Source organism: Streptomyces sp. NPDC088707 (assembly GCF_044752725.1).
Classification (GTDB): Bacteria; Actinomycetota; Actinomycetes; order Streptomycetales; family Streptomycetaceae; genus Streptomyces.
Genome location: NZ_JBIVLV010000001.1, coordinates 1486101 through 1541988 on the forward strand (window position 1 = coordinate 1486101; position 55888 = coordinate 1541988).

Genomic DNA, 55888 nt, shown 5'->3' on the forward strand with positions numbered 1-55888 from the left:
AGGAGGCGACGGGCCGGCCGCTGTTCACCCGGGACACCCATCGGGTGGCGCTGACCGAGGACGGGGAGGCGATGCTCGGTTTCGCGCGCACGATCCTGCAGGCGCAGGAGCGGGCGGCGGCGTACTTCGGCGGGACGCGGCTGCGCGGGCGGCTGCGTTTCGGGGCGTCGGAGGACTTCGTGACGACCCGGCTGCCGGAGATCCTGGAGTCGTTCCGGCGCGAGCACCCGGAGGTCGACCTGGAGCTGACGGTCGAGCTGTCCGGCACGCTCCAGGCCCGGCTCGCCGCGGGCCGGCTGGATCTGATCCTGGCCAAGCGGCGCGGCGGGGAGAGCGAGGGGCGGCTCGTGTGGGAGGACGCCCTGATCTGGATCGGGGCGCCGGGGCTCCGGCTGGATCCCGACCGTCCGGTTCCGCTCATCCTGTACCCGCCGCCGGGGATCACCCGGGCGCGGGCCCTGGAGGCCCTGGAGGCGCAGGGCCGGGCGTGGCGGATCGCGTGCACGAGTTCCAGCCTGAGTGCGAACGTGGCGGCGGCCCGTGCGGGGCTCGGCGTGATGGCGCACACGCGGGGTCTGGTGCCGCCCGGTCTGGTGCCGGTGGCGGGGCTTCCGGAGCTCGGCGACGTCGGCTTCGTGCTGCGGGCGGGGCGCCGGAGCGGGGCGGTGCAGGAGGCGGCGGACGCGTTGGCGGAGGCGATCCTGGCGGGCGGCGACCGGCTGCACCGGCCTGGCTGACCGGCCCCGTGCGTGCAGGTGGGGTGCCTCGCCGGGTGGCGGCCCGTGAGCGGCCCGTACAGATTCCGTGGAGATTCCCGCCCGGTGGACGTACCGAGCGGTCGGTAACGCGCCCGCAGTACCCCTGACTTGACGCCGCCACCCGTCCTGACCTGTGCGAACACGGAATGTCCCGGCTTGGTGAAGGCCCTCCCGCCGGGCAGTCGGGTGGGGTACCGTCACCCGCGCTGTACGGAGCGCTACAACGAGCTTTTCCAGCCATCGAGCCGTCGAGGAGCAGGTCAGTGCGCGAGTTCACCGTGCCGCCCGTCGAGGCGGCGCCTCAGGTCGGCGGGCTGGCGGACGCCGTGTTCGAGCGTGCCCTGACGGAGCCGGACCGGATCACGTTCGGCCGGAAGGGACCGGACGGCGCGTGGCGGGACGTGACGGCCGCGCGGTTCCGGGACGAGGTCCTCGGCCTGGCGAAGGGGCTGATCGCGGAGGGCGTGCGGTTCGGCGACCGGGTCGCCGTCATGGCCCGCACCCGCTACGAGTGGACGCTCTTCGACTTCGCGCTGTGGACGCTCGGCGCGCAGCCCGTGCCGGTCTATCCGACGTCCTCCGCCGAGCAGGTCTTCTGGATGCTGCACGACTCCGAGGTCACGGCCTGCGTGGTGGAGCACGAGGACCACGCGATGACGATCGGTTCGGTGATCGACCGGCTGCCCCGGCTCCAGCGCCTGTGGCAGCTGGACGCGGGCGCGGTGGCCGAGCTGACTGCCGCCGGGGCGGACATCGACGAGGAGGTCGTGCACCGGCACCGGCGGGCGGTGACCCCGGAGACGGTGGCGACGGTCATCTACACGTCGGGGACGACCGGCCGCCCCAAGGGCTGTGTGATCACCCATTCCAACTTCATGTTCGAGACGGACATGCTGGTGGGGCGCTGGGAGTCGGTGTTCCGTTCCCGGCCGGGCGAGGAGGCGTCGACACTGCTGTTCCTGCCGCTCGCGCACGTCTTCGGACGGATGGTGGAGGTGGCGGCGGTCCGGACCGGGGTGAAGCTGGGGCACCAGCCGGTGATGGCGGCGGCGGAGCTGATCCCGGACCTCGCCGCCTTCCGGCCGAGTTTCGTCCTCGCCGTGCCGTACGTCTTCGAGAAGGTGTTCAACGCGGCGCGGCGCAAGGCGGAGCGGGAGGGGAAGACGGGCCCGTTCGACAAGGCCGTGGAGGTGGCGGTCGCGTACGCGGAGGCCTTGGAGCACAAGGCCTTCGGCACCGGCCCGGGGCCTTCGGCGGCGTTGCGCGTGCAGCACCAGTTCTTCGAGAAGACGGTGTACGCGAAGGTCCGCGCGGCCCTCGGCGGACGGCTGCGGCACGCGATGTCGGGCGGTTCCGCGATGGACCGCAGGCAGGGGCTGTTCTTCGCGGGCGCGGGGGTCACGGTCTTCGAGGGGTACGGCCTGACGGAGTCCTCGGCGGCGGCGACCGCGAACCCGCCGGAGCGGACGCGGTACGGCACGGTGGGGCAGCCGGTCCCGGGGACGACGGTGCACATCGCGGAGGACGGCGAGGTGTGGCTGCACGGCGGCCAGATCTTCTCCGGCTACCTCAACGCCCCCGAGGCGACCGCCGCCGTCCTCAACGACGGCTGGCTGGCCACCGGGGACCTGGGCTCCCTCGACGAGGACGGCTATCTGACGATCACCGGGCGGAAGAAGGAGATCCTGGTGACCTCGGGCGGCAAGAGCGTCGCGCCGACGGGTCTGGAGGAGCGGGTGCGGGCGCACCCGCTGATCGCCCAGTGCATCGTCGTCGGCAACGACCGGCCGTACATCGCGGCGCTCGTGACCATCGACCAGGAGGCGGTGGAGCACTGGCTCGCGATGCAGGGGCGTGCGCCGCTCGCGCCGGCGGAGCTGGTGCGCGATCCGTCCCTGGAGACGGAGATCCGGCGGGGGGTGGTGGCGGCGAACACGCTGGTCTCGCAGGCCGAGTCCATCCGCACCTTCCGGATCCTCGCGCATCCGTTCAGCGAGGAGCACGGGCTGCTGACGCCTTCCCTGAAACTGAAGCGGAAGGCGATCGAGCGGGCGTACGCCGCGGAGGTCGCGGCGTTGTACGGCTGAGCCGTGCCGCGGGAGGCGACGCCGCGCCGCGGGAGACGGCCCGACGCGGGAGACGGCCCGGCGCGGGCACCCGGGAGGCGGCCCGGCGCGGTGAGCGCTCCGATGCGGCGATCGGAATGCGCGGCTCCCGCGGATCGTTGAGGGTGGGAGAAGTAAGACAGGACCCCTGACGACGTAAGGATCCCCTCCACGTGAGCACGGACAGCAAGGTTCCCTCGGTCACCCTGAACAACGGCGTGCGGATGCCGCAGCTGGGCTTCGGTGTCTGGCAGGTGCCGGACGACGAGGCCGCCAAGGCCGTGGCGACCGCCCTGGAGGCCGGCTATCGCTCGATCGACACCGCCGCGATCTACGGCAACGAGGAGGGCACGGGCCGTGCCGTCGCCGCGTCCGGGGTCGCCCGCGAGGACCTGTTCGTCACCACCAAGGTGTGGAACAGCGAGCACGGCTTCGACTCCACGCTGAAGGCCTTCGACGCCTCGCTCGACAAGCTGGGTCTCGACTACGTCGACCTCTACCTGATCCACTGGCCGGTCCCCTCGAAGGACGCGTACGTCGACACGTACCGCGCGTTCGAGAAGATCTACGCGGACGGGCGCGCCAAGGCGATCGGCGTCTCGAACTTCCTCCCGGAGCACCTGGAGCGGCTGATCGGCGAGACGTCGGTCGTGCCCGCCGTCAACCAGATCGAGCTCCACCCGCAGCTCTCCCAGCAGGCCTCCCGCGAGGCGCACGCCCGGCACGGCATCGCCACCGAGGCGTGGTCGCCGCTCGGCTCGGGCAAGGGGCTCCTGGACGTGCCGGCGATCGTCGCGATCGGCCGCAAGCACGGGCGCACCCCGGCCCACGTCGTGCTGCGCTGGCACCTCCAGCTGGGCAACGTGGTGATCCCCAAGTCGGTCACCCCGTCCCGTATCCGGGAGAACATCGACGTCTTCGGCTTCGAGCTGGACGCCGAGGACCTCGCGGCGATCGCGGCCCTCGACGAGAACCGCCGACTCGGCCCGAACCCGGCGGAGTTCGACGCCTGACGGGTCGCGTGACGCCCCTGCAGGGCATCGTGTGACACCGGTCGTGCTCGCGCGGTGGTGGTGACGACGGCGCCGAGGTCCCCCCGGACCCCGGCGCCGTTGTCGTACCCCCGGCATAGAGTCGACGGCGGACCGTGAAGCAGTGGGGCGAGCGGCGAGCGAGGGAGTCGATGCGGTGAGTGGTGGGTCTCCGGTGCCCGTCGAGGAAGGCCTCTACCGGGTGCGGAACGTGGCGAGCGGGCTGCTCCTCGAGGTGTACGAGGGGTCGAGCCGCAGCGGCGCCAAGGTGCAGCAGGGCACCGAGAACGGCACGCCGGGACAGCACTGGCACATCACCTCCGTGCCGAACGGCGGCGGGTTGTACCACCTGGTCAACGCGGCCAGCGGCAAGCGGCTCGACGTCGCCAACGCGTCCACGGAGAACGGCGCCGGCATCCAGCAGTGGAAGGCGAACAACTTCGGCGCGCAGGAGTGGATCATCGAGCAGGACCTCCAGTCGCCGGGGACGGTCGCCCTGGTGAGCTTCATCAGCGGGCTGTTCCTGGAGGTCGCCGACGACTCGAAGGAGGACGGCGGCAGCGTACGGCAGTGGGAGGACACCGACTCCCCGTTCCAGTGGTGGCGGTTGGAACCGGTGTCCTGACCTGCCGGGGTGCGGCCGACGGGCGCGGCGGTCCTCAGCCCTTGCGAGCGGTGTGGACCGTGCGGGCAGCGAGGTAGAACAGGTCGGTGCGGTGGTGGAGCGACAGCTCTTCGGCCGGGTCGAGGAGCCGGTCGAGCGTCGCGCGGTCGTCCGCGTCGAGCCGGTCGCCGTAGCCGTCCCGGACCCGGCCGAAGTGGGTGAGGGCCAGCTCCCGTACGACCGGGGACACCGGCGCGGGGACGTCGGTGAGGAAGGTGCGGGTGCCGGCGGGGGTGAGGCCCGCGTCGGCGAGCAGGGACCGCCAGTCGTCCGGCTCGTCCTTGTGTCCGGGTGTCTCGGCGCGCATCCCGGCGAACCGGTCGGCGTTGGCGGCGTCGAGGCGCGCCTCCAGGCCCGGCCGGCCGAAGCCGATGTGCCAGGGCAGGTGCCGGGCCGGCAGCCCGCCCTCGACGAGGACCATCAGGCCGCCGGGGTTCAGCAGGCCCGCGAACTCGACGAGCGCGGCCCGCTGGTCGCCGATGTGGTGCAGGGAGTTGCCCGCCCAGATCACGTCGGCCCTCCCCAGCTCGGCGATGCCTTCCGGGAGTTCGGTGTGGAGCGTGGAGACGCGGGCGCCGAGGCCGTGTTCGCGGGCGCGTTCACCGGCGCGGACGAGGAGCTCGGGGCTGCCGTCGACGGCGACCGCCTCGGCCGCCGGGAAGGCCTCGGCGAGGACGCCGGTGACGACTCCGGGGCCGCTGCCGATGTCGAGGACCCGGCGGACGCCCTGCGCGGGGGTGAGCGTGCCGAGCCAGGCGGCGGCGTCCGCGTAGGTGGGGCTCTCGGTCTCCGCCTGCCGCTCCAGGAGCGGGGCGATCTCGTTCCAGTCGAGCGGGGCTCCGTCGTGGTGGGAACCGTGGCTGTGCCGGTGCCCGGAGGTGTGCGGGTCTCCGGGAGTGTGCTGGTGGCCGTGCCCGTCGCCGTGCGCGTGGCCATGGTGCGTTGCGGTGTGCTGACTCATGGGTCCAGCGTGCGTCGAGTCGTCGGCGAGCGCGAGAACTGTTGCCGTTCTGGCAAGAAAATCGATCCTGTGTTGCTCGTATCGTCCTACTCGGGGCTCGGAACCCGGCGCGTCATGCCGCCGGCTCGGCAGGCCGCCGGCCGCGTCACACCCCGGCGCGGTGCTCCTGCGGGCTGACGCCCCTGACCCTCTTGAACGCGGCGCTCAGGGCGAAGGCGCCGCTGTAGCCGACCTGCCGGGCGACGGACTCGACGGTGGCGTCGCTCTCGCGCAGCAGATCGGCGGCGAGCGCGAGCCGCCAGTCGGTGAGGTAGGACATCGGGGGCTCGCCGACGAGTTCGGTGAAGCGGCGGGCGAGCGCGGCGCGGGAGACGCCCGCCTTCGCGGCGAGCGAGGCGACGGTCCAGGGATGGGCGGGGTCGTCCTGGAGCAGTCGCAGGGCGCGGCCGACGACCGGGTCGCCCATGGCCCGGTACCAGGCGGGGGCCTCGGCGCCCGGCCGGGAGAACCAGGCGCGGACGCCGGAGATGAGCAGCAGGTCGAGGACGCGGTCGAGGACGACGGTCTGGCCCGGTTCGTCGCGGGCGATCTCCTCGCCGAGGAACGGCATGAGGGGGCAGTTCCACGCGTCGGCGGGCAGATGGAGCAGCGCCGGCAGGGCGTCGAGCAGCCGGCGGCCGACCTCGCCGTCCATCCGGTACGTGCCGACGAGGACCGTGGTGCCGCCGTCGGGGGCGTTGCCCCAGGTGCGGACGCCGAGCCGCATGCGGTCGGCGAGCGGCTCCCCGCTGAGGGTGGTGCAGACGCCGTCGGGCCCGATCACGGCGGTGGGCGGGGCGTCGGGGGCGTGGGCGACGGTGTACGGCTCCGGGCCGCGGACGATGGCGATGTCCCCGGGTCGCAGCACCACGGGCTCTCCGGTGTCGGGAACGACCCGGGCCTCGCCCTCGGTCACGCACATCACACAGATCGGGGCGGCGTCCTCGATGCGCACCGACCAGGGCGGCTCCATGACCATGCGGAGCAGGAAGGCGCCCCTGGCGCGGGGGCCGTCGAGGAGTCCGGCGAGAGCGTCCATGGGACAACAGGGTAGGCGGGCCGGTGAGACGGAGACACAGGGGTGTGAGACGGCGGAGCATGGGCGGCGGGCGCCGTGGGCGGGAGTCTTGACCCATGACGAAGCAGACGAACGACACGCGGACCGAGCAGGGCATCGACGAGCGGAACGTGAACGGGCGGGGCGCGAACGGTGAGAGCCTGACCGTCCTGGTGACGAGCGCGACCGGTAAGACCGGCCGCCGCGTGGCCGAACGGCTCACGGCGCGCGGGGTGACCGTGCGCGCCGGGTCCCGTTCCGGCTCGACGCCCTTCGACTGGGAGGCCCCGGAGACCTGGGGCCCTGCACTGCGGGGCGCGGACGCCGCCTACGTGGCCTACTACCCGGATCTCGCGGCGCCCGGCGGGGTCCAGGCGATGGAGACCTTCGGCCGGCTGGCCGCGGAGCACGGGGTGCGCCGGCTGACGGTGCTGTCCGGGCGCGGGGAGCCGGAGGCGGTCGTGGCGGAGGAGGCCCTGCGCGCGGCGGCCGTCGGCGTGGAACTGACCGTCGTACGGGCCGCGTTCTTCGCTCAGAACTTCTCCGAGGGACTGCTCGCGGAGGGGGTCGCGGAGGGCGTGGTCGTCTTCCCGGCGGGCGACACGGCGGAGCCGTTCATCGACGTGGACGACCTCGCGGACGTGGTCGTCGAGACCCTGACGACGGTCGGTCACGCGGGGCTGGTGCACGAGCTGACCGGGCCCCGTCCGATCGGCTTCGCTGAGGTGGCGGCGGAGATCTCGCGCGCCTCGGGGCGGCCGGTGGCCTACCGGCCCGCCTCCCGGTCCGAGTACGCCGGGATGCTCACCGAGTTCGGTCTGCCGGCCCCGGAGGCCGTATGGCTCGCGACTCTGTTCGCGACGCTCCTCGACGGCCACAACGCCTCGGTGACGGACGGTGTGAAGCGGGTCCTGGGCCGCGAGCCGCGTTCCTTCGGCGCGTTCGCGGACGCGACCTGGGCCGGCGAGGAGGCCTGAGCGCCCGGCCCGCGGGTGCCGCCTCAGTCCTGCCGGACGAAGCGGGCGAGCCGGTACCGGGGATCGGCACGGGGGCGGTCCTGGTCCGGGAGGGCGGCGAGCGCGGTGGCCGGCGTCTCGACGGCCGCCGCGTCGCCGGGGAACCAGGAGGCGAAGTACCCGGCGCGCAGCTTCCGTACGGTGTCGCGCGGGGTGCCGCCCTGGCCGTGTCCCGTGAAGTGCGTGCCGGGCGCGGCCGCGAGGCCGTGGGCGGCGGCGTACCGGGTGATGAGGTCGGCCCGGTCGGTGGCCGCCCGGGCCGAGCGGTACGGGCGGAGGATCGTGTCGATGTCGCTGCCGACGTCGTGGGCCGCGTCCTTGTCGACGGTGGCGATCAGGACGCCGCCGGGGCGCAGGACGCGGGCGGCCTCGGCGACGATCTCCGCCGTGAAGGGGACGAGGTGGAGCAGCCAGACGGCGCTGACCGCGTCCAGGGAGGCGTCGGGGAACGGCAGTCGCCGGGCGTCGGCGCGGACGACCCGGCCGGGTACGCGTCCCTGGGCGACCCGCAGCATGGCGTGGGCGGCGTCGGCGCCGTAGACGCGCAGTCCCGGCCGGGCGAGCCGTTCGGTGACGAGACCGGTGCCGCAGGCCAGGTCGAGCAGGGTCCGGGCGCCGGGCGGCACGAGGCCCAGGACGGCCTCGGCCGCGGCGCGGGCCCGGGGCACCCCGCCCCGGGTCCGGTCGTAGTGCGCCGCTTCGTTCTCGTAGTCGAGCAGGGTCTCCGCCATACCGAGGATCGTACGAGGGTGGTGAGCGTACGAAGGAGGAGAGGCGGACGGCGGCCGTACGCAGGACGGGAAGCGGGCGGCGAGCGTACGGCGGACGGGATGCGGGTGGCCCGCCGTACGGAGGACGGGATGCGGGCGGCCCGCCGTACGGAGGACGGGATGCGGGCGGCCGGCCGTACGGAGGACGGGGCGATGGTGACCGCGCGTCAGGCGGCGCCGTGGCCCGGGGCGATCCCCTCCACCCGCTCGGCTAGCCCGAAGTCCTTCTCGGTGACGGCGCCACCGGCGGAGTGGGTGTTCACGGACAGGGCGACGGTGTTGTAGCCGAGGGTCAGCTCCGAGTGATGGTCGAGCTCCTGCTGGATCCTGGCCACGTGGACGACGAACGCGGTCGCCGCGAAGTGGTCGCCGAGCCGGTACTCGCGGGTGAGCCGGTCCTCCTCGACCGACCAGCCGGGGAGCTCCCGCAGTCGGTCCTCGATCTCCTTCTGCGACAGCGGCTGTGTGGGCACGGCGGTGCTCCCTCCGGTCGGGTGGCGCGGGTGACGGACAGGGGTCCCGGGGAGAAACTACCCGGGTCCCCCTCTGGGATACCGTCTGGCCATGACAACGGTCGTGAACGACACGGGAGTGGGGCCGCTGCTGCGCGGTTGGCGTGAGCAGCGGCGGCTGAGCCAGCTGGAGCTCGCGCTGCGTGCGGACTCCTCGGCGCGGCACATCTCGTTCGTGGAGACGGGCCGCTCCCGGCCGAGCGAGGAGATGGTCCTCAGGCTGGCCGAGCACCTGGAGGTGCCGGTCCGCGAGCGGAACGCGCTGCTGCTGGCCGCCGGGTACGCGCCCCGGTACGCGGAGTCGGCGCTCGACGCCCCGCGTCTGGAGACGCTGCGGGCGGGCATCGAGCAGCTGTTGCGGGGATACGAGCCGTATCCGGCGCTCGTGGTGGACGGCTCGTACACGGTGGTGGCGGCGAACCGGGGCATCGGGCTGCTCCTGGACGGGCTGCCGGGGCATCTGCTGACGCCGCCGCTGAACGCGATGCGGATCACCCTGCACCCGGAGGGGCTCGCGCCGCGGATCAGGAACCTGCCCGAGTGGCGCGGGCATCTGCTGCACCAGATGGAGCGTCAGATCGGGCTGGCGCGTTCGGAGTCCTTGCGGGCGCTGTACGCGGAGGTGTCGGCGTATCCGTCGCCGCCGGGCACGGACGACGACGAGGTCGGCGCCCCGGGTCCTGAGGAGGTGTACCCGTACTTCGCGCTGCCGCTGCGGATCGAGCACGACGGGCGGGTGCTGTCGTTCGTGTCGTCGATCTCGACGTTCAACACCCCGCTGGACGTGACGGTCGCCGAGCTGGCCATCGAGACGTTCCTCCCGGCCGACCCGGCGACGGTCGCGTACCTCCAGTCCCTGCCGCCGTTCAGCGACTAGCGGCGACGGCCCGGAGCGCCGCCCACTGCGCGAGGGCGAAGCCGCCGACGGTGGCCGCCTGCAGGGGCGTCCACACCAGGCCCGCGGTGGTCGGCTCCAGCCAGGCGACGAGGGCGACGATGCTGAGGACGGCCCAGACCGCGTTGATGTCGACGACGAGCTTCACGCCGAGCGCCGGGGGCTGCGGGCGGCTCGCGAGCCAGGCGACGCCCGCGGCGTACACGGCGAGCAGGACGCCCAGTTCGAGCAGGAGACCCGCGTCGACGCCGAGAAACTCCCCCAGCGGGCCGGAGGCGACGGCGTAGGCGATCCCGTTCGCCCCGGTGACGACGGCGTCGAGGGCGAGGAAACGGCGCACCGCGGACTGCGGACGGGTCGTGCGGGCAAGACCGGCGAGCAGGGCCTGGGACATGGCGGATCACCCTCCATGGGGGACGTTCGCACTGACGGTGGACCCGGAGCCCGAGCGGAGTGCGCCGCCCGGGTTCCGGTGTCCCCGAGCATGCCGGGCGGGCCGGCGGGGGTCGATTACGCGGGAGGTAATGCGCCCCCTCCCACGGTCGTCGGCAGGTCAGAGCAGCTGCCTCAGGGAGGGCAACGCCGAGCCCGGGTGGGACAGTTGGCACGCGCCGACCCTCGCCCCTGCCCGGCGGCGAGTGCGCGGGCCGAGCTGCGCCGGTGTCGTTCCGCCGGTCGCGGAAGCGTGTGTCTCCGGGCGCCGGGCGTGAGTATTGTTCGCGCCGGGGTGGCCGGGAGTGGTCTCCCCGGAGGGGGAGAGACACATGGCGTGGAACAGGGAACGGGCCCGCATGGTGGCCACCGGGGACGATCACGCGGTGACGCCCGCGGAGCTCTTCTTCGACCTGGTGTTCGTGTACGCGATCACACAGGTCACCGCCCTGATGGCGGCCGCGCCCTCGCCGGTGCGCGTGGTCGGTGCGATGGTCGTGCTCGCGCTGCTGTGGTGGTGCTGGTGCTGCTTCGCCTGGCTGGGGAATGTCGTACGGGCCGACTCCGGGGCCCTGTTCGGGGTCCTCGTCACGGTCATGGCCATCGTCCTGATCGTGTCGCTCGCCGTCCCGGACGTGTTCACGGACCCGCCGGGCGGGCTGTCGGTGCCGCTGGTGTTCGTGCTCTGCTACGGCGCGGTGCGCGTCCTGCACCTGGTCTCGTACTGGATCTCCAGTCCCGGCGACCCCGCCCTGCGTGCCACGCTGCGCCGGACGGCCCTGACGTCCGTCGTCCCGCCGCTGATGCTGCTCCTGATCGGCAGCTCGTACAGCGGCCGGGTCCAACTCCTGTTGTGGCTCGGGGCGGTGGCCGTCGACTACCTCGGAATCTTCGTCACGGGCGCGACCGGCTGGCGGGTCAACTCCCCCGGGCACTTCTCCGAGCGGCACGGCCTGATCGTGATCATCGCGCTCGGCGAGTCCATCGTCGCGATGGGCGTCGGCGTCTCCGGCTTCCCGCTCACCTACGCCGTGCTGGGCGCCTCGGCGGCCGGGCTGCTGCTCTCGGCGGGGCTGTGGCGGCTGTACTTCCGGCAGCTCGGTGAGGCGGCCGAGCACCGGCTCGCCGGTCTCGACGGCGACGACCGCACCCGGTTCGCGCGGGACGTGTACACGTTCCTGCACCTGCCGCTGGTGGCGGGCGTCGTGCTCACCGCGCTCGGGATGAAGAAGGTCCTCCAGCAGGTCGCCGACACCGGGCACTACGGCCTGGCCGAGCCTCTCCACGGGGTCGTCGCCTGGTCGCTGACCGGGGGTGTCGGCGTGTATCTGCTGGGCGCCGCCGCGATCGTGCTGCGCACCACGGGCCGGCGGCCGACCGCCCTCGCCCTGGGCGGCGTGTGCTGCCTGGCGGCGGGCCCGCTCGTCGGTCTCGTCCCGGCCCTGGCGGCGCTCGTGTCGCTCGCCACGGTCGCGGCCGCGCTGGTGTGGCTGCACGGCCGGCGCCGTGCGCCGCAGCCGTTCGAGGCCGTCGAGGCGGCCTGAGAGGGGCGGGAACGTCCCCGCCCCCGACTCCGACCGCGCCCCGACTCCGGCCTCGACTCCGCTCCTCCCCGGTCTCAGGGGTTCCGGTCGGCCGAGGTCGTCGGAACACCCTCGTACGCCCGGATGCCGGTCCGCACATCGGATGCCGCCATGGCCCGGGTCGGGGCGTGACGGACGGTCAGCGTTGGCGTTCGTCCCGGTACGTGGGCGGTTCGGGTGCCGGGTCCATGGCGGGCTCGGCGGCCGGGGCGGCGGGCTCGGGCGCCCGGCGTTCGGGGCGCTGTGCCCGGGAGGCCTCGGCGCGCAGCAGGGCCTGGAGAACGGCGAACGGGTCGACGGGCATGGCGAAGCTCCTCGTGGTGCGGGGGTGATGTCGGGGACTGCGGAGAGGCCGGACCTCTCAGCAGCGCATCACCACGCACCGGAGCGCGTCGCCGCGCGGGCCGGGGACGGGGGCGTGGGCGGGGGTGCGGCGCCGGTCCCGGGCGCCGTGCGGGGGACGGCGCGGGCGCCGGACCGGGCGGATGCCCGTCCGGTGCCGGCGGGATCGGCCGGGAAGTCCGGCCTCGGTGCCTGCCGGGTCGTGGGTCTCGCCGCTCGGGTCGGGGGCCGGGGAGGCGGTGGCGGGCCGGAGTTCGGCCCCGCCGGTGAGCGTGCCTGCGGCGCCGGTGCCGATCAGCGCGGCAAGGACGAGCAGCAGGACGACCCAGAGGCGTCGGTCGGGGGCCGGGAAACGGCCTCGCCACCCCTGCCGAGTCCACCCCTGCCGAGTCCACCCTTGCCGGGCGCATCCCGCCCGTGGGCACCCCGCCCGCGCGCATCGCGGCCTCGCACACACCGGCCTCGCGCGTGCCGGGCGGCCCGCCGGGGTGGCGGGCGGGGTGGCGGTCGGCTCGGGCGCGGGGCTCACGGAGATCCGTACTGCCCCGCCGGGGTCCCGACACGCGCGTCCGGCCCGAGATCCGCCCGAGCGGCCTACGGGTGGGGGCCGTGATTCACCGGTTCACCGCACGGGGGGCGATCGCCCCGGTCAGGAGCTCGCCGCCCCCTCCCCCGCGGCCGCGCGCCGCCTGCGGGCCGACATCCCCGCGTACACGAGCACGCCCGCGAAGAGGAACAGCACGCCCTGGTAGACGGCCGCGTAGCCGGAGCCCGCGACAAGCCAGAGGGAGAAGCCGAAGGCGGCGAGGGTGAGGACGGTGTCGCGGATCAGCCGGGGGCGGTGGACGCGGTCGGACTGTCCGGAGAGGAGGAAGAAGAACTGCGCCGCGGAGGAGAGCAGATAGGGCACGGTGGCGGTGAAGGTCGTGACGAGGACGAGGGTCTCGAAGACGCCCGCGGTGCCCGCCGTGTAGTTGTAGACGGTGAGGAGCGAGGCGAGGACGACGGTCACGAGGACGCCGACCGTGGGGACCCCGCGCCGCTTCCTGGCGAAGACCTTCGGGAAGAGTCCGTCGCGGGCCGCCGCGTAGGGCGTCTGCGCGCTCAGCAGCGTCCAGCCGTTGAGGGCGCCGAGCATGGAGACGAGGGCCATGCAGGCGACGGCCGTGCCGCCCCATGAGCCGCCGAACATGAGGTCGACGGCGTCCGTGAAGGGGGCGCTGGAGCCGACGAGCCGCTCGTGCGGGACGGTCCCGAAGACGGACAGGGTGGTGAGCAGGTAGAGGAAGGCGGCGGCCAGGGTGCCGAGGACGGTGGCGCGGCCGACGTTGCGGCGCGGGTCGCGGACCTCGCCGGCGCTGACGGCGGCCGACTCGACGCCGAGGTAGCTGAAGAGCAGGATCGCGGCGGAGGCGGAGACGGCGCCGAGTGCGCTCTCGCCGCCCGCCCGGAAGGGCCCGAGATGGGAGCTGTCGAAGAAGAACAGTCCGCCGACGGCGACGAGCAGCAGCGGGACGAACTTGAGCACGGTCGCGACGATCTGCACGGCGCCGACGTAGCGGGTGCCGGCGAGGTTCGCGAGGGCCGGGAGCCACTGGACGAGGAGCGCGGCGGCGAGGGTGGCGGGCTTCGATCCGTGGAGCGGTATCAGCACGTCGAGGTAGCCGACGGCGGCGACGGCCAGGGCGGCGTTGGAGACCCAGGCGGTGATCCAGTACGACCAGGCCGTGAGGAATCCGGCGAAGTCGCCGAAGGCCTCGCGGGCGTAGACGTACGGTCCGCCGGTCCTGGGGTGGCGGTGGGCGAGGCGGCCGAAGACGAGGGCGAGGGCGATCGCGCCGAGGGTGAGGATGCCGAAGGCGACGAGGCTGATGGTGCCGTAGGGGGCGACGGAGGCCGGCAGCAGGAAGATTCCGCCGCCGATGATGTTGCCCATGACCAGGGCGGTCGCGATGGGGAGCCCGAATCGACGGGAGTGCTTGCCGTCGGTCCCGGGGGCTCCGGGGGTTCCGGGGGTCCCTGAGGCCCCGGAGGCCCCTGGTGCTTCGGTGTCGCTCTGTGGAGTTGTGGTGGCCGTGCTCATGCGGTGGTGCGCCTTCCGTCGTGCATTCCGGGTCATCGTCCGGTATGGGCGAACAGGCGTCCAAATCAGCGGTTTTTGTCCTGTGCGACCGGCTCGTCAACCGGAAGAAGTGATTCCGATTCGCCCGTGGACGGCGAAATCTCCAGCGGGACCTGCGGCCCCGAGCACTCCCGCAGCCAGCGCCGCAGCACCCGGTGCACCTGCTCCGCGCCGACCAGCTCCTCCCCCGCGCCGACCGGTGGCGACAGCTCGGGCGGCGAGAGGAGGAACGGGTGCGACTGCTCGCCGCCGAGGCCGCCGTGCGAGCCGATCTGCTCCTCGAAGGCGTGCACGGTGCCCGTCGCCGGGTCGTACATCGAGTTGACCATGATGTCCGCGACGTGCGGGAAGCCGTCCGTGCGCCGTACCGCCCGCGCCGTGCCCGGGCCGAAGACGGCGAGCGGTCCCCCGTCGTCGAGTTCGGCGACCGGCACCTCCACCCCGTCGCGGGCGAGCACCACCGAGCCGTGCTCGGCGCTCGCCACCAGCACGAAGCCGACGCCCGGATGGTGGGCGAGGGCACGGAGCAGGGCCGGGTGGCGCCGGTCGATCTCCTCCCGGGTCATCCGGTGCGGCACGTCGGGGAACGAGATGAGACCGAGGTTGCCGGAGGCGAGGACGAGCGGCTCGGAGGGCCGCGCGGGCAACTCCTTCGCGCTCTCGCCGGTCTCGTCCACCGGCCGGTGCAGCGCGAGGCGCAGCGCGTCCCTGGCCGCGTCCCGCGCCTCCGAACCTCCCCCGGACTCCGTCCGGGGGCGCCCCCTCCCGATCCTCCGCACCCGGCGCGGCACCGGAAGCCCGCACCCGGCCCTGACCAGGTCCTTGAGCGTCAGCCCGTACGCGCCCTCGAAGGTCTCGCCGGGACTCTGCCCGTGATCCGAGAGCAGCACGATCCGGTACGGGCGGGGGGCGTGCTCGGCGACGGTGGCGATCAGCGCGATCGAGCGGTCGAGGCGGCGCAGGACCTGGTCGGTGTCCCGGCCGTGCGGGCCCGAGTGGTGGGCGACCTCGTCGTAGGCGACGAGGTCGGCGTAGACGGCGGTGCGCCCGGCGAGCATGTCCCCCATCACCGCCGAGACGACGACGTCGCGCTCCACGACCGTCGCGAAGGCGCGCACGAAGGGGTACGTGCCGCCGCGTGAGACGCGCGGGGTCTCGCGGCGCAGCAGAGCCCGGGTCGACTGGAAGATCTCACGGCCGCACTCGGCGACGAGCGATCCGGCGGTACGGACGGCGTTGGCCGGGTCGGAGAAGTAGGCGAAGTAGCCGGCGCGCGAGCGGTTGCGCGGGCCGCGCCGGGCGGCCACCGACAGGACGAGCGCGAGCTGGTCCGCGCCGCCGCTGAACAGGTTGCCGCGCGAGGCCCCGTCGACGGTGAGCAGGCCGCCGTCCCCGGTGCGGTGCACGGCCCGTCGCTGGAGCTCCACGGCACTGGCCGGGCGGTTCGACACCATGAGCCGGCCGGTGTCCTTCTCGTACCAGCGGAAGGCGGGCACGTCCTCGTTGGAGCCGTGCAGGATGCCGAGCTGGCTCGCGCCGGTCTGGCTGGACCAGTCGGTGCGCCACGGGGTGAGCCGGTGGCCCGCGTCGATCCAGGACGCCACGGTCGGCATGAGCCCGTCGGCGACGGCGTCGCGCAGGACGTGGTGGCCGACGCCGTCGAGCTGGAGGAAGACCGTCCCGGGCACCTGCTCGGGCGCGTCGTGCGACGCGCGGGGCCGGGTGCGGCCGGTGAGCCGGTAGAGCCGGCGCCGGTAGGCGTCGTCGTCGCGGACGGCGAGGGCGGTGGAGGTGGCGGAGGCGACGGCGGACATGACGGCGGCGACCGCGACGGCGGTCTCGGGGTTGGCGGCGCCGCGCCCGTCGGGGATCAGCCAGAGCGCGACGAGCAGCATCGAACCGTTGAGGAAGAACACCAGCAGACCGAGCACGAGCGCGGGGACGAGCAGCAGGCCCCGCACGATCACCGGCCACACGAGCGCGCCGAGCAGACCGAAGGCTCCGGCCGCGGCGGCGGCGGTGAGCGCCGTCCTCGTGAACGTGTCGCCGTCGGCGGACTGCAGCTCGAAGTCGGGGAGCAGCCCGGCGAGGATCAGCATGGTGAGCGTCGACACCGCCCACACCGCGATCACCCGCCCCAGCGCTCCGCCCGCGGACCGCCAGCGGTCGGCGCCACCCCATCGCCCGTCACCCACGCCCGCTACGCCTTTCACCCGTTTCCTGTCCCAAGCGTGGCACAACGCCCACGGTCGGCGGGGAAAACGGGTGACGGCGATCGGCCCGGGTGTGTCAGGTCGCGGGTGCGGACGTACGTCCGGCCGCGCGTGACGACGTAGGTGCGGTCGCGCGTGCAGGCGCACGAGAAGTCGTACGTGAGGGGGCGCGTGAGGCCGTACGCGAGGGGCGCGTGGAGGCGCGTGAGGCCGTATGCGAGGGGCGCGTGGGGTCGAACGCGAGGGGGCGCGTGAAGTCGGGCGCCGGGCGCCGCCGCATCGGGTCGCCGGGCCCGCGGAGGCGGCGTCAGCAGCCGTCGTACCCGGCCGTCGGCATCGAGAGCCGCCGGTGGACCCCCGCCTTCGCCGCCGCGTCGTACTCCGGCTCGCACGCCGACCCGTCTGAACAGGCGGTCTCCACGCGCACCCCGCGCCGCGCGCACTCCGCCCGGAAGCCCGGCACGGAGGTCAACGCGCGCGCGAGGACCCGCTCGTTGGCGGCGACGAACAGGTCGACGGCCCCCGCCTCCACGTCCACCCACAGGGCCTCGTGATCAGGCCGGATCCCGTAGAACAGCAGTTGGCGGGCGACCACGTACCCCTGGTCGTCGGCCCAGCGCGCACACACCGCGTGCTGGCGGCGCGTGTCCACGAGGAAGGGGTCGCTGTCCAGCTCTTCGAGCGGGGTGAGGCTGGCGATCGCCGCCACCCGAACGTCGTCCATGGGCCGACCCTACTGCGGGACGGCACGGCCGAACATCCTCCGGCGCCCGCTCCGGACATTTACCCTCGATACGGAGCGAGGGTACGAGCGCGGACATCGTGACCGGCGGTGGACGACGGCCGCAACCCGAGACGACGGAAGGCGGCATGCCGGTGGAGGTCACCTGGTGGGGTCACGCGACCTGCACGGTCGAGGACTCCGGGGTCCGCTTCCTCACCGATCCGCTGTTCACGCGGAGGCTCGCGCATCTGCGGCGGCGGCGCGGCGCCCTGCCGCCGCCCGAGGCCGCGGTCGCCGAGGCCGTCCTCGTCTCGCACCTGCACTCCGACCATCTGCACCTGCCGTCGCTGGCCCGGCTCACGCCCGGGACGCTCCTCGTCGTGCCGCGCGGCGCCCCCGCCGCCGTACCGGGGCTGCGCAGGCTCGACGGGAACGGGCTGCGGGTCACCGAGGTGGAGCCGGGCGACACGGTGACGGTCGAGGGCGTGACGGTACGGGCGGTGCCGGCGCTCCACGACGGACGGCGGCTGCCGGTGGGGCCGCACCGCGCCCCCGCGCTCGGGTACGTCGTCGAGGGCGAGGCGCGGACGTACTTCGCCGGGGACACCGGTCTCTTCGACGGGATGGCGGAGGCGGTCGGCCCGGTGGACGTGGCACTGCTGCCGGTCGGCGGCTGGGGCCCGTACCTGGGGCACGGTCATCTCGACGCGGGCCGGGCGGCCGAGGCGCTCGCCGCGCTGTCGCCCGCGGCGGCGATCCCGGTGCACTACGGCACGTACTGGCCCATCGGGCTCGACGGGATCAGGCCGCACGAGTTCCACGCGCCGGGCGACGAGTTCGTACGGCACGCGGCGCGGCTGGCGCCGAAGGTGGCGGTCCATCTGCTCGGGCACGGCGAGCGGGTACGTCCGGAGGTGGCCCGGTGAGTCGCGGGACGCGGGCCGGACGGGGCATACGGCCGGGGGGAGGTCGGTGATCCACGGGCTCACCGGGGTCGTGACGGCGGTGCGGGAGCTGCCGCCGGAGTCGACGCAGCAGGCCGTCGGCTATCCCTCCCTGTTCCTCCTCGTGGCGCTCGGCGCCCTGGTGCCGGTCGTACCGACGGGCGCGATCGTCAGTTCGGCGGCGGTGGTCGCCTTCCACCAGAGCTCGCCGCTCGCGCTGCTCTTCGTCTTCCTGGTGGCGGCGTTCGCGGCGCTCCTCGGCGACACCGCCCTGTACTGGCTGGGGCAGCGCGGGGTGCGCTCGCGCAACGGCTCGCGGTGGCTCGCCACGCTGCGGGGCCGGGTGACGCCGGAGCGGCTGGCGCACGCGCAGGAGCGGCTCGATACGCATCAGGTGTCCGTGCTCGTCCTGTCCCGGCTCGTGCCCGCGGGGCGGATCCCGGTGATGCTGGCGTGTCTGCTGTCGGAGATGCCGCTGCGGCGGTTCGTGCGCGGTGACCTGGCGGCCTGTCTGGCGTGGGCGGCGACGTACCAGCTGATCGGGATCCTGGGCGGGTCGCTGTTCCCGGAGCCCTGGCAGGGTGTCGTCGCCGCGGTGGGCCTCACGGTGCTCGTCAGCGCGGTCCCGGGGCTGTGGCGGCGCTTCCGGGGGCCGCGGGCGAAGGCCGACGGGGCGTCGGGGCGCGCCGCGTCAGGGCACGAGCACCCGTGAGCCGCCGACCGGCAGGTCCCACAGGTCCTCGCGGCGCAGCCCGGCCTGCTCCCAGGCGGTCCTGACCCGGGTGAGGGGTTCGAGGACGGGCTCAGAGGACAGCACGAAGGTCGCCCAGTGCATGGGGGCCATCCGCCGCGCCCCGAGGTCCTGGTGGGCGCGGACCGCCTCCTCCGGATCGGTGTGGACGTCGCTGAGCCACCAGCGGGGGTCGTAGGCGCCGATCGGGAGCAGGGCCAGGTCGATGCCGGGGTACCGGCGGCCGATCTCGGCGAACCAGCGGCCGTACCCGGTGTCCCCCGCGAAGTGGACGCGCCGCCCGGACCGGTCGGTGAGCACCCAACCGCCCCACAGGGAGCGGCAGGTGTCCAGGAGGGTGCGCTTGGACCAGTGGTGGGCGGGGACGAAGTCGAAGCGCACGCCGTCGAGTTCGGCCGCCTCCCACCAGTCGAGCTCGGTGACCCGGCTGAACCGGCGGCGGACGAACCAGCGGCCGAGGCCGGCGGGGACGAAGACCGGGGTGTGCCGGGGAAGCCGCTTCAGGGTGGGGGCGTCGAGGTGGTCGAAGTGGTTGTGGCTGATGACGACGGCGTCGATGCGCGGCAGGTCCTCCCAGCGGACGCCGACGGGGGTGAGCCGGGCGGGGGTGCCGAAGATCCGGCGGGACCAGACCGGGTCGGTGAGGACGGTGAGCCCGCCCATGCGCAGGACCCAACTGGCGTGCCCCGCCCAGGTGATGGCGAGGGTGTCGGGTCCGGCGGGCGGCAGCGGACCCGGCTCGAAGGGCAGCAGCGGGATGTCGCGGAGGCCTTCCGGGCGGGGCCGTACGGCGCCCTCGCGGGCGAGGCGGGCCAGGGCCCGCACGCCGGGGAGCGGGGCGGTGAGCCGGTCGGCGAAGCTGCGGGGCCAGTCGAGGCGGAGCCGCCCGACGGGATGGAGGACGGGAGCGGGCGGCGGCGCGGGGGAAGGGGCGGGAGCCGTGGCGGGATCGGGCTGGTGCGGGGCGGCCTGGGCGGCCCGCGTGGGGTGTGCCGTCCGTTCCGTCATCTGCGGGCTCCGTTCTGCGCGGATGGTTCGGCTCGTGCGGAGGGGCGGTTCGGTCCGGGGGCTGCCGAGGGGCCGTCCGGTCCGGGGGCTGCCGAGGGGCCGTCCGGTCCGGGGGCTGCCGAGGGGCGGTCTGGTCCGGGGGCTGCCGAGGGGCGGGGACGGTCGCCCCGTTCGGTGCTCGTGATCTGCACGTCTGCGGCTCCTGCGACGCGCGCGGGTTGCCGCGTCGGGGGGCCGACCGGGGTGGCTGTCACCGGAGTTCCTCCAGGATTCCTCCGAACTCCGCCAGCTTCGACGCCACATGGGGAAGCGTCTCCGGGTCCCGTGCGGCGAGCGTCTCCGCCCGTTCCTCCTCCGTACCGCCCAGGAACATGTTGGTGCCGAACCTGACGCGGAGGGCGCCGAGTTCGTCGCCGAAGCGGTGCCCGCCGGTCGCGGGGGCGCCGAGGCGTGCGCCGAGGTGGCTCTCCAGCTCCAGGGAGTCGGTGACACCCCGGGCGGCGAGACCGGCCCGTAGCGGCCCGAGGTCGGCGTAGAGGTGGCGGCCCGCCTGTGGCGGCCGGGCGAGGGCCCCCGCGGCGAGGACCGCGCGGTGCGCGGCCGCGGCCAGGCGGCCGTGGACGGCGGCGGCGCGCCGGGCCCGTACGGTGACGTCCTCGGGTTCGTCCAGGGCGTGCGCGGCCGCGGGGGCGACGGGCCCCGGGACGACGGCTCCGAGGGCGGTGAGCACGTCGAGGACGCGGGCGCGGCGGTCGGTCCAGCGGTCGGCGCGGGACGGATCGGTGGGCGGGAAGCGGGCGACGGCGCAGGGCCAGGCGGCCGGGGTGAGGGCGCCGCCGAGGTCGGAGAGGACGGTCACGTCGTCCGGGCACATCTCCGCGGGGCTGAGGAGCACGGTGTCCTCGGGGCGGTGGCGGGTGTCGCGCCAGGTCTCGTCGCTGATGACGTGCAGTCCTTCGGCGACGGCGGCCTCGCACGCCTCGCGGACGAGTTCGGGCGGGGCGACGGTGGCGGTGGGGTCGTCGGCGACGGAGAGCAGGAGGACGCGCGGGGTGCCGCCCTCGGCCCGGATCCGCCGGACGGTCTCCAGGAGGGCGTACGGGTCGGGGACGCCGCCGGCCTCGGCGGGGGTCGGAACGTGGTACGCCGGGCGGCCGAGGAGGCGGGCCTGCGGGGTCCACCAGGCGGGGCAGGGCCGGGGCAGGAGGAGGTCGCCGCCGTGGGCGGCGATCAGGGCCAGCAGCAGCGCGGGGGCGCCGGGGCCCGCCACGACGTCCTCGGGGTGGGTGCGCAGACCGCGCCGCCACCAGTAGCCGGAGGCGGCCTCGCGCAGGACGGGGCCGCCGCCGGGCGGCTCCGGGGTGGTCCGCCCTGCGGCGGCGGCGAGGAGCCCGGCGAGTCCGGGCAGGACGGGCAGGCCGGTGTCGGGGGCGGGAGGCCCGTAGCGCACCGGGCCGCGGCCGTCCGGAGCCGTCTGCCGCATGTCCCGTACCTCCTGAGCGCACGGGGGCGCCGGCACGGCACCCCCGTGCCCTTTATAAGAAGGTTCGGGCGTTTCCGCCGCTCCAGGCGTCGGTTCAGGCGACGGTCACGGAGTGGCGCACGATCGCGTTGAAGAGATAACCCTGGGTGTTGTGGACGGCCCGCTCGGGCTGGGTGTTTCCGGCGGCGTCGGTGGTCCGCGAGAGCAGGGTGACCGGTCCGGTGGCGCGCGGGAGCCACGGCGTGCTCCAGCGGACCCAGCCGTCCCGCCGCGGGGTGTCGTGGAGGTGGGCCCGCCGCCAGCGCCCGCCGCCGTCGGTGGACACCTCGACCGTCCGTACGGGCGCGTGCGCGGACCAGGCCCTGCCGGTCAGCCGGTGGAGGCGGCCGGCTTCCAGGGTGGCGCCGAAGGGCAGCTGGTAGCCGGACTTGAGCGTCTGGCGGCTGATCGGGGCGCTGCCGCCGGCCGGGTGGGCGTCGCCGAAGAGGCGGTACCAGTCCGTGGACCAGGGCGAGCTGAGCGGACGGGTGGAGACCTCGATGTCGCCGAGCCACTTGATGGAGGCGATGCCGACCCAGGAGGGCACCACGAGCCGCACCGGGTGACCGTGGTCGTACGGGAGGGGCTCGCCGTTCATCTCGTACGCGAGGATCACGTCGTCGAAGGCCTTGGCGACGGGCAGGGGGCGGCGGACCCGGCCGTAGTCGATCCCGCCGGAGAAGTACGGGTCGTCGAGGCCGCGCGGCAGGAGGTCGACGGCGTCGCGGGCGATCCCGGCCCGTCGCAGCACGTCGGCGAGGCGCACCCCGCGCCAGCGCGCGGCTCCGACGGCGCCCAGGGTCCAGGCGGTGCCGGTGACCGGCTCGCCCTGCTGGCTCGTGTAGAGGCTGCGCCCGTTTCCGGCGCACTCGATGAGGGCCGTCCGGGTGACGGAGGGCAGGTCGCGGAGCTGCCCGTACGTGAAGTGGACCGGGCTGCGGCCGTGCAGACCGTCGCCCCAGAGGGTCAGGCGCCAGTCGCCGGCGTCGAGGACGGGGGTGGTGGTGTGGTTGCGGACGAAGAAGCGGTCGACGGGGGTGAGCTGTCCGGTGTCCCCGAAGCCGTCGAAGCGTGCCTCGGCGTTGGTGCCCCGGACGGTGAAGTACTCGGCCGGGAGGGCCTTGACGATGCCGGGCGCGGTGAGGGGGACGGCGGCGCCGGCCGTGGCGGGTGCGGGTGCGTGCGCCGATGCGGCGGAGGGCGTGGTGACGGTGGCGAGCCCGCCGAGGGCGGAGACCGCCGGGGCCGCCGCGAGGACCTTCAGCACGGAACGACGGGCGGGCGCGGGCGAGTTCGGCACGGGACTCCTCGACAGAGGGGAGAGGCGCGCCACCGGGTGGCGGCGCGGCCGATCCTAGGGTCAGAAGGGCGGTCGGGACGGCCCGTTCATCGTGCTGTCACAGGGGGTTCGTCAGGGCGGTCCGTTATTGCGAGGCGTCCGGGGCGCCGCCCGGAGGACAATGCGGCATGCCGATACGAGAAGCCCTTGCCGAGGACGCGGCGGGCATCGCCACCGTGCACGTGCTGTCCTGGCGGGCCGCCTACCGCGACCTGCTGCCCGGCCCCTATCTGGACGCCCTGGACGTCGAGGAGCGCACCGCCACCTGGCGGGCCCGCCTCACCGCCCCGGAGCGGCCCACGGTCCTGGTCGAGACGGGTCCCGACGAGCGGGTGCGGGCGTTCTCCTGTTTCCGCGCCTGGCCGGACGAGGAGTTCGACCGGCGGACCACGGCCGAACTGGCCGCCCTCTACGCCCTGCCGGAGGTGTGGGGCACGGGAGTCGGGCGGGCGCTCCTCGCGGCCTCCACGGAGGCCCTCGTGGCGACCGGGTTCCGCACGGCGGCGCTGTGGGTGTTCGCGGGGAACGCACGGGGGCGCCGCTTCTACGAGGCGGCGGGCTGGCGCGCGGACGGGGAGGTCCTGCGGGAGGAGACGGGAGGCCGGATGCTCGAAGAACTCCGTTACCGAGGGGTCCTGTTCGTCTGACGCGCCCCTCCGGCGTTGTCCACATCTCAAGACGCAGATCTCATGATGCGACATCGGTGCGTACGGTGGTGAGCACGCACCCACACCGAGGGAGTCGCTCCGATGACGCATGCCACCTCTTCCGCGCCCTCCGCGGGCCACGAGACGGCCCATGAGACGGCCGTCTACACCCACGGCCACCACGAGTCGGTCCTGCGCTCGCACAACTGGCGGACGGCCGCCAACTCCGCGGCCTATCTGCTGCCCGAGCTCTCCTCGGGTCTGGACGTCCTGGACGTGGGCTGCGGCCCCGGCACCATCACCGCCGACCTGGCCGCCCTGGTCGCCCCCGGCCGGGTCACCGCGGTCGACACGGCCGAGGAGGTCCTGGCGAAGGCCCGCGCCGTGGCCGTCGAACGCGGCCTGGACAACGTCGAGTTCGCCGTCGCCGACGTGCACGCCCTGGACTTCCCCGACGACTCCTTCGACGTGGTCCATGCCCACCAGGTGCTCCAGCACGTCGGCGACCCGGTGCGGGCGCTGCGCGAGATGCGGCGGGTGTGCAGGCCCGGCGGTCTCGTCGCGGCCCGCGACAGCGACTACGGGGCCTTCGCCTGGTATCCCGAACGGCCCGCCCTGGACGGCTGGCTGGACCTGTACCACCGGGTCGCCCGGGCCAACGGCGGCGAACCGGACGCGGGACGGCGGCTGTTCTCCTGGGCGCGGCAGGCCGGCTTCACCGACATCACGACGACCGCCGGCACCTGGTGCTTCGCGACGCCCGAGGAGCGCGCCTGGTGGAGCGGCCTGTGGGCGGACCGTACGACCGGCTCCGGCTACGCCGACCTGGCCGTGTCCGGCGGCCACGCGACCAGGGCCGAGCTGACGGAGATCGCGGACGCCTGGCGGGAGTGGGGCACCCGGGAGGACGCCTGGTTCCTGGTCCCGCACGGCGAGATCGTGTGCCGGGTGCCGTAGCGGCCCCGCGGGCGGGCGACGGCCCCGACAGGTGCGGCGAGCGGGCTACGAGGCTCCGCGGCGGTCCTCGGGCAGCCGGTCGTCCAGGTGGTCCTCGCTGAACCCGAGTTGCGCGGCGAGAACGCGGTAGCGGGCGCGGCGGTCCTCGCCGACGGGGACCCCGTACATGGCGAGAACGCGGAGCAGGAGGCGGAAGCCGAGGTCCGGGTCGACAGCCGTGACCACGTCCTCCAGGACCCGGGCCACCCCGCGTACCTGCTCCGCGTCGGTGTGCACCGCATCCCGCACCTCACGGAGCACCGGCTCCGTGAGATCCGTCCTGGGGGGCGAGAGGAAGGGCGCGTAGGCGGGGTCGACCTCCGCGAGGTGGGCGTGGCACACCTGGGAGACCTGCTCCAGCCAGACCCGCCCGTCGGCGTCGAACTCGTCCTCGTCGAGGACGTGCGGGCGACCGGCAGCGGTCCGCCAGAGCAGTCCGACCGCCTGCGCCGGGAGGGCGGAGTCGAGGAGCCGCCAGGCGTCGTCGAGGAGCACCGCGGCGTACGCCCCGGGGGCGTGTCCCGGGCCGTCGTCGGCGACCCGCTGGATGTGTTCGCGCGGGGTGCCCCCGTAGGCCCATTCGGTCCCGCGGAGTGCGGCCGCGAGCATCGGCAGCCCGAACCGCCCGAGTGCGAAGTCGCGACGGCCCGGATCGAGGGGGCGCCAGCGCACGCTCAGCTCGTCATGGACCACGACCCGCGGGTAGGCCAGCGCGTCGCCGAGGGCGATCAGCCGCTCGTACGTGTCCGCCTCGACCGGCACGGAGTACGCCTTGAGCGCCCTCAGGAACAGCCGGAACCCGAGGTCGGCGTCCGCCTCCCGCACGACCCGGAGGAGGGCCGGGGCGATTCCGGGTACGGCGACGCGGAGCTCAAGGCCTGCGGCGGCCGACTCGACCTCGGCGGCCACGGTCGTCCGAAGCTCCTCCTCCGGCACGACGGGCCGCGCCTCGTCCAGGGACTTCGCCTCGTACGGGTCGCGCTCCGGAGCCCGCGGCGGGCACAGCTCCGCGACACGCTCCAGCCAGGTCCGGGTGTCCGTGCCCTCCTCGGCCGGGTCGAAGCAGCGGCGTACGGCCGCCAGCCACACGGCGCGGAGCACGTCGTCCGGCGGCGGGGACCCCAGGAGGAGCCGTGCGTCCGCGCCGATCCGGTGGTCGTCGTCCTCCGCCTCGGACTCGGCGATGTCGAGGACCACCGGTTCGTCGAGGCGGAGTGTCGACCGGGCGCACAGGATGCCGGCGAGTCCGCTGAGTCCGAAGTCGGACGCATAGTCGTAGAAATAGACCTCGCGCTCGCGCTCCATGGCCGTACCTCCTGCCTCCCGGGCGGAAGGGGCGCCCGTCGGCGCGAAGGGTGCCCCTTCCCATGATCGGTGCAAGGCGCGTCCGGCGCCCCCTCCGCCGGGGCCTCCGGAGTTCGCGGCGCACGTCCGGGAGGGGGCCCGCCTCGTCCGCGCGACCCCTCAGAAGATGTCGTGATACCCGGTACAGTCCGGGTCCTGGAGGGGGCAGCCGGGGTGGGGCGTGCGGTCCGGCTCCGGGGGCGGGGGCGGCTCGTCCGCGAGGGCCGGAGCCGGGGGCAGCTCGAAGGATCCGCACAGGCAGCCGTCACAGGTTCCCGAGAAGCGGGGTTCCCCGTGCCGGAAGCGCGGATGCCCGCACCGGCACTCCTGTGTCGCCCACGCGGTCATCCCCGGACCTCCGCTCCCCCACGGTCTCCGTCCCCTCCAGGGTAGCGGCGGCGCCCCGGACGGGGCCCTGCCCTCAGCTCGGGCGCATCCTGAACTCGTAGGCCTCCGGCAGGATTTCGTCGGTGAACCGCTGCCAGAGCTCGCCCAGGATCTCGGCGCCCTCGCGCAGGTCCGCGACCTCGAAGCCCGCGTCGAAGACGGCCCGTGCCTCGTCCGGCCGGCGCTCGGCGAGCAGCAGCCGGACCTCGAGCAGCCGGAAGGCGCCGCGCCGCCGGGCGGAATCCGGCAGCCGGTGCCAGAGGGCCCGGGCCCGGTCGGGCCGGTCGACGGCGAGGAGCGCGTCGAGCGCCTCGCGGCCGAGTGCGAGGGCGACCGGCGCCCCCGCCCCGTCGTCGTCCGCGTCGGCCTCCGCAGCCCCGGTGCCGGTGGCGGCCCCCGGGTGCTGCGCCACCGGGCCGGCCTGCGCCGCCTCGTGGTCGTTGAAGGCCTCCGTGAAGTGCTCGGCGGCGCGTTCCGGGTGGCCGTCCTCCCGGTCGGCGACGGCCAGGCAGTACAGCAGGGGCCAGCGCGTGCGCGCCTCCTTGAGTCCCCGCTCCCAGCTCCGTACAGCCTGGGCCCGGTCACCGGCGTGCCACTGGGCGATGCCGAGCTGGTACTCGGTGGTGGGGTCGGCGGGGGCGGTCTCCAGCATGTCCCGCCAGGGGGGCGCGACCAGCGGCGCGATCAGGGGTGCCGCGCCGCTCGCCGGGGCCGGCAGGACGCCGGTGCGGAGCAGTTCCCGCCAGGGCTCCTGCTCGGGTCCGAGCGTCGACTCCGGGAATGGCGTACCAGGCAACTCGTGGCCCCCGCGCAGGACTTCGAGCGCCCCCCAGCCGGATCCGGCAGCCAGGACCTCCTCCGGGGGGAGGTCGGCCGCCCCCTCCCGCCAGGCCGTGTACGCGGCGTCGACGGCGGCGCGGGGCAGCGCGCCGGACAGGCTGCGCTCGACGTCGGCGCGGGCGGCGGTCCAGTCCTCGCCGAGCGCCGTCGCGGGGTCGGTGGCGAGCGGTCCGTACGCCTCCAGCCAGCTGAACTCCGCTCCGCCCGCGAGTTCCAGGTGCTCCAGCTGGGTGCGGGCGAGCCCGGCCTGGATCTCCGCGTAGCCGGGGGTGCCCGGTTCCGTCAGCCACTCCTGCCAGCGCCGGCCGCCGCGCCCGGTGCCCCACACGAAGAGCTTGCGGCCGCGCAGCGGGTCGGTGGAGGTCTGGACGAGTCCGGTGCCGTCCGCGTCGAGGGCGGCGATCCACCGGCGCTGCCCTTCGGGCAGGTCGTAGAACCAGTCGGCGGCGTGGGTGCTGTTCAGCGGGTACGTGCGGTCGGTGCCGTCCTCGGCGGCCGGTACGGGGACCCGGCTCAGGCCGCGGTCGTAGCCGTGGTGCCAGGCGGCGTCGGCGGGCGCGAGGACGCGGCGGTCCTCGGGGACGGCGATGTTGGACCACCAGTAGACGGGGGCGGTGCGCTCGTGGGGGTTGCGTATCCGGACCCCGACGTACAGGAAGTCGGAGCCCTCCGGGAGCCAGAGGTCGACCTGGAAGGGCAGGTCGCGCAGGCGCTCCCACTCCCAGAGACGGAGCATCGGCCCGCCGTCGGGGGCGCGGACGGTCGCCGCGTGGAGGGGCGAGCAGGAGAGGGTGGTGTGGCCGGTGGCCCCGATGTTCCACTCGACGCCGCCGGAGAACCAGGCGCCGTTGAGAGCGAACGCGGCCGGCTGGAACACCGGGTTGCGGTAGAGGAGTTCGCGTCCGGTGGGCTTGTGGTGGAGGGAGTGGACGCGACCGCCGAGACCGGGCAGCACGGTCACCCGGAGCCGGTCGTTCTCGATCACGATCGTGTCGAGGTCCGCGGGTGTGCGCTCGCGGCCGTAGCCGTCGCGCACGGGGGCGGGGAGGAGGCTGCGCAGCGGGTCCCGGCCGATGCCCCTGGCCATGTCGCGCGGAAGTTCCGCGAGGGTCCGCGGGTCGACCGCGTGGGCCCCGGCGGGGGCCCGCAGTGCGGGAAGAGGGTTGTCCGGGCCCAAGGGGGCGGCGGGCAGCGTCAGTACGGCACGTCGTACGGTCGTCATCGCCCCATGGAACACGCCCGAGGGTCTTCCTGACCAGGGGTTCTCGGCCACGGGCTTCGGTCGGGCCCGGGGTGCGGGGGGCGGCGGGAAATTCCCGGCGGACCGGATGGCCGCCGCCGTAGGGTGGCAGGTCGGTACGCCGTGGGGCGGCCGGAGAACCAGGGCGCAGGGAGTACGAGGAATGGGCACGCAGCACACCTACCGGGTCATCGTGCGCGGCACCTTCGACGGGCTGTCGGAGGAGAGCCGGGCCCGGCTGCTCGGCGAGGTGGACGCGCACGGGCTGACCGCGATGCAGTTCACGGAGGAGGGCTCGCTGGCCTACGACCGGACGCTGAAGCACTTCTCGTACCGCCTGGTCGTCGTCTCCGACGCGGAGGACGGCGACGAGATGGCGGGCGCGCTTGCGGAGGAGCGGGTGGAGACCGCGCTCGGTGAGCTCGGCCACGGGTACAAGGGGCTGCGGTCGACGGTGACCGACCTCGACACGATGAAGATCAACTACAAGCGCTGAGCGGGGTCGGGGGGCGGTGGCCGGGACCTGGCCGCCGGCCGTGGAGCCGCTCAGCGGTGCCGGCCCTCAGCGCCGGGCCATCAGCGCCGGGCCGTCCTCACCCGGGGCGGGCAGTTCTCCCCCTTCCGTACGACTCCGATCATGACGGTGGTGCGGCGGTCGAGACCCGTGCCCGCAGCCGGGTACTGCGTGACGACCCGCCACCGCGGCGGCCAGATCACCCGCCGGTCCCGTCCGCTCACGTCGTGGACGTCGAGCCGGGTGCGGCGGTCCAGCCGGGTGAAGACCCGCCACAGGCCGCGGCCGAGGAAGTCGGGCACCGGGCGGGTGCCGTAGTCGGCCCCGGCGGCCTCCTCCGTCGAGCTGACGGCGACGGCCGCGAGCGCGAGGACGGCACCCGCCCCCACGACGGCGCGCCGCCTCACTTCCGCCTCCGGGCCATGACGTAGGAGCCGCAGGCGGCGCCGATGAGCGGCGCGGTCGCGAGCAGGGCCGGACCGAGCGGCATGGACACCTCGGGGACGAGGAGCCGGATCTTGACGTGCCTGGTGTTCTGGAAGATGACGAGCAGGGTGACGATGGCGAGCACGGCCATCCCGATCCGCCCCGGGGTGAGGGCTTCGGCGAACCGGGACCCGCCCCCGCCCGATGTCCGTGACGCCTCGTTCGGACTCATGCCCGGCCCTCTCCTCCGTCGTGCCGTCGGTCGTACCCGGCCGCAGCCGTGGGACCAGAATGAGGTGAGTGGCGCCTCACCGTGACGGCGAGGAGAGCCGTACGGGTGACTTGTCAGACAACGTGGGCCGACTACCGTGGTGCCGGACACCGTCGGGACCGGGGTCACGCGACCCCACCGGGACCCACGGGATCACCGGATCCACGGGATCACCGGATCCACCGGATCCGACCGGAATCGAGACGAGGAGCGGCCGTGGCGGTCAGCGGACAGCGGCGGCGGCCGGTCGTGGCGCTCTACGAGCGGATCGCGGACGCCGTCCACGACGGCACCTACCCGCCGGGCTCGACGCTCCCCTCCGAGCCGAAGCTCGCGGCCGAGCTGGGCGTGAGCCGACCCGCCCTGCGCGAGGCCCTGCTGCTGCTCCAGGAGGACGGCCTGCTGACCGTACGCCGCGGGGTGGGCCGGACGGTCAACGACCGGCCGCCCCGGCGCGGGTTCGAGCACGTCCAGCCGCTGGAGGAGCTGATCGGCGCGGGCACGCCGCTGCGGGTGCGGGCGCTGCTGCGGACGGTCGAGGAACCGACCGACTTCACCACCCAGCACCTGCTCGCCCCGGCCCGCGCGGAGCTGCGGTTCTGGGAGTCCGTGCTGACCGGGGAGGGTACGGCGGCGGCGCTGAGCCACGAGTGGGCGGCGGCCGACGAGCTGCTCGACCGGGTGCACCCGGAGTTCGCCCGGGCCCTGCGGGCGACGGAGGAGCGCACCGCGCGCGGCCCCGCCGCCTCCATGCTCTCGGTCCTGCTCGGGGCCTCGCGGGAGACGGCGCTCACCGCGCACAGCGGCATCACGGCGACGCTGCTCGGACGGCGGCGCGGGGACCAGCTGGGGCGGCCCGCGGACACTCCGGCCGTGCTGATCACCCAGGTCGTGCGGGTCGGCGAGACCCCGGTCCTGGCCGCCAAGCACATGCTCCCGACGGGCGCCCCGGCACTGCCCGTCCTGCAGTCGCACTAGGCCCGGCCCTAGTCCGGCCCCGGCACCCCGTCGGGGCACCGGTCCGCACCCCGCCAGGGGCCCGCGCCCCCTCCCCGGGGCCGGCTCCCCACCCCGCCGGGGACCTGGGCGCCGCAGCCCCTGTCGGGCCCGTCACAGCGGGCCCGTCCCCCGTGGCGTACACTTCCCCGCCATGCACTTGTCTGACAACCCTGCCACGCCTGCCGCCGCCACCGTCTCCGAGTGGATCCGCCGGGCCCCCAAGGCCGTCCTCCACGACCACCTCGACGGTGGGCTGCGCGCCGCGACCATAGTCGAGCTGGCACGGGAGTGCGGCTACACCGCGCTGCCGACCCAGGACCCGGCCGCGCTCGCGGTCTGGTTCCGGGACGCGGCCGACTCCGGTTCGCTGGAGCGCTACCTGGAGACCTTCGCCCACACCTGCGCGGTGATGCAGACCCGCGAGGCGCTCACGCGCATCGCGGCCGAGTGCGCCGAGGACCTCGCGGCGGACGGTGTCGTCTACGCCGAGATCCGCTACGCCCCCGAGCAGCACCTGGAGGGCGGTCTCACCCTCGACGAGGTCGTCGAGGCCGTCAACGACGGTTTCCGTGAGGGCGAGCGCCGTTCCGGCGGCCGTATCACCGTGCGCACCCTCCTCACCGGCATGCGCCACACGGACCGCTCCCTGGAGATCGCGCGGCTCACGGTCGCGCACCGGGACAAGGGCGTGGCCGGCTTCGACATCGCCGGCGGTGAGATCGGCAACCCGCCGGCCCGCCACCTCCCCGCCTTCCAGCACCTGAAGCAGGAGAACTGCCACTTCACGATCCACGCGGGCGAGGCCGTCGGCGCGGAGTCGATCCACGAGGCCGTGCAGGTCTGCGGCACCGAGCGGATCGGCCACGGCGTGCGGATCACGGACGACATCGCCGAGGACGGCACGCTGGGCCGGCTCGCCTCGTACGTCCGGGACAACCGGATCGCCCTGGAGGTCTGCCCGACGTCCAACCTCCAGACGGGCGCCGCGAAGGACTACGCCTCGCACCCGATCGACGAGCTGCGCCGCCTGGGCTTCCGGATCACCCTCAACACGGACAACCGGCTGGTCTCCGGCACCACCATGAGCGAGGAGTTCCAGCACATGGTGGACGCCTTCGGTTACGGCCCCGAGGTCTTCGAGGAGTTCACGGTCGCCGCGCTGGAGGCCGCCTTCCTGCCGCTGCCGGAGCGGCAGCGGCTGATCGACGAGGTCGTCCGCCCCGGGTACGCGGCGCTCCGGGCCGTCTCGGTCTAGCCCACCCGCCCCTGGACCAGGGGCAGTTCGAGCGTCCCCGGGTCCCCGGGGGCGCCGACGACGGTCACCGGCTTGATGCCGCGGTTGCCGGAGTACGCCGTGTCGCTGCCCGCGATCACCAGCTCCAGGCGGTGGCCCGTCCCGTAGCGGTGGACGACGGCGGGCAGCTCGACCGTGAAGGGGCGGGTGACGTCCGGCACCCGGACCGGTGCGACGAGACGGTTGACCAGGGTCTTGGTGCCGTCGGGGGCGATGTCGTAGAGCTTGGCGAAGAGGACGAGCTTGTCGGCGGCGTCGCCGGAGCCCTGGACGCGCTCGGCGGCCGGGGAGTCCACCTTCAGGGTGGCCCTCGGGGCGCCGACGAGGTCGACGGGCGCGGTGAGCGGGGCGCTGGTCCAGCCGAGGTAGGTGCCCGCGGTGTCGTACGGCCGGGGGTCGGGCAGCCCGATCGTCCCGGCCAGCGAGGATTCGGAATGGCTCGTCGGGAAGAGCCGGTTGCTGTACGCACGCGAGCCCCGGGCGACCTTCGCACGGTCGTCGACGAGCTTGCCGTCGCCGGAGAGGTACAGCCGCTGACTGGGCGCAGGCACCCCGGCGGCGGTGCCGTAGCCGCTCTGCCAGTCGCGGTACCAGGCGAAGGCGGGCCCGGTGTCGGCGGCCGGGTTCTTCCGCAGGTACCGGTCGAACCATCCGAGGATCCGCTGTCCGACGTAGCTTCCCTCCAGGTTGCCCTGTCCCAGGTCGAGTTCGCCGGGCTTCTGGCCGCCGCTGTGTCCCCAGGACTGCCAGATCATCCGGGTGTCGACACCGCGCTCGCGGAGCCGGTCGTAGGTGGAGTTCGCCTCGTTGAGGTTGAAGAGGGTGTCGGCCTGGCCCTGGACGATCAGGGTGGGGGCGGTGATCCGGTCGACGTACGAGACCGGGGAGACGCTGCGGGCGTAGGCGAGCATCTTCTCGGTCTCGGCCTTGGGGTAGCGGCCGGAGTTGAGGAGCCGCACGGTGTCGCAGGCGTCGGAGACGAAGTGCAGGCAGCGGAGCGAGTTGATCCGGCTGGGGTCGAGCGAGGGGACGAGCAGCGGCTGCCCCTCCCCCATCAGGTAGAAGGCGTTCGCCCACTGCCACTTGAAGACGCCGGGGGTGCCGCGGTCGGCGGCGTTGGGGGCGAGGGAGTAGGCGAGGTCGTTCCAGGTGATGAGGGGGACGAGGGCGTCGATACGGGGGTCGACCGAGGCGGCGGCGAGCTGTACGGCCCCGCCGTAGGAGCCGCCGATCATGCCGACGCGCGGGTCGCCCGCTCCGTCGCGGGTGACGAAGTCGGCGCGGGTGCCGTCGTCGGCGGCCCGGTCGCCGCCGAGGAAGTCGACGAATCCGGCGGAGGCGCGGCCGTCGATCTCTGGGTCGTCGAGGGAGATCAGGCAGCCGGACTTCCCGAAGCCGAGGCCGGAGTAGACGAGACCGACATAGCCCCGCTCGGCGAAGGCCCGGCCGATGGCGTCGGTGGAACCGTCGCTCTTGCTGCCGCCGAAGCCGTTGGTGGCGAGGACCGCCGGCGCGGGATGTCCGGCGTCCACCCCGGCAGGCCGGTACAGGTCGGCGTCGACGGCACAACTCCGCCCGCCTGCCTCGACGGTGAACCGCAGCGGCGTGACGCTGTACGGGACCTCGGCGGCGCTCGCGGGCGGGGCGAGCGTCAGCGGTCCGGCGAGCGCGGCGGCTCCGGCCAGGAGCGCGAGGGCCTTGCGGGATCGGGGCAGGGCACGGGACACGGAGACCTCCACGCTGAGGACGACGCCGGGAGACCCACGACACCTGCCGACGCGCGGACACCGGGCAGCGCCCATGCTGTGACACGTGTAAGAGCCCGTCAATGCGCCGAACGAGGGTTGTTGACGGAGATTCGGTGAAGGCCGCCGCGGGGCGACTGGGACGGCTCGGGCCGTTCGTCCCCGCTCAGCGCAGGGCCGGGACGTCCAGGGTGAGGGTGTTCTCCTCGGTGTCCAGGACGGCTGACACGCCGAGCGGCATGGTCAGGGCCGTCTCGCTGTGTCCGAAGCCCAGTTCCTCGACGACCGGGACGCCGAGGCCGCCGAGGCGGTCCGTGAGGACCGCTCGGATCTCCTCGTACGGGCCGCACTCCGCCCAGGAGCCGAGGGCGATGCCCGCGACGCCGTCCAGCCAGCCGGAGCGCAGGAGTTGGGTGAGGACGCGGTCGAGTCGGTACGCCTCCTCCCCCACGTCCTCCAGGAGCAGTAGTCCGCCGCGGGCCGAGGGACGGGCATGGGGGGTGGCGAGGTCGGCGGCGAGGAGGCTGACGCAGCCGCCGAGGGTCACGCCGCGGGCGCGGCCCGGCGACAGGGTTCGGGCCGTGTCCAGACCGAGCGTGCGTACCGACTCGGGCGTGAACAGCGTGGCCCGCAGGGACTCCTGGGTGCGCGGGTCCGAGAGGAAGGTGCCCGCGGCGACCATCGGACCGTGCAGGGTGGAGTAGCCGGCCCGGACGGCGAAGGCCTCGTGCAGGGCGGTGATGTCGCTGTAGCCGACGAACACCTTGGGACCGGCCTCCCTGATCGCCCGCCAGTCCACGAGGTCGACCATGCGCTGGGCCCCGAATCCGCCGCGCGCGCAGAGGACGGCGGAGACCGAGGGGTCGCACCAGGCCTCGGTCAGGTCCCGGGCCCTGGCCCGGTCGGCCCCCGCGAGGTGGTCGAGGACGGGGTGGGTGTCCAGGACGTGCGGAGCGACGACGGGGTCGAGGTCCCAGCCGCGGAGGATGTCGAGCCCCGCCCGCAGCCGCTCCTCGGGGACGGGCCCCGCAGGAGCGACGACGGCGACCCGGGCACCGGGCCGCAGCCGCTCGGGCCGGGTGAGCGAGGCGACCTGGGGGCGGGCCCCCGCCGGGGCGGGGAGGACAGGCTCGGGGAGGACCTCGGGCAGGGCGGGAAGGGCGGGCTCTGGCGTCGTCACGTGCGGTACTCCAGGTCGGGCACGTCCGTCCGGGTGACACCGAAGGTCCGCGCGTACAGGGAGAGTTCGGCCTCCAGGGCGCGGACCATCGTGTCGGCCCTGCGGAAGCCGTGGCCCTCCCCCTCGAAGGCGAGGTAGGCGTGCGGGACGCCCCGCCCGGCGGTGCGGGTGAGGAAGCGCTCGGCCTGTGCGGGCGGGCAGATGACGTCGTCGAGGCCCTGGAGCAGCAGGAAGGGCGCGGTGACGCGGTCGACGTGCTCGATGGGCGAGCGCTCCTTGTACCGGGCGGGGACGTCGTCGAGGGATCCGATGAGCCCGTGGAGGTACTGGGACTCGAAGTCGTGGGTCTCGTCGGTGGCCCAGCCCCGCAGGTCGAGGATGGGGTAGATGATCGTGCCGCAGGCGTAGACGTCGGTGGAGACGAGGGAGGCGGCGGTCGTCCAGCCGCCGGCGCTGCCGCCGCGGACGGCGAGCCGGGCCGGGTCGGCGGTGCCCTCGGCGGCGAGTGCCGTGGCGACGGCCGCGCAGTCCTCGACGTCGACGACGCCCCACTGCTCGCGCAGCCGCTCGCGGTACTCCCGGCCGTAGCCGGTGGATCCGCCGTAGTTGACCTCGGCGACGCCGATGCCGCGCGAGGTGAAGTAGGTGATCTCCAGGTCGAGGACGAGCGGGGCGTGGCCGGTGGGGCCGCCGTGGGCCCAGATCACATAGGGCGGGAGTTCGTCATCGGGTCCGGTGAAGCCGGGGTGGCGGGGCGGGTAGATCTGCGCGTGGATCTCGCGGCCGCCGGGGCCCGTGAAGGTGCGGACGCGGGGTTCGGGGTGGTGGGCGGGGTCGACGGCGTCGGTGTGGGCGGCGCCGACGATCCGGGTGCGGCCGGTGCGGGCGTCGAGTTCCACGAGTTCGTAGGAGCTGTGCGGGGAGGCGGCGACGCCGACCACGCGGCTGCCGTGGGCGGCGAGGGTCGGGGCCCACTCGGTCCAGGGGCCGACGGCGTCGACGAGCGCGCCGCGCTCGGGGTCGAGGATGCCGAGGGTGGTGGTGCCCTTGCCGTGGACGACGGCGACCAGACCGTTCTCCAGGGGGGTGAACCAGTTCAGCCCGATCTTCCAGAGCGGTCCGCCGAACTCCTCGGCACGGGGGCAGAGCGCGGCCGGTTCGCCGAGGCCACCGTCGGTGGCGACCTCCGCCCGGTAGAGGTTCCACCAGCCGGAGCGGTCGCTGACGAGGAGGAGCCGTCCGGCCGCGTCCCAGTCGACCTGCGGGATCGACTCGGCGGGCCCGCCGGCAACGGTCCCGGTCCGGTCGAAGGTGCCGTCGGGGGTGACGTCGGCGAGCTGGACCTCGGTGCCGTCCCAGGGCATCCGGGGGTGGTCCCAGCCGATCCAGGCCGCCCTGCGGCCGTCCGGGGAGAGCCGGGGGCCGGTGACGAACCGGTGGCGCCCGTCGGAGAGTTCGCGTACGGCCGCGCGGTCGTCGGCGGCGGAGCCGTCGAGGGGTACGGCGACGATCACCCGGCGCACGTCGGTCGGCGCGGGGCCGGTGAACTCCTCAAGGACGCACCACACCTCGCCCCGGTCGGCGTGGATGACCGGGTCCACCCAGCGCAGTCCGCCGCCGGTCGCGGAGACGGGGGTGAGGGGCCGGGGCCCGGCGCCGGGAGCGGCGTCGGGCTCGTAGGCGTAGAGCCGCTGGTCGGGGAAGTGACAGAAGACGGCGAGGGGTCCGCCGGCCGGGCGCGGGACCGCCGCCCAGGGGAGACCGCCGTACTCGATCACCCGGCTGCGGACGTTCCACGGGGCGGGCAGCAGGCTTTCCTCGGTGCCGTCGGCGCGTCGTCGCACGAGGGCGCGCCTGCCTCCCTCGGCGGGGCGTGGCGCGGTCCACCACAGTTCGTCGCCGACGACGCCGGGGTACTCGGGCCGCCCGTCGTGGGCGGCGGCGAGCGCCGCGTCGACGGGTGACGGCCAGCTGCCGTAAGCGGCGATCGTTTTCATCCCAGCTCCCCCTGTCACGGTGTTACGCGAACGATGACGGCCCTACGCCGACTTCAGGTAGTGGTCGAGCACCCGGACGCCGAAGTGCAGCGCGTCCACGGGGACGCGTTCGTCGACGCCGTGGAAGAGCGCGCCGTAGTCCAGGTCCGGGGGCAGCCGGAGCGGCGAGAAGCCGTAGCCGGTGATGCCGAGCCGGGAGAACTGCTTGGCGTCGGTGCCGCCGGACATGGTGAACGGCACGACGTGCCCGTCCGGGTCGAAGCGCTCGACGGCGGCCCGCAGTTTCGCGAAGGTCGGCGAGTCGACGGGAGCCTCCAGGGCGACCTCGCGGTGGTGGAACTCCCACTCCACGTGCGGGCCGGTCAGCTCGTCCATGGTCGCGGCGAACTCCTCCTCGGTGCCCGGCAGGGTCCGCCCGTCGATGAAGGCGACGGCCTGGCCCGGGATGACGTTGACCTTGTAGCCGGCGTCGAGCATCGTCGGGTTGCTGCTGTTGCGGACGGTCGGCGCGACCAGGGCGGCGGCGGGGCCGAGCTTGTCGAGGAGGAGGTCCACGTCGAGGTCGGGCGCGTGGACGTCGATGTCGAGGGCGTACAGCGCGGCGAGTTCGGCGAGGGCGGCGCGGACGGTGGCGGTGAGCCGGACCGGCCAGGCGTGCGAGCCGATCCGGGCGACGGCGTCGGCGAGGCGGGTGACGGCGTTGGCCGTGTTGACCTTGGAGCCGTGCCCGGCACGGCCGTGGGCGGTGAGTTTGAGCCAGGCGGTGCCCCGCTCCCCCGCGGCGATCGGGTAGAGGGTGGTGCCGGGCTGCGGGTGGAAGCTGAAGGCCCCGGACTCGCTGATGCCCTCCGTACAGCCCTCGAAGAGCGCGGCGTGGCGGTCGGCGAGGAAGCCGGAGCCGTCCTCGGCGCTCGCCTCCTCGTCGGCGGTGTAGGCGAGGACGATGTCGCGGCGCGGCCGGATGCCCTGCCGGGCCCAGGAGCGGACGACGGCCAGGACCATCGCGTCCATGTTCTTCATGTCGACGGCGCCGCGGCCCCAGACGATCCCGTCGCGGATCTCGCCGGAGAAGGGGTGGGTGGTCCACTCGGCGGGGTCGGCGGGCACGACGTCCAGATGGCCGTGGACGAGGAGGGCCTCGGCCGAGGGGTCGGTGCCGGGGATGCGCGCCACCACGTTGGTGCGGCCGGGGGTCCGCTCCAGAAGGGTGGGTTCGATGCCGGCGGCGGCGAGGCGCTCGGCGACGTACTCGGCGGCGGGCCGCTCTCGGCAGTCGCCGCCGCCCCGGTTGGTGGTGTCGATGCGGATGAGCTCGGAGGTGAAGGTGACCACCTCGTCGAGCGCTGTCGTGTCCGGGCCCCGGACCTCCTCAGCCATACTGCTCCTCCACCGCGGCCGAGACGATCGTCGTGACCGCTTTGAATGTGCGGATTGCCTCGTACATCGTCTCGCTGGTGTAGGCGACGCGCCGCTCCGCGCCGCGCGCCACGCCGGGAACCACCGTGGCGGCCGCGCCCAGATGCTCGGCGTCGAACTCCAGCTCCACGGTGAAGGGGCCGCCGTGCACCGGCTCGTGGCGGACGGCGAGGGCCGCGCCGGTCTTCGCGGCCGCGCGGATGTCGGCGGCGGTTCTGGCCGGGGTGCGGCACACCGCCGCGTACCGCGAGACGTAGTCCTTGACGGCGACCTTGGGTGCCTCCGGCGCGTAGCCGAGGGCGTCCTCGCAGGTCAGGTCGTCACCGGTGACGAGGACGACGGGCACGCCGTACTCCGCGACCACATGGGCGTTGAGCAGGCCCTCGCCGGCCCGCTCGCCGTTGAGCCAGACGCCGGTGATCGAGTTGGCGAGATAGGTGTGGGCGAGGACGCCCTCGGTGCCGGCGCCGGTGTGGTAGCCGACGAAGGCGATGCCGTCGACGTCTCCGTGCTGGACGCCCTCGACCATGGAGAGGGACTTGTGCCGGCCGGTGAGCATCTCGGCCCGCTCGTCGAGCTCCTCCAGGAGCAGGTTGCGCATGGACCAGTGCGCTTCGTTGATGAGGACCTCGTCGGCGCCGCCGTCGAAGAAGCCGAGCACGGCGGCGTTCACGTCGGAGGTGAACATCGCGCGGCACCGCTCCCACTGGGGCGTGCCGGGCAGCACGTCGGCGGGCCAGGTCACACCGGTCGCGCCCTCCATGTCGGCGCTGATGAGGATCTTCATGACTGGCACCGTACGCGCAGCCCGGCGGCCGTACCACCCCTGTGGAAAACGTCATTGGCCTGGCCCATTGGCGGACCGGGACGGGGTCCGGTGCGGGGTCAGCGGAGGCACGGAGCGGGGTCCGCGAAGGCCCGGTGCGGGGTCAGCGGAGGCTCGGTGCGGGGTCCGGACATGCGAGGACCCCCTCCGGCGGGGGATTGCGGAGGGGGTCGTTCACGGGGGCCCGCGGCCGTGGCGGCCGCGGGCCGCGGCGGTCAGTGCGCCCGGGTGTCCGCCGGGACGAGCCGCAGGTCGCGCTGGACCGGGACGGCGCCGACGGAGACGTCCGCCGTGTGCGGGGTGTGGTCGCGGGCCTCGACCGACACCACGTACAGGCCCTGCTCGGGAGCGGTCAGGACGTAGCCGCCGTCGACGTGGGAGAGCACCCGGTCGGCCTGGTCGCCGTCGCTCGCGAGGAGGGTGATCGCGGCCCCCTCGACCGGGGAGCCGTCCGCCGTGTGGACGAATCCGTGGACGACGAGTCCGTCGTGGCCGGTCCCGGCCTCCTCCGGCGGCTCGACGGCGAAGTGCGGCAGGCGCTTGTCGAGCCAGCCCGGCAGCCACCAGTTGGAGGCGCCGAACAGGTGCATCAGGGCGGGGACGAGCACGGTCCGCAGGATGAAGGCGTCCAGGGCGACCGCCCCGGCCAGGCCGAGGCCGAACATGGCGGTGGCCCGCTGTCCGCTCAGCATGAAGGCGCTGAAGACGCAGATCATGATCACGCCGGCGGCGTTGATCACCCGGCTGGACTCGGCGAGGCCGACCCGCACCGCGCGCGCGTTGTCGCGGGTGTGGACCCATTCCTCGTGCATCCGGCTGACCAGGAAGACCTGGTAGTCCATCGAGAGGCCGAAGAGCAGGGACAGCATGATGACCGGCAGGAACGCCTCGATCGGTCCCGGCCGTCCGGCGGCGAGGAACTCACCGCCCCAGCCCCACTGGAAGATCGCCACCACCACGCCGAAGGAGGCCGCGGCGGCGATCAGGTTCATGACCGCGGCCGTGAGCGGGACCACGATGCTGCGGAAGGCGATCAGCAGGAGCAGGAAGCCCAGGGCGACGATGGCGCCGACGAAGCCGGGCAGCTTGCCGGCGAGGGTGTCGGCGAAGTCCTCGCCGAGGGCGGTCCCTCCACCGACGTACGCGCGCAGGGCGCTGTCCTGTTCCGCGGCGGGCACGACATCCTCGCGGATCCGCTCGATCAGCTCCGAGGTCTCCTCGGACTGCGGGTTGGTGGTGGGCACGACCTGCACGACGGCGACCTTGGAGGTCGCCTCCGTCGGGACCGGGACCACCTGGGCCACGCCCTCGGTGCTCCGCAGCCGCTCGACCAGTCCGTCCAGGGCGGCCCGGTCCTGGGGGCCGGGCACCTCGGCGACGACCTGGAGCGGGCCGTTGAAGCCGGGGCCGAAGCCCTCGGCGAGCAGGTCGTACGCCTGGCGGGTGGTGCTGGTCTCCGGGTTGTTCCCCTGGTCGGAGGTGCCGAGGCGGAGGGAGAGGGCGGGCACGGCGATCACCAGCATGGCCGCGAAGGCGGCGGCGGCGAGGACGCGGGGGTGCTTCTCCACGTACAGCGACCAGCGGGCGGTGAGACGGGCCTTGTTCTCGGCCCGCGGGCCCTCGGCGGCGAGCCGGCGGCGCTGGCGGCGGCTGAGGACGCGCATCCCGAGGACGCCCAGCATCGCCGGGAGGACCGTGATGGAGGCGATGACGGTGATGACGACGGTGAGGGCCGCCGAGATCGTGACGCCGTTGAGGAAGCTCATGCGCAGGGCGAACATGCCGAGGAGCGCGATGCAGACGGTGCCGCCGGCGAAGATGACGGCCCTGCCGGACGTGTTGACGGCGGTGACGGCCGCCTCCTCCGGAGTCCTGCCCGCGAGGATGCCCTTGCGGTGGCGGGTCACGATGAAGAGGGCGTAGTCGATGCCGACGCCGAGACCGACGAGCATCGCGAGCCAGGTCGACACCTCGGGCACCGTGGTCACCCGGCTGAGCAGGGCGATGGTGGCGGACGCGGTGCCGACCGCGAAGAGGGTCGTGATGATCGGCAGGAGCATGCCGAAGAGGGAACCGAAGGCGAGGAAGAGGACGACGGCGGCGGCGAGGACGCCGACGATCTCGCTGAGGTGGGCCGGGGGTGCCTCGGCGAGCGCGACGGTGGCCCCGCCGACCTCGACCGCGAGCCCGTCGCCGGCCGGTGCCCTGGCCGTCTCGATGAGGGCCTTCATCTGCTCGATCTCGAGCTCGTTGCCCTGTTTGGTGAAGGTGACGCTCGCGTAGGCGGTGCGACCGTCCTCGCTGATCCGCCCGGCACCGGCCTCGCCGTAGGGGCTCGCGACCGAACCGACGTCCGGCTGCGCGGCGACCTTCTCCAGGGCGGCGGTCATCTTCGTGCGGACCTCGTCGTCGCGGACGCTGCCCTCGTCCACCCGCCAGACGACGGTGTCGGTCTCGCCGGCCTGCTCGGGGAAGGCCTCCTGCATCAACGCGATCGCCTTGGACGAATCCGTCCCCGGCAGGTCGAACACATTGGCGTACTTGTCACCGAGCGAGCTGCTCGCGCCGATCGTGCCCACCAGCACGACGACCCACAGCGCGATCACCACCCACTTGTGCCGGAAGCACCATCGGGCCCACGTCCCCACGTCCATCACTCCTCGTCCGGTCGAACTCAGGTCTCCCTGCCATCTGTTGATCAGCCTGAGCGGCGGCGGACGGGTGGACCAGACGCTCCCGGCGTCTCCCCGGGTTCTCACAGGGAACTCTCAACCAGCCGTCAGCCGTTTCACCAGAAGGACGCGACGGGGCGGGCCGATACTGGGGACATGGACCTCGACACCAGCAGACCCGCCACGGTGCTCATCGTGGAGGACGAGCCCGGCATCGCCGATGTACTGGGCATCACGCTCAGGTTCCACGGTCTGTCCGTGCTCTTCGCCGAATCGGGCAGCCAGGCGCTGGAGTTGGCGGAGCGCCACCGCCCCGATCTCATCCTGCTCGACGTGATGCTCCCCGACGGCAACGGCTGGACGGTGTGCCGCCGGCTGCGGGGCGAGCGGGAGAGGTCCTGGGACACCGCGATCATCTTCCTCACCGCACGGGACGCGCCCCAGGACATCGTGAGCGGGCTGGCGCTCGGCGGCGACGACTACATCACCAAGCCGTTCAACGTGGACGAGGTGGTGGCCAGGGTCCGCTCGGTACTGCGCCGCACCCGGCGGAGCAGCGAGGAGCGGGCCCCCCGGGACGTGCTCCGGCACCTCGACGTCGAGCTGGACGAGGCGACCTTCACCGTACGGCGGGCGGGCCGGCCCGTGGACCTCACCCCGACCGAGTACAACCTGTTGCGCTACCTGATGCGCAACGCGGACCGGGTGGTCACCAAGGAGCAGATCCTGCGTCATGTCTGGAGCTACGACTCGGCGGTGGAGTCGACCGTGGTGGAGACGTACATCAGTTATCTGCGCCGGAAGCTGGACCGGTTCGGCGCACCCCTCATCGTGACGCGGCGGGGTGTGGGGTACGGGCTGCGGGCGGCCACGGGATGAACGGGGCCGTGAAGGCGACGGAGGCCGCCACGGGCACACCGGCCGCCACGGGCCCTGCCGCCGCGCCGAAGCCGGGGTCACGCAGGCCGCGTTCGCTACGGGGCAGCCTCACCCTCGTCAACGTGGCCCTGCTCGCCCTCGGCCTGCTCCTCGCCATGGCCGCCTCGCTCGTCGGGGTGTGGACCATCCTGATAGGGCAGCTCGACGACACCCTCCGCCAGGACGCCCGCGAGATCCAGGAGGTCCAGGACGCACGGGCCTCCGCCTCACCCGCCTCGCCCTCCTCCCCCGACCTCTGCGCCGCCGTCCCCTCCTCGGTCCTGCACCGCTCCGCGCCGTACGCGCTGCTCGACTCGGCTGGCCGGGTGGTCCGTTCCTGCGTACGGGAGTCGGACGGGCCCCGGCGGAACGCCGACGCCCTGGCCGCCTCCGTGTCCCCCGTCGCACTCGCGGACCGGGGCGAGGGGGCCTCCGTACGGCTGGACGGGGAGGTGTACCGGGTGGGCGCCCAGCGGGTGACCGGGGGCGGCATCCTGCTCAGCACCGCCCCCATGGCCGGGATGATGGCCACGGTGAAGAAGCTCTTCCTCCTCGAACTCCTGGTGAGCGCGTCCCTGTTGACACTCCTGGCGCTGCTCACGCAGCGGGCCGCCCGCCGTCGGCTGCGCCCGCTCGAGGACATGGTGCAGACGGCCTCGGCCATCGCGGCGGGCCATCTCGGGAGCCGGATCTCGCCCGCGGGCGGCAGCAGCGAGGTCGCCGAGCTGCGGACGGCGCTCAACTCCATGCTCCAGCAGGTCGAGACGGCCTTCCGCTGCCGGGAGGAGGCGTCGGAGCAGGTGAAGCGGTTCGCCGCCGACGCCTCGCACGAACTGCGGACCCCGCTCGCCACCATCCGCGGCTATGCCCAGCTGTTCGACAAGGGCATGCTGGGACCCGAGGAGCAGGAGCGGGCCATCGGCCGGATCGCCTCGGAGGCCGACCGGATGAACCGTCTGGTGGAGGAGCTGCTCGCGCTGGCGCGCCTGGAGCAGCAGCCGCAGCCTCAGCGGCGGCCGGTGGACCTCGCCCTGCTCGCCCGGGAGGCCGCGGTGGACCTGCTGGCGGTCCAGCCGGGGCGGCCGGTGACGGAGGCGGGGGCGCTGAAGCTGGAGGACGAGCGGGTGCCCGTCCTCGGCGACGAGGGACTGCTCCGACGGCTCGTCGCGAATCTGCTCAGCAACGTGTCCGTGCACACCCCGCCCGAGGCCCCGGTCACGGTGGAGGTGACCCGCGAGGACGAGGCCGTACTGCTCCGGGTCCGCGACGACGGTCCCGGGATGCGGCCCGAGGACGCGGCGCGCATCTTCGACCGCTTCTTCCGGGCGGACCCCGACCGGGCCCGCAGGACCGGCGGGAGTGGCCTCGGCATGTCGATCGTGCAGGCGGTGGTGCAGGCCCACGACGGGACGCTGCGGGTGGAGACCGGGCTCGGCGAGGGGATGACGGTCGAGGTCCGCTTCCCGGACACGGAGCTCACGGGCTGACGCCGGCGATGGTACGGACGGCGCGGTGAGGCGCGGGCGGGCCGGCCGGGGGGCCTGCCCGCGGCCCCGTCACGGGGCCCGGTGCGGGCTTGGCGCGAGGGTGCCGAAGGACCGGTCGTAGTAGACGAGGGGTTCTCCGGGGGCGAGCCGGACGTCGTCCACCCGCCCGATCATGATGGTGTGGTCACCCGCGCGGTGGCGGGCGTGGAGCGTGCAGTCGAGCTGGCCGATGGCCCCGGCCACCACCGGCAGCAGCGACGGCGTGTGGGCCTGTTCCCCGTCGGGGAACCGGTCGGCGCCGGAGGTGGCGAAGAGCCGGGCGACGGCCTCGTCCTCCCGGCGCAGGATGCTCACCGCGAACTCCTCGCACGCGTCGAAGTCCGGGAAGGACGAGGAGGAGTGGGAGAGGCAGACGAGGACCAGCGGCGGGTCGAGCGAGAGCGAGCAGAAAGACGTGGCGGTGAAGCCGCGGGGGCTGCCGTCGGCGGCCCGGGTGGTCACGACGACCACGCCGGCGGCGAACCGGGCCATCGCGGCACGGAAGTCGGCGGGGTCCACCCCGGCCGAGGCGTCGGGACCGGGGGCGGTCAGGGCGTGGGGGCTTCGGCTGGTCACGGCAGCAGCACCACCTGTCCGGCGAAGTTGAGGCCGGCGCCGAAGCCGAGGAGCAGGGCCGGTTCACCGCTGCTCGCCTCCCCTCGTTCGAGCAGGGCGTCGAGAGCGAGGGGTACGGAGGCGGCGGAGGTGTTGCCGGTCCGCACCACGTCCCGGGCGACGGCGGTGCGGCCGGTGAGGCCGAGGCGCTCGGCCATCAGCTCGATCATCCGCAGGTTGGCCTGGTGCGGGACGAAGGCCCCGAGGTCGGCGGGGGCGACGCCGGCGAGTTCCAGGGCGCGGGCCGCTTCGGGGGCGACCTCCTCCATGGCCCAGCGGAACACCCGACGGCCGTCCATCCGCATCCAGGGACGGCCGGTCTCCTCCGGTGTCCCGGCGAACGCGTCCCAGCCCGCGGTCATGCGCAGCGCGTGGGCGTGGGCCCCGTCCGCCCGCCGGACGACCGGTCCGATGCCGGGGGTGTCGGAGGGGCCGACGACGACGGCTCCGGCGCCGTCGGCGAAGAGGAAGGAGATCGTACGGTCCTCCGGGTCGACGATGTCCGTCATCCGCTCGGCGCCGATGACCAGGACGTGGCGGGCGCTGCCGGCGGTGACCGCGTCCGAGGCGACGGCGAGGGCGTGGCAGAAGCCGGCGCAGGCGGCGGACAGGTCGATCCCGGCGGCGCGGTGGGCGCCGAGTTCGTGGGCGACCCGGACGGCGAGCGGCGGGGTCTGGAGGAGGTTGGACATACTGGCGAGGAGGACGAGGTCGATGTCGGCGGCCGGCACGCCGGCATGGGCGAGTGCCTTGCCGGCGGCGGAGACGGCCATCACGGGCAGGGTCTCGTCGGGCTCGGCGAACCGGCGTTCGCGGATGCCGCTCCGGGTCTCGATCCACTCCTCTGTGGAGTCGATCCGCGTGCAGATCTCGGCGTTGCCGACCACCCGTCGCGGCCGGTGACCGCCGACCCCGAGGATGCGGCTGTGACCGTGCGCGGGGGTGCGCAGGCTGACTGGGGGCATCGTCGACTCGTTTCCGCGGCCGGCGCTCGGCCGGTTGCCGCTGTGCGGGGAGGTGCGTGCGTACGGCTCCGCCCGGATGCGGGTGGTGGGTCGGGGCCTCTCGTTCGGGTCGGTCCGGATCGACTCTGATCCGGACCGGTCGGGAAGGGGCACGTCAGGGCGGGAAGGGGCAGGGCCGGGCCGGGGCGGTCGGGTCCGGTGGTCAGCGCGTCCGGTGGTCGTCGGGGCCTTAGACCGTCGGGGCCGGCGTACCGGCGTACCGGCGCAGTTCGTCGAGGAGTTCGGCCTGGCGCAGGACGGCCGGGTCGGGGGCGGACCGGCTTCGGACTGCGGCGACGAGCGCGGTGAGGGCGCGTGCGATCTGGTCGGCCGGCGCGAGGGGGACCTCCCGGCTGCCGCCGGGGCCGTGCAGCCGGACGAGCGGGGTGAGGTCGGCGGGTGGGGTGTAGGCGCGGTCGACGGTGATCCGGCCCGTACCGCCGTGGAGTTCGTAGCGGGCGCGGTAGGCGTGGGCCATGCCGAAGGTGAGCTGGGCGGTGATGCCTTCGGGGGTGCGCAGCAGGGCGGCGCCCGCGGTGTCGACCCGGCGTCCGGTTCCGGCGGTGAGTGCGGCGCCGGTGACGGTGAGGCGGGGGCCGAGGAGGTGGAGGGCGGCGCGGAGCGGGTAGACCCCGACGTCCCACAGGGCACCGCCGCCGAGTTCCGGCCGGTGCCTGATGTCGTCGTCGGGCGGTTCGGGGACGGTGAACGTGGCGTGCAGGGACCGGAGTTCACCGATGGCGCCGTCGGCGACGAGGCGCCGTATCGCCGCGTGCTGGGGGTGGTGGACGAAGAGGACGTTCTCGACGAGGGCGAGGCCCAGGTCGGCCGCGCGGTCGAGGAGCCGCCGGGTGTGCTCGGCGTCGAGCGTCAGCGGCTTCTCGGCCAGGACGTGCTTGCCCGCGTCGAGGGCGGCGGCGACCCAGGTCTCGTGGAGGGCGGCCGGGACGGGTGCGTAGACGAGGTCGACGTCCTCGGCGGCGAGCACGGCGTCGTACCCGGCGGCGGGCCGGCCGCCGAAGCGCTCGGCGACGGCCTTGGCGCGGTCGGGGTCGCGGCTGCCGATCACCGCGATCTCCAGGTCGGGGTGGGCGGCGACGGCGGGCAGCATCCGGCGGACGGCGATGTCGGCGCAGCCGAGGAGGCCGAGGCGCAGGGGCCTGCTCATCGTGGTTCCCGGGTGGCGTGCAGGCAGGCGAGCAGGGTGCGGGCCTGGACGTTGACGTAGTGGCCGTGCCGAACGAGGGAGGTGAGCTGGCCCTCGGAGACCCAGCGGAAGCCCGGCGGCGGGTCGGCGGCGCGGGTCGCCTCGTCGGCGTCGACGAGGAGGTAGCGGCTCTCGGCGTTGAGGAAGCGGCCGCCCTCCTCGGAGTGGACCGCCTCGTAACGGATGCGTTCGGGGGCGGCGGCGAGGACCGCGTCGAGGAACGGAGGCCGGTCGGCGCCGGTCAGGTGGGCGTGGTTGTCGGGGGTGTACTGGACGGTGGGGCCGAGTTCGACGGTGTCGAGGAAGCCGCCTTCGACGCGGGCGTGGGCGAGGACGTGGCGGACGCCGCCGGCCTCGCGGACGAGGAAGGCGGTGACGCCGGTGGCGACGGGCTCGAAGAGGGGCTGGCTCCAGCGGGTCACCTCGCGGTTCCCGGCCCGTACGTCGACGGCGACGACCCGGAAGTAGCGGCCGTCCTCGTGGTCGATGGAGTAGGCGCCGCGGTGCCAGCCGGAGGTCTCGGCGAGGGGTATGCGCCGGGTGTGGACGTCGTGCCGGGAGCGTTCGGCGGTGAACCAGGAGAGCAGCTCGACGTCGGAGTGCAGGGCGCGGGGGTCGCCCGCGTGCGGCAGGCAGGACAGGACGGTCCTGGCGTCCATGTTGATCGTGTTGGACGCGTGGAGGAGGGAGTCGATCTGACCGAGTGTCAGCCAGCAGAAGTCGTCGAGGAGGGGTACGTCGTCGACGGCCTCCACGATCATGTTGCGGTTGGACTTGCGCAGGAACCACGAGCCGTGTTCGGACTGGAGCACGTCGGCGAGGACCCGGCCGCGGCCGGGGCGGACGAAGTGGTCGATGTACTTCACGTCGGCGCCGCGGTGCACCTTGGTGTAGTTGCTGCGGGTGGCCTGGACGGTGGGCGAGAGCTGGAGCAGGTTGCGGTTGCCGGGCTCCATCTTGGCCTGCATGAGGAAGTGCAGGACGCCGCCGAACTCCTTGACGACGATGCCGAGGATGCCGACCTCGGGCTGGCTGATGACGGGCTGGCGCCACTCGGGGAACGGCCCGTCCTGATGGGTGACGTGCATGCCCTGGACGGTGAAGAACCTGCCGCTGCGATGTCCGAGGTCGCCGGTGTCCGGGTCGAACGACCAGCCGTCGAGGGCGCTGAAGGGGATCCGCTCGACCCCGAAGACGGTGGCCTCGGCGCGTTCGGCGAGCCAGCCGGGGATGTCGCGCGGGCCGGGGGCGCGGCTGACCGGTTCGCGGGCCGAGCGGGCCAGCCGGGCGGCGATGTCCGTGTCCTCGCGTGAGGTCAGGGGGGCGCCGTCGAGGAGGGTGCGCGGGGGGCGTGTCGGGGTGGCCCGGCTCATCCGCGGGCCTCCACGAACTCCTTGACGGAGTCCACCACGTAGTCGATCATCTCGTCGGTCAGCCCCGGGTAGACCCCGATCCAGAAGGTCTGGTCGGTGATGACGTCGCTGTTCACGAGGGAGCCCACGACCCGGTGCGGCTGGTCGGTGTAGGCCGGGTGGCGGGTGAGGTTGCCGGCGAAGAGCCGTCGGGTGCCGATGCGGCGGCCTTCGAGGAAGTCCGTGAACTCGGCGCGGGTGAAGGGTGCTTCGACGTCGACGGTGAGGGCGAAGCCGAACCAGCTGGGGTCGCTGCGCGGGGTGGCGCTGGGCAGCAGCAGGTGGGGCAGGCCGGCGAGTCCGTCGTGCAGCCGGCGCCAGTTCCGCTTGCGCGCGTCGATGAAGGCGTCGAGCCTGGTGAGCTGGGAGAGGCCGAGGGCGGCTTGGATGTCCGTGGCCTTCAGGTTGTAACCGACGTGCGAGAAGATGTACTTGTGGTCGTACCCGGCCGGCAGGGTGCCCATCTGGTACTGGAAGCGCTTGAGGCACTTGTCGTTCTCGCCGGGCTCGCACCAGCAGTCCCGGCCCCAGTCGCGCAGCGACTCCACGATGCGGGCGAGCGCCAGGTTCGAGGTGAGGACGCAGCCGCCCTCGCCCATGGTGAGGTGGTGGGCCGGGTAGAAGCTGACGGTGGTGAGGTCGCCGAAGGTGCCGGTGAGTTTGCCGTCGTAGCGGGACCCGACGGCGTCGCAGTTGTCCTCGATGAGGAAGAGCTCGTGCTCATCGGCGAGTTGGGTGATCTCGGCGACCTCGAAGGGGTTGCCGAGGGCGTGCGCGATGATGATCGCCCGGGTCTTGGGTCCGATGGCGGCGGCGACCCGGTCGGCGGTGGTGTTGTAGGTGCCGAGGTCGACGTCGACGAAGACCGGTACGAGGCCGTTCTGGAGGATCGGGTTCACGGTCGTGGGGAATCCGGCGGCGACGGTGATCACCTCGTCGCCGGGCCGCAGCCGGCGGTCCTCCAGGTGCGGGGAGGTGAGGGCCGAGACGGCGAGCAGGTTCGCGGAGGAGCCGGAGTTGGTCAGGTGGGCCTTGCGGCGGCCGAGCCGGCGGGCGAAGGCCGACTCGAACTTGCGGGAGCTGCGGCCCGCGGCGATCCGCATCTCCAGCGCGGCCTCGACGAGCGCGAGCCGGTCCTCCTCGTCGAGGACGGCTCCGGACGGCCAGATCTCGGTGACGCCGGGCTCGAAGCCCCGGTCGGCCTGCTGCTCCTGCTCCTGGTGGTACTTGCGCACCTCGTCGAGCACAAGCGCCCGGTGGTCGCTCATCGCGTTGTCCTTCCTGCCGTGCCGTTGCCGGCGGATGAGGCCGCGAGGAGGTCCCGCAGCGCGTGGTCGAGGGAGTGGCCGGGGTGCCAGTCGAGCAGCTCGGCGGCACGGGTGATGTCGAGCTGCTGCCACTCCGTGTCGTGCCGGGCCGGCGCTCCGGGCACGGTCTCCTCGACGGTTCTGACGGGCAGACCGCTGAGGTCGACGAGCCGCTGGACGAGCTCCCGGGTGTGGACGGCCGCCCCGCCGCCGATGTTGATCACGCGGCCGGAGACCCGGTCGAGCGGGGCGGTCAGGGTCCGCAGGACGGCGTCGGTGACATCGCGTACGTCCACGAAGTCGCGCCAGGCCAGGAGCGGCGGCAGGCGCAGCTCGACCGGCGTCCGGCCGGCTCCGCCGTCCGGGGCCGCGTCGAGTGCGCGGGCGGCGGCGGTCAGCCGGGCGGCCACCGAGCCGAGCAGGCTGCCCGTGGGGGCGCCGGGCCCGGCCACGTTGGCGATCCGCAGCACCGTGCCGGGGACCCGGCCGGTCCCGGCGGCGGCGAGCACCGCCTCGGTGCCGAGGAGTTTGGTGCGTCCGTACGGGGTGACGGGGGCGGGCGGGGTGGTCTCCGGGGTCGGTGTGCCGCTGGTCCCGGCCCCGTACTCGTGGACCGTGCCGAGCTGGACGAGCCGGGGCGGACGGGCGAGGAGGGCGAGCGCCCGGACGAGCCGTGCGGGGAGTTCGGCGTTCCCCGCGCGCATGCCCGCCTCGTCGGTGTTCCAGGCGCGGCCCGCGGCGTTGACCACGGCGCCGCCGTCGGTCCCGTCGGGGGCGCCGAGGGCGTCGGCGACGGCGGCGGCGATCCGCCCGGGTGCCGCCGACGCGAGGTCGAGTCCGCCCGCGCGGGTGCCGGCGAAGGACACCACGTGGTGGCCCGCGTCGGTGAGGCCGCGGTGGAGGTGGGCGCCGAGGAAGCCGCCGGCTCCCAGGAGGACGACGTTCACCCGGTGCCGTCCTCGGTGTGCTTGGCCGCCTTCCACCAGTCGGGGTGGTCCCGGTACCAGGCGACCGTCTCGGCGAGTCCGCGGTCGAAGGGGGTGCGCGGGGTGTAGCCCAGCTCCTCGCGGATCTTGGTCTCGTCGATCGAGTAGCGCAGGTCGTGGCCCTTGCGGTCGGCGACCCAGCGGATCAGGGAGGCATCGGCGTCGCAGAGGTCCAGGAGCCGTTCGGTGATCTCGATGTTGGTCTGCTCGTTGCCGCCGCCGATGTTGTAGACCTCGCCTGCCCGGCCCCGGGTGAGGACCAGCTGGACGGCCCGGCAGTGGTCGTCGACGTGCAGCCATTCGCGTACGTTGCGGCCGTCGCCGTAGAGCGGCACGGGCCTGCCTTCGAGGAGGTTGGTGACGAAGAGCGGGATGAGCTTCTCGGGGTGCTGGTAGGGGCCGTAGTTGTTGGAGCAGCGGGTCACCGAGAGGTCGAGGCCGTGGGTGCGCCAGTAGGAGCGGGCGATCATCTCGGCGGCCGCCTTGGAGGCCGCGTACGGGGTGTTGGGCAGCAGCGGCCAGTCCTCGGTCCAGGAGCCTTCGGTGATGGAGCCGTACACCTCGTCGGTGGAGATGTGGACGACCCGGGGGACTCCGGTGCGCAGGCAGGCCTCCAGGAGGTTCTGGGTGCCGAGGACGTTGGTGTGGACGAAGTCGGCGGCGGCCTCCAGGGACCGGTCGACGTGGGACTCGGCCGCGAAGTGGACGACGGCGTCGTGGCCGGGGAGCAGGTCCGTCAGGAGCGGCAGGTCGCAGATGTCGCCGCGGACGAAGTCGAGCCGGGGGTGGTCGGCGGGCAGGCTGTCCCGGTTGCCCGCGTAGGTGAGGATGTCGAGCACGGTGACGTGGGCGTCCTCGTACCCCTCGTATCCGCCGTCGAGGAGGGTCCGGACGTAGTGCGAACCGATGAATCCGGCGCCGCCGGTGACCAGGAGCCTCATGCCGCCACCTCCACGTGGGTGTGATCGCCGACGACGAGCCGGTGCCGGCCGGTCGCCTCGGCCGGCCCGACGGTGGCGGAGCGTCCGATGAGCGAGCCGTGGAGGCCGCTGACCCCGCGGACGGTGGCCCCGTCGAGCGTGATGGAGTACGCGAGCCGGGTGTCGCTCAGGACGCAGTCCCGGCCGATGGTGGTGTGCGGGCCGACATGGCTGTTCTCGACGAGGGTGCCGGCCCCGATGACGGCCGGACCGACGACGTGGGAGCCGACGATCCGGGCGCCCGCTTCGACGATCACGGCGCCGGTGAGGGTGCTGGCGGAGTCGACGTCGCCGTCGACCCGGCCGTCGAGTCCGTCGAGCATCCGGCGGTTGCATTCGAGGACGTCCTCGACGCGGCCGGTGTCCTTCCAGTAGCCCTCGTAGCGGCTCGCCCTGACGGCGGCACCCCGCTCGACGAGCCACTGGACGGCGTCGGTGATCTCCAGCTCGCCCCGCGGGCTGGGCTCGATGGCGGCGACGGCCTCGTGGATGGCCGGGGTGAAGAAGTACACGCCGATGAGGGCGAGGTCGCTGCGGGGTACGGCGGGCTTCTCCACCAGCCGTTCCACGGTGCCGTCCGGGCCGATCTCGGCGACACCGAACGCGCGGGGGTCGGCGACCTTGTGCACGAGGAGCTGCGCCGCGGGCCGTTCGGCGGCGAAGTCCGCGGCGATCTCCTCGATGCCGTCGGGCAGCATGTTGTCGCCGAGGTACATGAGGAAGTCGTCGTCGCCGAGGAAGTCCCGGGCGATGGCCACCGTGTGGGCGAGACCGCGGGGCGCGTCCTGGGGGATGTAGGTGATGTCCAGGCCGAGCCGGGAGCCGTCGCCGATGACGGCGGCGATCTGCGGTCCCCGGTCGCCGACGATGACGCCGACGTCGACGATGCCGAGCGCCCGGACGTTCTCCAGGACGTGTTCGAGCACCGGTTTGTTGATGATGGGGATGAGCTGTTTCGGCATGGAGTAGCTGAACGGTCGCAGCCGGGTGCCGGAACCGCCCGACAGCACCAGAGCCTTCATCGGAGTTCCTCTCATGGGGGTGGCGTCCTCTTCCGCCGGCTCGGACCACGATCCTGCGCCGGTCTGCTGGAGTCGGCCTCGAACGCGGCTCACGGCCGCGTGTCCCGCACCCGTCGCTCCAGGTCCTGGACGACGCGGGCGGGGCTGGGCATGTCCTCCATCTCCGCCCGCAGCTCACGGGCCGCGGTCGTGTGCGCGGGCTCGCGCAGGACGCGGTCGAGGGCCTTGTGCAGTTCCTCGGGATCGTCCTGGCGGGCCGCTTCGGCGAGGGTGACGGCGGCGCCGCGGGCGGCGAGCCGTTCCCCGGTGGCGAACATGTCCGCCAGCTGCGGCAGAACCAGCTGGGGCAGGCCGTGGGCGATGGAGGTCATGGTGGTGCCGGCGCCGCCGTGGTGGACGACCGCGTCGCAGGAGCCGAAGAGCAGATGGAGCGGGGTGGGGTCGATGAGCCGGACGTGGTCCGGCAGCGGGCCGATGGCCTCGCGGTACTCGGGCTCGACGGTGGCGATCGCCTCGGTGTCGTCGAGGCCCTCGAACGCCTGGAGGATACGGCGGACGTGCGGGACCCCGCCGAGGGTGAGGGTGCGCAGGCCCAGCGAGACCGCGACCCGGCGGCGCGGCCGGTCGGTGCCCCATTCGCGGCGCCGCCACCCGGGGACCTGTCCGTTGCCGTTGAAGGGGACGGCCCGGATCGGGGTGCCGGGCTCGGCGTCCGGGAGCTGGAGCGACGGCGGGCAGGGGTCGAGGACGATCGTCGGGTCGGGCAGTGCGTCGAGGCCGAGCGCACGGCAGGTGCCGAGGAGCGCGACGCGGGCCTGGGGGCGGACGAAGCCGGTGAGGAAGTCGACGCTCCAGCGGTGGCGGGCGACGGGGACGTCCAGGAGGGCGCCGATCACCGGGGCGGTGTACTCCAGGAGGTCGCAGACGAGCAGGTCCGGCCGGAAGGCGCGGGCGAAGTCGAGGTACTCGGGCAGCCTCGCGCTCTGGTGGCCGAACCAGAGCGCGAAGTAGTCCTCCATCACCTGGGGTTCCGGCTCGGCGTGGGTGTCGATGAGCCGTTCGTCCTCGCCGAGGTTCTCCCTGAGGACCTCCTCGACCTCGAAGCGCTCGCCGACGCTGACGGCGTTCAGCCCGGCGGCCGCGGCCATCCCCATGATGTCCGGCTGGCCGATGACGAGCACCTCGTGCCCGGCCGCCCGCAGCGCCCAGGCCAGCGGGACCATCGGCGCGAGGTGGCTGGAGACGGGGGTGCCGATCATCAAGACGCGCATGGGTCCTCCTGCGGTGGGGTGGTTCGGTGGTCCGGGTCGGTGGTCCGGTTCGGCGGTCCGAGTCGGGGTCCGGTTCGGCGGTCCGGTTCGGTGGTGCTCAGGAGGCGGCGGGCTGCCACTCCGCGAGCAGTCCGGCGGCGGCTGCCTCGACGGCGCCGGGCGCGGCGGCGTCCTTGGGTGAGATGAGCGGGGGTTCGGTGAAGCCCCACGGCAGGGCGAGGTCGGGGTCGAGCGGGTCGATGTCGATCTGGGTGCCGGGGACATGGCCGCTGGAGAGCACGTAGCAGATGGTGGTGTCGTCGGTGAGGGCGAGGAAGCCGTGTCCGACGCCCTCCGGCACGTAGACGCAGGCCCCGGAGTCGGCGGTGAGGCGGTTGACGGTGTACGTGCCGAAGTGCGGCGATCCCACGCGCAGGTCCACGGCGATGTCCCGCAGGGCGCCGCGCACACAGGTCACGTACTTGGCCTGTCCGGGTGGGACGGTGACGCTGTGGATGCCGCGCAGGGTGTTGCGCCGGGAGACGGAGTAGTTGATCTGGTGGACCGTGAAGGGCCGCCCGACGGCCCGGGAGAGTTCCTCGGTGCGCAGCGCCTCGAAGAAGGAGCCGCGGTCGTCGCGCAGGTGGTCGGGTTCGGCCAGCCAGGTGCCGGGGACCGCCAGTTCGGTGAAGCGCATCGCCGGTTCACCGCGCCCCGGCGCGGTGGTGGGCGGTGAGGGCCTCCAGGGCGGGCACGGCGTCCAGGGGGCTGGGGCTCGCCAGGCTGTCGGCGTGCAGGGCGTCCGCGGCGGCCTGGAAGGAGGCCTCGCCGAGGAGGCGTTCGAGGCTCTTCCAGAGCTCCGGTGCGGTGAAGCCGCCCGTGCCCATGGAGAGGCCCGCGCCGCGGTCCTCCAGGTACCGGGCGACGACGACGCCGTCCCCGCCCTCGACGGGCACGATGAGCTGCGGGACCCGGTAGGCGGCGGCGATGCCGAAGGTGCCGACGCTGCCGTGGTGGACGATGGCGGAGCTGGTGGGGAGCAGCTGGTCCAGGGGGACGTAGTCGAGGGTGCGGACGTTCTCCGGGATGCTGCGGACGGAGGCGAGCTGGTCGCGGTCGAGGGTGGCGACGAGTTCGATGTCGCGGCCCGCGACCATCTCCAGGAGTTCGGAGATGGGGAAGCCGGCCTCCTCGGCGAACATCCTGCGGGTGCTGACGCCGAGGGTGAGGACCACGCGGGGGCGTTCGGCCGGGCCGTGGAGCCACTCGGGGACGGCGCCGCCGCCGGTGTACGGGACGCGGCGGACGGGCTGGTAGCGGACCTCGTCGGTGATCCGCATCCCGGTGGGCATGAGGTCGACGCTCCACTGGCCGAGCAGCAGCTCCTCGTCGAACTCAAGCCCGTGACGGCCCAGTTCGGGGCGCATGGCGGCGGCGACCGGGTCGCCTCCGGGGAGGGCGGCGGCGCGTCGGCGGTTCTCGGCGGAACGCATCCAGCCGAAGTAGTCGATGCCCCAGAGCAGGCGGGCGTGGACGGCGCCGGCGGCACGGGCCGCGATCGGGGCGGCGAAGGCGAGCGGGTCCCAGAGGACGAGGTCGGGCCTCCAGGCGCGGGCGAAGGCGACGAGGTCGTCGGTGGCCGTGCCGTGGGCGGGGCCACCGGCCGGCCCGGCGGGGTGGTAGAGGGAGAACCCGGCGAGCATGTAGTGGCGGATGACGTTGCGGCGGTTTCCGGGGTCGTCGGGGGCGAGGTCGAGGGCGCCGGTGATCCGGTCGAGCCGGTCGTCGCTCGCGCAGGCGCCGACCAGGGCGGGTACGTCGACCCGGTCGCCGATCTCGACGGCCGCGAGACCGGCGGCGGTGACGGCGCCGGTGAGCTCGGGGTGGCTCGCGACCCGTACCTCGTGTCCGGCCGCGAGCAGGGCTCGGGCGAGCGGGACGACCGGGTACAGGTGGGCGGCGCCCGGGAAGAGGGTGAACAGAACCCGCATGGGCTCTCCTTTCGGGTGGGCCCGTGCCGACGCGCGGCTCAGGCGTTCCTGACGTCGATACGGCCCATCTGTCCGGCCGATGAGTGCC

50 protein-coding genes (2 of these 50 only partly in view) are annotated in these 55888 nt (G+C 74.0%); 16 read left to right on the plus strand and 34 right to left on the minus strand.

Annotation, left to right across the window (positions count from 1 at the left end; genetic code table 11):
* The 4 genes from ACIP84_RS06640 to ACIP84_RS06655 all read left to right on the plus strand — a co-directional run.
* Nucleotides 1-737, plus strand: partial view of a LysR substrate-binding domain-containing protein gene (locus ACIP84_RS06640; protein ID WP_401795254.1) — the 3' portion only. The gene continues 121 nt to the left of window position 1, outside the view; only the last 737 of its 858 coding nucleotides appear in the window; its start codon lies beyond the left edge, outside the window; it ends in the stop codon at nt 735-737.
* A 284-nt stretch (nt 738-1021) separates the two neighbouring features.
* Complete coding sequence (locus tag ACIP84_RS06645; protein WP_355958886.1) at nt 1022-2845, plus strand: long-chain fatty acid--CoA ligase; 1824 nt, start codon at nt 1022-1024, stop codon at nt 2843-2845.
* A gap of 242 nt (nt 2846-3087) precedes the next feature.
* Nucleotides 3088-3876, plus strand: coding sequence for an aldo/keto reductase (locus ACIP84_RS06650; protein WP_401795711.1), 789 nt, complete (start codon nt 3088-3090; stop codon nt 3874-3876).
* 175 nt (nt 3877-4051) lie between these two features.
* Nucleotides 4052-4519 (plus strand): RICIN domain-containing protein, encoded by a 468-nt coding sequence (locus ACIP84_RS06655; RefSeq protein WP_401795257.1) that lies wholly within the window; start codon nt 4052-4054, stop codon nt 4517-4519.
* A gap of 34 nt (nt 4520-4553) precedes the next feature.
* Here the strand turns inward: ACIP84_RS06655 and ACIP84_RS06660 are convergent, their stop codons facing one another.
* Nucleotides 4554-5519, minus strand: coding sequence for a class I SAM-dependent methyltransferase (locus ACIP84_RS06660; protein ID WP_401795260.1), 966 nt, complete (start codon nt 5517-5519; stop codon nt 4554-4556).
* Between the two features lie 145 nt (nt 5520-5664).
* On the minus strand, nt 5665-6597 hold the full coding sequence (locus ACIP84_RS06665) for an AraC family transcriptional regulator (protein WP_401795263.1): 933 nt from the start codon (nt 6595-6597) through the stop codon (nt 5665-5667).
* Nucleotides 6598-6692: 95 nt separating this feature from the next.
* Between ACIP84_RS06665 and ACIP84_RS06670 the strand changes: the two genes are divergently transcribed.
* Entirely contained in the window at nt 6693-7592 is a 900-nt protein-coding gene (locus ACIP84_RS06670) for an NmrA family transcriptional regulator (RefSeq protein WP_401795266.1), read from the plus strand.
* Nucleotides 7593-7615: 23 nt separating this feature from the next.
* Here the strand turns inward: ACIP84_RS06670 and ACIP84_RS06675 are convergent, their stop codons facing one another.
* Both ACIP84_RS06675 and ACIP84_RS06680 read right to left on the minus strand, forming a co-directional pair.
* Entirely contained in the window at nt 7616-8362 is a 747-nt protein-coding gene (locus tag ACIP84_RS06675; RefSeq protein ID WP_401795269.1) for a class I SAM-dependent methyltransferase, read from the minus strand.
* A gap of 206 nt (nt 8363-8568) precedes the next feature.
* A complete protein-coding gene (locus tag ACIP84_RS06680) occupies nt 8569-8874 on the minus strand; it encodes a 4a-hydroxytetrahydrobiopterin dehydratase (protein WP_401795272.1) in 306 nt (101 codons plus the stop codon).
* Between the two features lie 91 nt (nt 8875-8965).
* On the opposite strand from ACIP84_RS06680, the gene ACIP84_RS06685 reads away from it, so the two are divergent.
* Nucleotides 8966-9790, plus strand: coding sequence for a helix-turn-helix domain-containing protein (locus tag ACIP84_RS06685; RefSeq protein ID WP_401795275.1), 825 nt, complete (start codon nt 8966-8968; stop codon nt 9788-9790).
* On the opposite strand, the gene ACIP84_RS06690 is transcribed toward ACIP84_RS06685, so the two are convergent.
* Entirely contained in the window at nt 9780-10202 is a 423-nt protein-coding gene (locus ACIP84_RS06690; protein ID WP_055598391.1) for a hypothetical protein, read from the minus strand. The genes ACIP84_RS06685 and ACIP84_RS06690 overlap by 11 nt on opposite strands.
* Before the next feature lie 370 nt (nt 10203-10572).
* Here ACIP84_RS06690 and ACIP84_RS06695 point away from each other — a divergent pair, with 370 nt between their 5' ends.
* On the plus strand, nt 10573-11784 hold the full coding sequence (locus tag ACIP84_RS06695; protein WP_401795278.1) for a low temperature requirement protein A: 1212 nt from the start codon (nt 10573-10575) through the stop codon (nt 11782-11784).
* Between the two features lie 178 nt (nt 11785-11962).
* On the opposite strand, the gene ACIP84_RS06700 is transcribed toward ACIP84_RS06695, so the two are convergent.
* From ACIP84_RS06700 to ACIP84_RS06715, 4 genes are all read right to left on the minus strand, one after another.
* A complete protein-coding gene (locus ACIP84_RS06700; protein ID WP_401795281.1) occupies nt 11963-12127 on the minus strand; it encodes a hypothetical protein in 165 nt (54 codons plus the stop codon).
* A 687-nt stretch (nt 12128-12814) separates the two neighbouring features.
* Nucleotides 12815-14248: an amino acid permease gene (locus ACIP84_RS06705; protein WP_401795284.1), complete on the minus strand. Its 1434-nt coding sequence runs from the start codon at nt 14246-14248 to the stop codon at nt 12815-12817.
* 65 nt (nt 14249-14313) lie between these two features.
* Complete coding sequence (locus tag ACIP84_RS06710; protein WP_401795287.1) at nt 14314-16482, minus strand: phage holin family protein; 2169 nt, start codon at nt 16480-16482, stop codon at nt 14314-14316.
* Nucleotides 16483-16807: 325 nt separating this feature from the next.
* Nucleotides 16808-17224 (minus strand): hypothetical protein, encoded by a 417-nt coding sequence (locus ACIP84_RS06715; RefSeq protein ID WP_401795290.1) that lies wholly within the window; start codon nt 17222-17224, stop codon nt 16808-16810.
* A 146-nt stretch (nt 17225-17370) separates the two neighbouring features.
* Between ACIP84_RS06715 and ACIP84_RS06720 the strand changes: the two genes are divergently transcribed.
* Nucleotides 17371-18150 (plus strand): MBL fold metallo-hydrolase, encoded by a 780-nt coding sequence (locus ACIP84_RS06720; protein ID WP_401795293.1) that lies wholly within the window; start codon nt 17371-17373, stop codon nt 18148-18150.
* A gap of 46 nt (nt 18151-18196) precedes the next feature.
* Nucleotides 18197-18880, plus strand: a complete 684-nt coding sequence (locus tag ACIP84_RS06725; RefSeq protein WP_355958858.1) for a VTT domain-containing protein — start codon at nt 18197-18199, stop codon at nt 18878-18880.
* Here the strand turns inward: ACIP84_RS06725 and ACIP84_RS06730 are convergent.
* The 3 genes from ACIP84_RS06730 to ACIP84_RS06740 all read right to left on the minus strand — a co-directional run bounded on the left by ACIP84_RS06730 (nt 18860) and on the right by ACIP84_RS06740 (nt 22749).
* The gene (locus tag ACIP84_RS06730) at nt 18860-19927 is read right to left on the minus strand and encodes an MBL fold metallo-hydrolase (RefSeq protein ID WP_401795296.1); all 1068 of its coding nucleotides are present in this window, start codon (nt 19925-19927) and stop codon (nt 18860-18862) included. The genes ACIP84_RS06725 and ACIP84_RS06730 overlap by 21 nt on opposite strands.
* A 250-nt stretch (nt 19928-20177) precedes the next feature.
* Nucleotides 20178-21410 (minus strand): aminotransferase class I/II-fold pyridoxal phosphate-dependent enzyme, encoded by a 1233-nt coding sequence (locus ACIP84_RS06735; RefSeq protein ID WP_401795299.1) that lies wholly within the window; start codon nt 21408-21410, stop codon nt 20178-20180.
* 94 nt (nt 21411-21504) lie between these two features.
* Complete coding sequence (locus ACIP84_RS06740; RefSeq protein ID WP_401795301.1) at nt 21505-22749, minus strand: sulfite oxidase; 1245 nt, start codon at nt 22747-22749, stop codon at nt 21505-21507.
* Nucleotides 22750-22916: 167 nt separating this feature from the next.
* Here ACIP84_RS06740 and ACIP84_RS06745 point away from each other — a divergent pair, with 167 nt between their 5' ends.
* Complete coding sequence (locus ACIP84_RS06745; RefSeq protein ID WP_401795304.1) at nt 22917-23435, plus strand: GNAT family N-acetyltransferase; 519 nt, start codon at nt 22917-22919, stop codon at nt 23433-23435.
* Between the two features lie 102 nt (nt 23436-23537).
* Nucleotides 23538-24392 (plus strand): methyltransferase domain-containing protein, encoded by an 855-nt coding sequence (locus ACIP84_RS06750; protein ID WP_401795307.1) that lies wholly within the window; start codon nt 23538-23540, stop codon nt 24390-24392.
* A 45-nt stretch (nt 24393-24437) separates the two neighbouring features.
* Here ACIP84_RS06750 and ACIP84_RS06755 read toward each other — a convergent pair whose 3' ends face one another.
* Both ACIP84_RS06755 and ACIP84_RS06760 read right to left on the minus strand, forming a co-directional pair.
* Nucleotides 24438-25736, minus strand: a complete 1299-nt coding sequence (locus ACIP84_RS06755; protein WP_401795309.1) for a hypothetical protein — start codon at nt 25734-25736, stop codon at nt 24438-24440.
* A 460-nt stretch (nt 25737-26196) separates the two neighbouring features.
* Nucleotides 26197-28224 carry a DUF5107 domain-containing protein gene (locus ACIP84_RS06760; protein ID WP_401795312.1) on the minus strand — a complete coding sequence of 676 codons (2028 nt, stop codon included), beginning with the start codon at nt 28222-28224 and terminating at the stop codon, nt 26197-26199.
* 181 nt (nt 28225-28405) lie between these two features.
* Here ACIP84_RS06760 and ACIP84_RS06765 point away from each other — a divergent pair, with 181 nt between their 5' ends.
* Nucleotides 28406-28738 (plus strand): DUF6204 family protein, encoded by a 333-nt coding sequence (locus ACIP84_RS06765; protein ID WP_401795315.1) that lies wholly within the window; start codon nt 28406-28408, stop codon nt 28736-28738.
* An 80-nt stretch (nt 28739-28818) separates the two neighbouring features.
* Here the strand turns inward: ACIP84_RS06765 and ACIP84_RS06770 are convergent, their stop codons facing one another.
* Together ACIP84_RS06770 and ACIP84_RS06775 are read right to left on the minus strand one after the other, a co-directional pair.
* Nucleotides 28819-29163 carry a hypothetical protein gene (locus tag ACIP84_RS06770; protein WP_401795318.1) on the minus strand — a complete coding sequence of 115 codons (345 nt, stop codon included), beginning with the start codon at nt 29161-29163 and terminating at the stop codon, nt 28819-28821.
* Nucleotides 29160-29414 (minus strand): DUF1049 domain-containing protein, encoded by a 255-nt coding sequence (locus ACIP84_RS06775; RefSeq protein WP_401795320.1) that lies wholly within the window; start codon nt 29412-29414, stop codon nt 29160-29162. Before ACIP84_RS06775 ends, ACIP84_RS06770 begins: the two co-directional genes overlap by 4 nt.
* 255 nt (nt 29415-29669) lie before the next feature.
* Between ACIP84_RS06775 and ACIP84_RS06780 the strand changes: the two genes are divergently transcribed.
* Nucleotides 29670-30431: a GntR family transcriptional regulator gene (locus ACIP84_RS06780; protein WP_401795323.1), complete on the plus strand. Its 762-nt coding sequence runs from the start codon at nt 29670-29672 to the stop codon at nt 30429-30431.
* A gap of 172 nt (nt 30432-30603) precedes the next feature.
* Complete coding sequence (locus ACIP84_RS06785; RefSeq protein ID WP_401795326.1) at nt 30604-31707, plus strand: adenosine deaminase; 1104 nt, start codon at nt 30604-30606, stop codon at nt 31705-31707.
* Here ACIP84_RS06785 and ACIP84_RS06790 read toward each other — a convergent pair.
* The 6 genes from ACIP84_RS06790 to ACIP84_RS06815 all read right to left on the minus strand — a co-directional run bounded on the left by ACIP84_RS06790 (nt 31704) and on the right by ACIP84_RS06815 (nt 41564).
* The gene (locus tag ACIP84_RS06790) at nt 31704-33473 is read right to left on the minus strand and encodes a CocE/NonD family hydrolase (RefSeq protein WP_401795329.1); all 1770 of its coding nucleotides are present in this window, start codon (nt 33471-33473) and stop codon (nt 31704-31706) included. The two genes, ACIP84_RS06785 and ACIP84_RS06790, sit on opposite strands and share 4 nt — an antisense overlap.
* 184 nt (nt 33474-33657) lie before the next feature.
* Nucleotides 33658-34641, minus strand: coding sequence for an LD-carboxypeptidase (locus ACIP84_RS06795; RefSeq protein ID WP_401795714.1), 984 nt, complete (start codon nt 34639-34641; stop codon nt 33658-33660).
* Between the two features lie 26 nt (nt 34642-34667).
* Nucleotides 34668-36668: a S9 family peptidase gene (locus ACIP84_RS06800; RefSeq protein ID WP_401795332.1), complete on the minus strand. Its 2001-nt coding sequence runs from the start codon at nt 36666-36668 to the stop codon at nt 34668-34670.
* Between the two features lie 42 nt (nt 36669-36710).
* Nucleotides 36711-38045 (minus strand): M20/M25/M40 family metallo-hydrolase, encoded by a 1335-nt coding sequence (locus tag ACIP84_RS06805; protein WP_401795335.1) that lies wholly within the window; start codon nt 38043-38045, stop codon nt 36711-36713.
* Complete coding sequence (locus tag ACIP84_RS06810; RefSeq protein WP_355958835.1) at nt 38038-38871, minus strand: M55 family metallopeptidase; 834 nt, start codon at nt 38869-38871, stop codon at nt 38038-38040. Before ACIP84_RS06810 ends, ACIP84_RS06805 begins: the two co-directional genes overlap by 8 nt.
* Before the next feature lie 254 nt (nt 38872-39125).
* A complete protein-coding gene (locus tag ACIP84_RS06815) occupies nt 39126-41564 on the minus strand; it encodes an MMPL family transporter (RefSeq protein ID WP_401795338.1) in 2439 nt (812 codons plus the stop codon).
* Between the two features lie 174 nt (nt 41565-41738).
* Here ACIP84_RS06815 and ACIP84_RS06820 point away from each other — a divergent pair, with 174 nt between their 5' ends.
* A complete protein-coding gene (locus ACIP84_RS06820; protein ID WP_355958833.1) occupies nt 41739-42461 on the plus strand; it encodes a response regulator transcription factor in 723 nt (240 codons plus the stop codon).
* An 8-nt stretch (nt 42462-42469) separates the two neighbouring features.
* A complete protein-coding gene (locus ACIP84_RS06825; protein WP_401795341.1) occupies nt 42470-43987 on the plus strand; it encodes a sensor histidine kinase in 1518 nt (505 codons plus the stop codon).
* A 69-nt stretch (nt 43988-44056) separates the two neighbouring features.
* On the opposite strand, the gene ACIP84_RS06830 is transcribed toward ACIP84_RS06825, so the two are convergent.
* From ACIP84_RS06830 to ACIP84_RS06885, 12 genes are all read right to left on the minus strand, one after another.
* Nucleotides 44057-44602: a flavin reductase family protein gene (locus ACIP84_RS06830; protein ID WP_355958830.1), complete on the minus strand. Its 546-nt coding sequence runs from the start codon at nt 44600-44602 to the stop codon at nt 44057-44059.
* Nucleotides 44599-45606 (minus strand): beta-ketoacyl-ACP synthase III, encoded by a 1008-nt coding sequence (locus tag ACIP84_RS06835; RefSeq protein WP_355958829.1) that lies wholly within the window; start codon nt 45604-45606, stop codon nt 44599-44601. The genes ACIP84_RS06830 and ACIP84_RS06835 overlap by 4 nt, the downstream gene beginning before the upstream one ends.
* Before the next feature lie 229 nt (nt 45607-45835).
* Nucleotides 45836-46813 (minus strand): Gfo/Idh/MocA family protein, encoded by a 978-nt coding sequence (locus ACIP84_RS06840; RefSeq protein ID WP_401795345.1) that lies wholly within the window; start codon nt 46811-46813, stop codon nt 45836-45838.
* Nucleotides 46810-48225: an NDP-hexose 2,3-dehydratase family protein gene (locus ACIP84_RS06845; protein WP_401795347.1), complete on the minus strand. Its 1416-nt coding sequence runs from the start codon at nt 48223-48225 to the stop codon at nt 46810-46812. The genes ACIP84_RS06840 and ACIP84_RS06845 overlap by 4 nt, the downstream gene beginning before the upstream one ends.
* Nucleotides 48222-49532: a lipopolysaccharide biosynthesis protein RfbH gene (gene rfbH, locus ACIP84_RS06850; protein WP_355958826.1), complete on the minus strand. Its 1311-nt coding sequence runs from the start codon at nt 49530-49532 to the stop codon at nt 48222-48224. Before rfbH ends, ACIP84_RS06845 begins: the two co-directional genes overlap by 4 nt.
* On the minus strand, nt 49529-50518 hold the full coding sequence (locus ACIP84_RS06855) for an NAD(P)-dependent oxidoreductase (protein WP_355958825.1): 990 nt from the start codon (nt 50516-50518) through the stop codon (nt 49529-49531). Before ACIP84_RS06855 ends, rfbH begins: the two co-directional genes overlap by 4 nt.
* Nucleotides 50515-51498: a dTDP-glucose 4,6-dehydratase gene (gene rfbB / locus ACIP84_RS06860; RefSeq protein ID WP_355958824.1), complete on the minus strand. Its 984-nt coding sequence runs from the start codon at nt 51496-51498 to the stop codon at nt 50515-50517. Before rfbB ends, ACIP84_RS06855 begins: the two co-directional genes overlap by 4 nt.
* Nucleotides 51495-52559, minus strand: coding sequence for a glucose-1-phosphate thymidylyltransferase (locus ACIP84_RS06865; protein WP_401795352.1), 1065 nt, complete (start codon nt 52557-52559; stop codon nt 51495-51497). The genes rfbB and ACIP84_RS06865 overlap by 4 nt, the downstream gene beginning before the upstream one ends.
* Nucleotides 52560-52648: 89 nt before the next feature.
* Nucleotides 52649-53830 carry a nucleotide disphospho-sugar-binding domain-containing protein gene (locus ACIP84_RS06870; RefSeq protein WP_401795355.1) on the minus strand — a complete coding sequence of 394 codons (1182 nt, stop codon included), beginning with the start codon at nt 53828-53830 and terminating at the stop codon, nt 52649-52651.
* 97 nt (nt 53831-53927) lie between these two features.
* Nucleotides 53928-54506, minus strand: a complete 579-nt coding sequence (locus tag ACIP84_RS06875; protein ID WP_355958822.1) for a dTDP-4-dehydrorhamnose 3,5-epimerase family protein — start codon at nt 54504-54506, stop codon at nt 53928-53930.
* Between the two features lie 7 nt (nt 54507-54513).
* Nucleotides 54514-55800, minus strand: coding sequence for a nucleotide disphospho-sugar-binding domain-containing protein (locus ACIP84_RS06880; protein ID WP_401795358.1), 1287 nt, complete (start codon nt 55798-55800; stop codon nt 54514-54516).
* 38 nt (nt 55801-55838) lie between these two features.
* On the minus strand, nt 55839-55888 hold the final stretch of the coding sequence (locus ACIP84_RS06885; protein ID WP_401795361.1) for a multicopper oxidase family protein. 1480 nt of this gene lie beyond the right edge of the window; the window shows 50 of its 1530 coding nt (coding positions 1481-1530); its start codon lies off the right edge, out of view; it ends in the stop codon at nt 55839-55841.

Excerpts from the sequence above, each read along its gene's own strand:
- ACIP84_RS06650 (WP_401795711.1), top strand. The coding sequence starts at position 3,088 with ATGCCGCAGCTGGGCTTCGGTGTCTGGCAGGTGCCGGACGACGAGGCC.
- ACIP84_RS06660 (WP_401795260.1), bottom strand. The coding sequence starts at position 5,519 with ATGAGTCAGCACACCGCAACGCACCATGGCCACGCGCACGGCGACGGG.
- ACIP84_RS06665 (WP_401795263.1), bottom strand. The coding sequence starts at position 6,597 with ATGGACGCTCTCGCCGGACTCCTCGACGGCCCCCGCGCCAGGGGCGCC.
- ACIP84_RS06670 (WP_401795266.1), top strand. The coding sequence starts at position 6,693 with ATGACGAAGCAGACGAACGACACGCGGACCGAGCAGGGCATCGACGAG.
- ACIP84_RS06675 (WP_401795269.1), bottom strand. The coding sequence starts at position 8,362 with ATGGCGGAGACCCTGCTCGACTACGAGAACGAAGCGGCGCACTACGAC.
- ACIP84_RS06685 (WP_401795275.1), top strand. The coding sequence starts at position 8,966 with ATGACAACGGTCGTGAACGACACGGGAGTGGGGCCGCTGCTGCGCGGT.
- ACIP84_RS06690 (WP_055598391.1), bottom strand. The coding sequence starts at position 10,202 with ATGTCCCAGGCCCTGCTCGCCGGTCTTGCCCGCACGACCCGTCCGCAG.
- ACIP84_RS06695 (WP_401795278.1), top strand. The coding sequence starts at position 10,573 with ATGGCGTGGAACAGGGAACGGGCCCGCATGGTGGCCACCGGGGACGAT.
- ACIP84_RS06700 (WP_401795281.1), bottom strand. The coding sequence starts at position 12,127 with ATGCCCGTCGACCCGTTCGCCGTTCTCCAGGCCCTGCTGCGCGCCGAG.
- ACIP84_RS06705 (WP_401795284.1), bottom strand. The coding sequence starts at position 14,248 with ATGAGCACGGCCACCACAACTCCACAGAGCGACACCGAAGCACCAGGG.
- ACIP84_RS06715 (WP_401795290.1), bottom strand. The coding sequence starts at position 17,224 with ATGGACGACGTTCGGGTGGCGGCGATCGCCAGCCTCACCCCGCTCGAA.
- ACIP84_RS06720 (WP_401795293.1), top strand. The coding sequence starts at position 17,371 with ATGCCGGTGGAGGTCACCTGGTGGGGTCACGCGACCTGCACGGTCGAG.
- ACIP84_RS06730 (WP_401795296.1), bottom strand. The coding sequence starts at position 19,927 with ATGACGGAACGGACGGCACACCCCACGCGGGCCGCCCAGGCCGCCCCG.
- ACIP84_RS06735 (WP_401795299.1), bottom strand. The coding sequence starts at position 21,410 with ATGCGGCAGACGGCTCCGGACGGCCGCGGCCCGGTGCGCTACGGGCCT.
- ACIP84_RS06745 (WP_401795304.1), top strand. The coding sequence starts at position 22,917 with ATGCCGATACGAGAAGCCCTTGCCGAGGACGCGGCGGGCATCGCCACC.
- ACIP84_RS06750 (WP_401795307.1), top strand. The coding sequence starts at position 23,538 with ATGACGCATGCCACCTCTTCCGCGCCCTCCGCGGGCCACGAGACGGCC.
- ACIP84_RS06755 (WP_401795309.1), bottom strand. The coding sequence starts at position 25,736 with ATGGAGCGCGAGCGCGAGGTCTATTTCTACGACTATGCGTCCGACTTC.
- ACIP84_RS06760 (WP_401795312.1), bottom strand. The coding sequence starts at position 28,224 with ATGACGACCGTACGACGTGCCGTACTGACGCTGCCCGCCGCCCCCTTG.
- ACIP84_RS06765 (WP_401795315.1), top strand. The coding sequence starts at position 28,406 with ATGGGCACGCAGCACACCTACCGGGTCATCGTGCGCGGCACCTTCGAC.
- ACIP84_RS06775 (WP_401795320.1), bottom strand. The coding sequence starts at position 29,414 with ATGAGTCCGAACGAGGCGTCACGGACATCGGGCGGGGGCGGGTCCCGG.
- ACIP84_RS06785 (WP_401795326.1), top strand. The coding sequence starts at position 30,604 with ATGCACTTGTCTGACAACCCTGCCACGCCTGCCGCCGCCACCGTCTCC.
- ACIP84_RS06800 (WP_401795332.1), bottom strand. The coding sequence starts at position 36,668 with ATGAAAACGATCGCCGCTTACGGCAGCTGGCCGTCACCCGTCGACGCG.
- ACIP84_RS06805 (WP_401795335.1), bottom strand. The coding sequence starts at position 38,045 with ATGGCTGAGGAGGTCCGGGGCCCGGACACGACAGCGCTCGACGAGGTG.
- ACIP84_RS06810 (WP_355958835.1), bottom strand. The coding sequence starts at position 38,871 with ATGAAGATCCTCATCAGCGCCGACATGGAGGGCGCGACCGGTGTGACC.
- ACIP84_RS06815 (WP_401795338.1), bottom strand. The coding sequence starts at position 41,564 with ATGGACGTGGGGACGTGGGCCCGATGGTGCTTCCGGCACAAGTGGGTG.
- ACIP84_RS06820 (WP_355958833.1), top strand. The coding sequence starts at position 41,739 with ATGGACCTCGACACCAGCAGACCCGCCACGGTGCTCATCGTGGAGGAC.
- ACIP84_RS06835 (WP_355958829.1), bottom strand. The coding sequence starts at position 45,606 with ATGCCCCCAGTCAGCCTGCGCACCCCCGCGCACGGTCACAGCCGCATC.
- ACIP84_RS06840 (WP_401795345.1), bottom strand. The coding sequence starts at position 46,813 with ATGAGCAGGCCCCTGCGCCTCGGCCTCCTCGGCTGCGCCGACATCGCC.
- ACIP84_RS06845 (WP_401795347.1), bottom strand. The coding sequence starts at position 48,225 with ATGAGCCGGGCCACCCCGACACGCCCCCCGCGCACCCTCCTCGACGGC.
- rfbH (WP_355958826.1), bottom strand. The coding sequence starts at position 49,532 with ATGAGCGACCACCGGGCGCTTGTGCTCGACGAGGTGCGCAAGTACCAC.
- rfbB (WP_355958824.1), bottom strand. The coding sequence starts at position 51,498 with ATGAGGCTCCTGGTCACCGGCGGCGCCGGATTCATCGGTTCGCACTAC.
- ACIP84_RS06865 (WP_401795352.1), bottom strand. The coding sequence starts at position 52,559 with ATGAAGGCTCTGGTGCTGTCGGGCGGTTCCGGCACCCGGCTGCGACCG.
- ACIP84_RS06870 (WP_401795355.1), bottom strand. The coding sequence starts at position 53,830 with ATGCGCGTCTTGATGATCGGCACCCCCGTCTCCAGCCACCTCGCGCCG.
- ACIP84_RS06875 (WP_355958822.1), bottom strand. The coding sequence starts at position 54,506 with ATGCGCTTCACCGAACTGGCGGTCCCCGGCACCTGGCTGGCCGAACCC.
- ACIP84_RS06880 (WP_401795358.1), bottom strand. The coding sequence starts at position 55,800 with ATGCGGGTTCTGTTCACCCTCTTCCCGGGCGCCGCCCACCTGTACCCG.